Below are 57,187 nucleotides of genomic sequence, written 5' to 3'. Positions count from 1 at the left end.
GGTTTTATGAGGTATTTGAATGAAAATCTTCACATTAGTTGCATGCTTGTTGCTGCCGCTGTGGGCTCAGGCGGCCAATCAAAAAGTGGTGCTGGATATACAAAATATGACCTGCTCGCTGTGCGTTATTTCGGTCAATCAGGCTCTACGTGAAACCGACGGTGTGATTAAAGCAAAATCCTCCCTAAAAACCCGACAAGCAGAAGCGATTGTGCCAGAAGGTTTCCCAACCGATACTTTACTTAACGCGGTAGCGAAAACGGGCTATACCGCAACGCTCAACCGTATTGAACAACAGTAAACCACCTTCGGGTGGTTTTATTGTGTTTTCCCGGTATGATGCCCGGCGGCTTAGTGTTCTCTTTTGTGCGTTAACTTCCGGAATTCCCCTCGTTTCCTGTTAACCTGAACAGGCGGCAGCTATATGCCGCATATGCCCATTTTTATCTGTTATCCCTCCAGCCATGTAGGATGATCACAGGCAAGATTTTTTGACTAAGGAAAAAGCGTTATGAAAACGGGACCATTAAACGAGAGCGAACTGGAATGGCTGGATGATGTACTGACTAAGTACAATACAGACAAGGCTATTCTGGATGTGTCAGAACTGGATGGTTTGCTGACGGCGGTGCTGAGTTCACCGTATGAAATTGAACCAGAGCAGTGGCTGGTCGCAATTTGGGGCGGCGCGCAGTATGTCCCTCGCTGGTCCTCCGAAAAAGAAATGACGCGTTTCATGAACCTGGCGTTTCAACATATGGCGGATACGGCCGATCGTCTGGATGAATACCCTGAGCAGTTTGAGCCGCTGTTTGGTTTGCGTGAAATTGACGAGCATGAACTGACCATTGTTGAAGAGTGGTGCTTTGGTTATATGCGTGGCGTCGCACTGTCAGACTGGTCCGCGTTACCGGACACGTTAAAACCAGCACTTGAAGCTATTGCGCTGCACGGCACGGAAGAGAACTTTGCGGTGGTTGAGAAACTAACGCCGGAAGCGTTTGAAGAGAGCGTCGATGCCATCCGCCTGGCAGCGCTGGACCTGCATGCTTACTGGATGGCGCATCCTCAGGAAACGCCGGTCAAAGTACCGGTGAAAGTGGATGCCAAAGTAGGGCGCAATGACCCTTGCCCATGTGGCAGCGGCAAGAAATATAAGCAGTGCTGTTTGCATTAACAGAAAGGGGCGAAAGCCCCTTTGTTTTAACCCACTTCTGGTAGTAATCCTGCTGCAATAGAAAACTGTACTGCTATCACCACAATGCCGCACAAAAATACCAGCGCCAGCGCCGGAGCACCGCCTGCTACGCGGTAGTTGGCCTGCGGATTTTGTTTTCTGCTCTGCCAGGCCAGCATCGAGGGAATGAGCAGCGCCAGCACCGCCAGGGCAACGCCCGCATACCCTAATGCCATGACAAAACCACGCGGATAGAACAGCGCGAATGCCAGCGGCGGCAGGAATGTCACCGCGCCGGTTTGCATTCTTCCCGCTACGGTATTGCGGCGCTGGAAGAGGTCGGCCAGGTAGTCAAATAATCCCAATGCAACGCCGAGGAAAGAGGTTGCCAGTGCGAGGTCAGCAAACAGATGCACCGCCAGTTCGACGTGCGGCGAAGCCACGACTTCACGCAATGCCTGCAATAAGCCGTTTAAGCCTGCGTGATTGGCTAAAAGCCCCATGAATGTTGTCGAGTTAATGCTACCAAGCGTCGCCAGTTGCCAGAAGATATAGGCGACCAGAGGAATGGCGCTACCCGTAATAAACACCCAACGCAGTTTACGGATGTTACCGTTCATATAGCTGACGATACTGGGAACACTGCCGTGAAAACCGAACGAGGTGAAGATGACCGGGATTGCGGAGAGCGCCAACCCCTGTTGCAGCGGCAGCGTAAGCAGGTTCACTTTATGAATATGCGGCATTAACAGAGCCAGCATCGCCACCAGGAAGATTATCTTGGCACTGAATAGCAGACGGTTGAACAGATCGACCAGCGAGGTCCCAACACAAACCACGCCACCGGCAACAAAGGTGAACAGCAGTACGCCTGTTGTCGGGGATATATTTGTTCCGGTCCAGTCGCTGATGCTGGAGGCCAGCAGTTCACCTGCACCACTGATGTACGCCGCCGTCAGAGCATACATTAAAAACATCATGCTAAAGCCCGTTACCCATTGTCCGTAACGACCAAGATAACGTTTTGCCAGCGTACCCAGCCCGGTGTCTGCCGGGACATGTTGATACACTTCAAGCAGCAGCAGCGCGGTGTAGCACATCAACGCCCAAAGACTGACTAACAATACCAGCGTGACGCTAAACCCCACGCCTGCCGCAGCCAGTGGCATTGCCAACATACCGGCACCAATCGTGGTTCCCGCCACGATAAAAATACTACCCAGGGTTCTGTTTTTCACGCTTTCCTCTGTCCCAGAGATAATCAATGGTTATATCTGCGGCGCAGATTAAGGCAAAACGCTATTTTCGTCAAATCACCGTTACAATGACTGTACATTAATGTTTACGATGTTGTGATCATTAAGATGTATAACAAATGACATTTATCTGCTGATAAACCTGCGTTAGCGCAAAGCGACGATGTGCGGTTCATATTAGGCTACGGACTTTATTAAGGAGGTATTATGGAATCTATTCACGGTCACGAAGTGCTTAACATGATGATTGAATCTGGTGAGCAGTATTCAAATGCCAGCCTTGAAGCGGCGATTACGGCACGTTTCGGCGAGCAGGCGCGTTTTCACACTTGTTCTGCGGCGGATATGACGGCAGGCGAGTTGGTGGCGTTTTTAGCGGCGAAGGGAAAGTTTATTGCAAAAGAAGACGGCTTCTCTACGCACGAAAGCAAGATCTGCCGTCACTGATTTCAAGGGGTAATGATGGCGGGTTGCCTTCATTACCCTAAAATATTAATTCTGTGTATCAAGCGTAGCCAGTTCTTTGTCGATGAAATAAAGACCTTCGCCGCTTTTTCCTGCCAGCGACAGCTTATCAATAACAGATTTAAATAATTTCTCTTCTTCATGCTGCTCGGCAACATACCATTGCAGGAAATTAAAGGTTGGATAATCCTGGTGGGTCATTGCCGCGTGTGCCAGCTCATTAATTTTCTGGGTGATTAGCTGCTCGTGTTCGTAAGTAACACGGAACAGTTCATCCAGAGAAGCATATTCAGCAAAGGGTGAAGAAACGGTATTAATACGCGGCAAACTGCCGGTATCGGTCAGGTAGTCGAACAGACGCTGCATGTGCGTCATCTCTTCCTGGGCGTGACGGCGCAAAAACGCGGCGGCACCTTCGAAGCTGTGATAGCTGCACCACGCGCTCATCTGTTGGTAGAGCAGAGATGAATATAATTCAAGATTCATTTGCTCATTCAGTTGGTCGATCATTTCTGTTTTCAGCATGGTTCTGCTCCACAAACGTTATTATATATTGACGTGGCGCCACTATAATTTGTTATTTAATTATTTGCAAAAGGTAAAATAATAAATTTATTTATTAAAAATGCGAATGGGAATAAAACGCATTAACGATATTAAACGGAGGATATAAATAATAAAGTGGTAAAAGACCAGCAAAAATGAGCTGGTCGGAAATATTAATAATTGAAAGAAGGCGATTGGGGCACCGCGACACCATGACACTGCCAGGCGAGTGTAATTTTGGTATTTAAGCATAGAGAGCCTGCATACACGCTACAGGTTGACACCGGCTGGCCAAACGCTTCTGCGCTGGCATAGCCCAGGCGCTGACACTCTTTGGTGGCTGTCCCTTGGGTAACGTAGTCATCGGTTCGTGCTGTTTGTAACATGGCCTGATTATAAGTCAGGCGAACCACACCAGTGATGGCGCTGGCTTCGCTGACCTGTGCCTGTTTTGTAATTGTGCATCCTGTCAGCATGAGCGGCAAAAGCGCTAGGATAAAGGTCTTCATGAGATCGCTCTGAAAGTTCGAAGATACACTATCATGGCATACAGAGACCCTCATCAATGGCTTGAATAGCCCGAAGATCACCTGCGATTAATCACAACGAGGTCATTTGCTTGAGGTAATTCTGAACTGTTCAGACAGGAATGTGAGCGCAACTTTGTTTTTTAAAACTAAATTTCATTAAATTTGAAAGTGTGATTGCAAAATAGTAATGTGGCTGAATGTTATGACTTTCAGCGGGCTACCGCAGCGCATTCAGGAGAGTACAGAATGAAAATTGCATTGATGATGGAAAACAGCCAGGCAAGCAAAAACGCCATCATCCATAACGAGCTTAAAGCCGTTGCGGATGAGAAAGGTTTTCCGGTCTATAACGTTGGGATGAGCGACGAAAATGATCATCATCTGACCTACATCCATTTAGGCATTATGGCCAGCATCCTGCTTAATTCCAAAGCTGTAGACTTTGTTGTTACAGGTTGCGGTACGGGCCAGGGGGCAATGATGTCACTGAATATCCATCCGGGTGTGGTGTGTGGCTATTGCCTTGATCCTGCAGATGCGTTCTTGTTCTCTCAGATCAACAACGGCAACGCGCTTTCTCTGGCATTCGCCAAAGGTTTTGGCTGGGGTGCTGAGCTGAATGTGCGCTATATGTTTGAAAAAGCGTTCACCGGGCGTAACGGTGAAGGCTACCCACCGGAGCGTAAAGAGCCGCAGGTGCGTAACGCCGGTATTCTGAATCAGGTGAAAGCGGCTGTGGTAAAAGAAAATTATCTGGACACGCTGCGCGCGATCGATCCTGAACTGGTGAAAACCGCTGTATCAGGCCCGCGCTTCCAGCAGTGCTTCTTTGAAAACTGCCAGGACAAAGCAATCGAAGCGTTTGTACGCGAGGTTATTGGCTAAATCCTGTTGGCCCGGCGGCGTTCACCCTCCGGGCTACCTGTTCTTGTTTGATACTGCGCTTCCTGCATCACGGGTGAGCCGCAGCGTATCCACCATACCTACCAGACAAATAATGGCAATAGCGACAAAGGCCAGCCGGAAACTGATCCCCGGAATATTGCCCAATGCCAGCCTTTCACTGACCACATCACCAATGCGGATGCCAATAGCGGCTAAAGAAATGCCCAATCCCACTGCTAATTGTGTCGCCGTACTGAACAGCGTATTAGCGTAGCTCATTTGTGCCGCGGGGACGTCCGCGAAGGCAAGCGTGCTGACGCCGGTAAACTGAATTGAGCGGAACACACCGCCCAGATACAACACCAGCAAAATAACCCACACGGGGGTCTGCGGCGTAATTAATGCACAGGCCAGCAACGCCAAAACGTTAAGTGCACCGTTAATCAACAGCAGTTTCTTAAAGCCCAGCCAGCGTATCAACGGTGTGGTGGCAGGTTTAATCGTCAGATTGCCGACAAATACCGCCAGTACCAGCGAACCCGCGTGAAAAGCGTTCATGCCAAAACCTACCTGAAACATTAACGGCAGCAGAAACGGCACGGCGCTGATAGAGGCACGAAACAGCGATCCGCCATACATGGTGACGCGAAAAGTAGGGACGTTCATGGCATCAAGGCGAATCATTGGCCAGGCGGTGCGACGAAAATGATGCAGGGCAAACAGAAAGGTCACTGTTCCTAGCGCCAAAAGTCCGGCGGTCAGCCAGCCCTGAGGCTGTTGGGTTCCCAGTAACTCCATGGCATACACCAGGCTCACCATCGCAACAGAGGTTGCGATAAATCCCGTTATATCAAATGGGCGGCGCTCGTCGTCATGAATATCCGGGATAAAACGTAGCGCCAGCGCAATCGCCAGTATTCCGAGCGGTACATTAATGAAGAAGATCCAGCGCCAGTTGGCATAGCTGGTAATGAATCCGCCAAGGGGAGGGCCAATGATGGGCGCGACTAAAGCGGGCCAGGTCAGGGTCGCAATAGCGGTGATCAACTGATGTTTAGGCGTGGTTCGTAATACCGCGAGTCGGCCAACCGGAACCATTAGCGCACCACCTACACCCTGTAAGATTCGCATGGCGACAAAGCTCTCAAGGTTTTCGGACAAACCGCATAAAACCGAGGCGAGAGTAAATATCGCCAGTGCAAGGGTAAACACCTTTCTGGCGCCGAAGCGATCCGCAATCCAGCCGCTGGCGGGGATCAGTACCGCGAGGGTGATCAGATAGGCGCTGATACCTATGTTCAGGTCAACTGCCTGCACGCCAAAACTTTTCGCCATGTCGGGCAGTGCGGTGGCAATCACCGTGCCGTCAATAAACTCCATAAAGAAAGCCCCGGCAACAAGTAATGCAGCCGGGGATAGACCGCGTTTGTTCTCAACCGCTAAATGTTCACTCATGTTGTGCTTGCCATCTCAAAAGAAACTGACTGGAACTATTTTTATTTTCAGCGCATTCGGAAGGCATGCGCGGCTATCGTTTCGTTCGTTGAATGGGTACTATGACGACCTTTCTATAAGGAGCTCACTATGTCCCAAACACTGAATGCCGATCAGGAACTGCTCTCGGACGTTGTTGCCTGTCAGCTGGTTATCAAGCAGATTCTGGATGTTCTTGATGTTATTGCCCCAGTTGAAGTTCGGGAGAAAATGTCCAGCCAGCTGAAAAGCATCGACTTTTCCAGCCATCCTGCAGGTGCCGATCCGGTCACTATGCGCGCAATACAAAAAGCGGTTGCCTTGATCGAGTTGAAATTCACGCCGCAGAATGAATCTCACTAAAATAAACCGTTGTTTCAGGTTTTAGAAAGGTTTTTTTGCGCCTCGCAGAATGAGAGGCGTGAGCGTAGAGAAAATTAAGCACCGGCCGGATAAGGTGCGTCGCATCGTTATCCGGCATTAACACGATGAAAATTGAAGATTAGTGATGTTGATAGTTCACGACGTTCAGCAGGTGCTTATCGGTTTGCGCCATGCACAGTCCCGCACGTTTAGCGCTGCGGACTTCATCAAGAATCGTCTGTAACAGCACGCCATCCTGCTGCTGCTCTTTTTCCAGATCGTGAAGAAAATCAATGGTTGTTGCATCATTCAAGGCTTCTGCTTCATTGGTTAAGCGTGATAGCTTGCTGTAACGCTGTTGGTATTCATCCAGCGTTTTCTGAAACAGTTCTTCAAGGGAAGTTAGTTCATCACCCGGAACATCGATAGCCTTGACGATAGGGTTAGCCCCGGCACTTTTCATAAAATTAAACATACGCATCATTTGAGTCACGTTACCTTGCGCCTGGGTGCGTAGAAAGGTTGCGGTGCCAGTCAGGCTGTGTTCGTAGCACCATTCACTGAGATGCAGGTAAAGATTCGATGCGTAGAACTCGAGGTTCATTTGTGTGTTGAGTTTATGAACAATTCCAACTGCAGCCATATCAATATCCTTATTTCCAGAAAGGGGGATGTACGTTACTAACGTCAGTGCAACGGGCTGCCGCTACACGTCACCTCTACGTACAATTAAAACTGTTAGCAGAATAAATCCGTTCCGCCGGTCCTTTAGTGATCACGAATTATATTCGCTCCCGATCGAGATTCAGCATAACTCCAGTCCCGACATAAGAAAATCCTTAAATCTGCGTATTTATGATTTTTTACATATTGTCATAGCAATATTAGTGATTTTTCCGCTTGTGCATATAAATGCTGTGAATATAACAGATTGATATTTATAGCATTAAAGTGAAATTTTGATAATGAAATGATGTTTCATATCACGAAATGGAATTTCACAATCAGGTATTGTCTGTCGCCAGATGATTATCTGGTCTTCGGATGAAGAAATTTCACCATGGACCCGCGTCTGTGAACGCTATCTGCTGGCTAATTTTTTTTGCGCCAGATCAGTTTTGTGGAAATTAATAAAGTTAAGCGCCTGAATGATTCGACATTTATTGTTTGGTGTATTTGGAAAAATCGAGGAGTGTGTATGAAAAAGGTTGCCGTGCTACTGGCACCTGGTTTTGAAGAGGCGGAAGCCATTGTTACCATTGATATTCTGCGCCGCCTGCAGATCGAAGTTGAAACACTGGCCTGCGCCGAGTCCCGGGCGGTGGTGAGCTACCATGACGTGCCGATGGTGACGGACAGCACGCTGGCTGCGCGTCAGACGGATCTTTATGATGCCGTTGTGTTACCCGGCGGGCCGCAGGGCAGCGTTAACCTTGCCGCCAGTGAGGCTGTCATCCAGTTTATCGCTCGCCATGACGAGGCTGGAAAACTCATTTGCCCGGTGTGTTCTGCGGCGGCGCGCGTGCTGGGCGGCAACGGCCTGCTGAAGGGGCGTCGCTACGTGTGTTCGGGGGATCTGTGGCAAAACGTCACGGATGGGGAATATATTGATGCGCCGGTTGTTGAAGATGGCAACCTTATTAGCGGCAAAGGATTAGGGCATATTTTCGATTTTGCTTTCACGCTTTCAGCGCGTCTGCTGGAAGATGACATTCCGGTTCGCGATCACGCTGACCACATTTATTACAGATGGTAATCATTGTGCTCCCGAATGCTTCGGTATTCGGGAACAAGGATTCGTTGGCTGATGTTATGGACTAATCTGCTACCCCTCTTTTTTCCCGTCGACAAAACCGCGTTTTTTTATGTCATTTCCCGCTGAATTTATGTACGCAATTACTGTAATTCTGTGGTGTGATGCCGCTCTCTTATGGAGAATCAATTTCCCGCTAAAAATACTCTCAGCACTGGCATTGATCTTATCAATAAAAGGTAATGCCTTGTTTTACGTCCGAATTACAAAAAATCGTCTGATTTTACCCTACATAAAAGAACGTTAAAGCTGGAGTTAACCATGCACAAATTCACTAAAGCGCTGGCTGCCATCGGTCTGGCGGCCATTATGTCACAATCCGCTATCGCTGAATCCATGAAGCTCGGTTTCCTGGTCAAACAGCCGGAAGAACCGTGGTTCCAGACTGAATGGAAATTTGCCGATAAAGCCGGTAAAGACCTTGGTTTTGAGGTGATTAAAATTGCCGTTCCGGATGGTGAGAAAACCCTTAACGCCATCGACAGCCTGGCTGCAAGTGGAGCAAAAGGGTTTGTGATTTGTACGCCAGATCCAAAACTGGGACCTGCCATTATGGCTAAGGCGCGTGGCTACGATATGAAAGTCATTGCCGTCGACGATCAGTTTGCCAACGCTAAAGGTAAGCCGATGGATACCGTGCCGCTGGTGATGATGGCGGCAACCAAAATTGGTGAGCGCCAGGGCCAGGAGCTGTACAAAGAGATGCAAAAACGCGGTTGGGATGTGAAATCCACCGCCGTAATGGCCATTACCGCCAACGAACTGGATACCGCACGTCGTCGTACTTCTGGTTCAATGGAAGCGCTTAAAGCCGCAGGCTTCCCGGAAAAACAGATTTACCAGGTCCCAACAAAATCGAATGACATCCCCGGCGCATTCGACGCCGCCAACTCCATGCTGGTTCAGCATCCTGAAGTCAAAAACTGGCTGATTGTCGGCATGAACGACAACACCGTGCTGGGTGGCGTACGTGCGACCGAAGGGCAGGGCTTCAAAGCGCCAAACGTGATTGGTATCGGGATCAACGGTGTTGACGCAGTGAGCGAACTGTCCAAAGGCGAAGCGACCGGGTTCTACGGTTCACTGCTGCCAAGCCCGGACGTTCACGGCTACAAATCCAGTGAAATGCTCTACAACTGGGTAACGAAAGGTGCAGAGCCACCGGCATTCACTGAAGTGACAGATGTGGTGCTGATTACCCGCGATAACTTCAAAGAAGAGCTGGCGAAGAAAGGCTTAGGCGGTAAGTAACAGAAATGCTGCGATGTTGTAGGCCGGATAAGGCGAAGCCGCCATCCGGCGCAATGCCCGGTGGCACTGTGCTTACCGGGCCTACGTCCGGCGGTTTTCCTGGCCGGTAAAATCCTGACTCACGGAGACGTTATGCAACAGTCTACCCCGTATCTCTCATTTCGCGGCATTGGCAAAACGTTCCCGGGCGTTAAGGCGCTGACGGATATCAGTTTCGACTGCTATGCCGGACAGGTGCATGCGCTGATGGGCGAAAATGGCGCCGGGAAATCAACACTCTTAAAAATTCTCAGCGGTAACTATGCGCCAACAACGGGATCTCTGACGATCCGCGGACAGGAAGTTTCGTTCGCGGATACCACTGCCGCACTCAACGCCGGTGTCGCCATTATTTATCAGGAACTGCATCTCGTCCCGGAAATGACCGTTGCCGAGAATATTTACTTAGGGCAGTTACCGCACAAAGGCGGGATTGTGAACCGCTCGCTGCTGAACTATGAAGCAGGAATCCAGTTGAAGCATCTGGGGATGGATATCGATCCCGATACCCCACTGAAATACCTCTCCATTGGCCAGTGGCAGATGGTGGAGATTGCAAAAGCGCTGGCGCGAAACGCCAAAATTATCGCCTTTGATGAACCAACCAGCTCCCTGTCGGCTCGCGAGATTGAGAATCTGTTTCGCGTCATCCGTGAGCTGCGCAACGAAGGACGCATCATTCTGTACGTTTCACACCGTATGGAGGAGATTTTTGCTCTCAGCGATGCCATCACCGTGTTTAAAGATGGTCATTACGTCAAAACGTTCACGGACATGCAGCAGGTCGATCACGATGCGCTGGTGCAGGCGATGGTCGGGCGCGACCTCGGGGATATCTATGGCTGGAAATCCAGACCGTATGGCACAGAGCGTCTGCGGCTGCATGAAGTCAAAGCTCCAGGCGTGCGTACGCCAATCAGCTTATCCGTGCGAAGCGGTGAAATTGTCGGGTTGTTTGGCCTGGTGGGGGCCGGACGTAGCGAATTAATGAAAGGGCTGTTCGGCGGTACGCGTATCACTGCGGGCCAGGTATTTATTGATGAACAGCCTATCGATATCCGTAAACCAAGCCATGCCATTGAAGCGGGGATGATGCTGTGCCCGGAGGATCGCAAAGCTGAAGGGATCATTCCGGTCCATTCAGTGCGCAACAACATCAACATTAGTGCACGGCGTAAGCATGTTCTGGGGGGATGCGTGATCAACAACGGCTGGGAAGAGACCAATGCCGATCACCATATTCGTTCACTCAACATCAAAACGCCGGGAGCAGAGCAACTGATCATGAACCTCTCCGGCGGTAACCAACAGAAGGCTATCCTTGGTCGTTGGTTGTCGGAAGAGATGAAAGTTATTTTGTTGGATGAGCCTACACGCGGCATTGATGTGGGCGCCAAGCATGAAATTTACAACGTGATTTATGCCCTCGCAGCGCGCGGTGTGGCCGTATTGTTTGCTTCCAGTGACCTGCCAGAAGTGCTCGGTGTCGCCGACCGTATTGTGGTGATGAGAGAAGGCGAAATTGCCGGTGAGTTACTTCATGAACAGGCGGATGAGCGCCAGGCGTTGAGCCTTGCTATGCCTAAAGTCAGCCAGGCTGTAGCCTGAATAAGGAGAGTATGATGTCTTCCGTTTCTACATCGGGTTCTGGCGCAACGAAGTCGGCGCTAAATCTGGGCCGCATTTGGGACCAATACGGCATGTTGGTGGTGTTCGCCGTGCTGTTCCTGGTTTGTTCCCTCTTTGTGCCAAACTTTGCTACTTTCATCAACATGAAGGGGTTAGGGCTGGCGGTATCAATGTCGGGTATGGTTGCCTGCGGGATGCTGTTTTGCCTGGCATCCGGTGATTTCGACCTGTCTGTCGCGTCTGTAATTGCCTGTGCTGGTGTTACCACTGCCGTAGTCATTAACATGACCGAAAGTCTGTGGATTGGCGTGGCTGCCGGGCTGCTGCTCGGTATTCTGTGTGGTCTGGTGAATGGGTTCGTGATTGCGCGGTTAAAAATTAACGCCCTGATCACTACTCTTGCGACAATGCAGATTGTACGTGGTCTGGCCTATATTATCTCCGACGGTAAGGCCGTCGGGATTGAAGACGAGCGTTTCTTCACACTCGGCTATGCTAACTGGTTTGGTCTGCCTGCGCCTATTTGGATCACGGTCGTTTGTTTCATTGTCTTTGGCTTACTGCTGAACAAAACCACGTTTGGGCGTAATACGCTGGCCATTGGGGGCAATGAAGAGGCGGCGCGCCTGGCTGGGGTTCCGGTGGTTCGTACCAAGATTATTATCTTTATTCTTTCCGGTCTGGTATCCGCCATTGCCGGGATTATCCTCGCATCGCGTATGACCAGCGGCCAGCCAATGACCTCAATCGGTTATGAGTTGATCGTGATTTCAGCCTGCGTGTTAGGGGGCGTTTCGCTTAAAGGCGGCATCGGAAAAATCTCATATGTGGTGGCCGGGGTGTTGATCCTGGGGACGGTTGAGAATGCGATGAACCTGCTGAATATCTCTCCGTTCGCGCAGTATGTGGTACGTGGCCTCATCCTGCTGGCGGCGGTGATCTTCGACCGTTATAAGCAAAAAGCGAAGCGTACCGTTTGATGATTTAAACCCCAACTTTTTAGTCTAGCTTCTGCCCGTCGCCAGCCGCTACCCGGCTGGCGATTGTTTTTTCAAATGGCGAGCATGGTCACACTGTCTATACTTATATCCGACATACATCATCTATACGCCGCGATCCGCGTGGCGTTCTGACCATGATGAGGAGGATAACCGGGTGACAGCATCACTGACTTTACCCCCTGAACAATCTGCAAACTGTGCTTACTTTTTTGATCTCGATGGGACACTTGCTGAGATTAAACCCTTTCCCGACCAGGTCGTTGTCCCGAAGACAATCCTGCAATGTCTACATCAGTTAGCGACGCAGAATGCGGATGCGCTGGCATTGATTTCAGGGCGCTCAATGGTTGAGCTTGACGCACTCACTACTCCGTTTCGTTTTCCGCTTGCCGGAGTACATGGGGCAGAACGCCGTGACATCAATGGTCAAACGCACATAGTAAACCTGCCTGAAGGTATCGAACGTGAAGCCGGGGCGTTATTACACGCAGCGTTGGTGACGTTACCGGGGGCAACACTTGAAACCAAAGGCATGGCCTTCGCGTTGCATTATCGCCAGGCACCCGAACACGAAGCGGCGCTGGTTACCCTGGCTGAGCGCATCACGCGCAAATGGCCGCAGCTTGCTCTGCAGCACGGAAAATGTGTCGTGGAAATAAAGCCTAAGGGCAGCAATAAAGGCGACGCGATAGCTGCATTTATGCAGGAAGCGCCTTTTGCTGGCCGGATCCCTGTGTTTTTCGGTGATGATCTGACAGATGAAACAGGGTTTGCTGTAGTTAACCGCGCTGGCGGTATTTCTGTAAAGGTAGGGAGCGGGCCGACGCAGGCAACATGGCGTCTGGATGGCGTCAGGGATGTCTGGCACTGGCTGGAGAAAAATAACTCTTCGCAGCAAGAACCGAAAGCAACGAATAACAGAAGAGGTGGCTATGAGTCGTTTAGTCGTAGTATCTAATCGTATCGCCTCACCAGATGACAAAGGGAGCGCGGGTGGGCTCGCGGTCGGTGTACTGGGCGCGTTAAAAGCTGCTGGTGGTTTATGGTTTGGCTGGAGTGGTGATACAGGTAATGAGGATAAACCGTTAAAAAAGGTCACGCGTGGCAATATCACCTGGGCCTCGTTTAATTTGAGTGAGCAAGATTACGAAGAGTATTACTGCCAGTTTTCAAATGCGGTTTTATGGCCCGCGTTTCACTATCGATTGGATTTAGTTCAGTTTCAGCGCTCTGCCTGGGAAGGTTACCAACGGGTTAATGCCTTACTGGTAGATAAACTTCTGCCGTTGCTTGGCGATGACGACATTATTTGGGTTCATGATTACCATCTGTTGCCGTTTGCCTGCGAGCTACGTAAGCGCGGCGTGCGCAATCGCATCGGTTTTTTCCTGCATATTCCTTTTCCGACGCCGGAAATTTTTAATGCGCTCCCGCCACATCTGGCGCTGCTTGAGCAAATGTGTGATTTTGATTTGCTTGGTTTCCAGACCGAAAACGATCGCCAGGCTTTTCTGGACTGTCTCGCAGCCCAGACTCGGGTGTCCACGCATAAAGATAAGCAGCACCTGGTATGGGGAAAAGCGTTTCGCACTCAGGTTTATCCCATCGGTATTGAACCGGATGAGATTGCACGACAGGCGTCCGGTCCGCTGCCGCCAAAACTGGCACAGCTAAAAGCGGAGCTTAAAAATGTGCAGAATATTTTCTCCGTGGAGCGTCTGGATTACTCCAAAGGCTTGCCGGAGCGCTTTCAGGCCTATGAGGCCTTACTGGAACATTATCCGCAGCACCACGGTAAAATTCGCTATACGCAGATAGCACCGACCTCACGCGAAGAGGTGCAGGCCTATCAGGATATTCGCCACCAACTGGAAACAGAAGCAGGGCGAATCAACGGCAAATATGGGCAACTGGGCTGGACGCCGCTTTACTATCTGAACCAGTATTTTGATCGTAAATTGCTGATGAAGATCTTCCGCTACTCTGATGTAGGGTTGGTGACCCCGTTGCGCGATGGTATGAACCTGGTGGCGAAAGAGTTTGTGGCCGCACAGGATCCTGCTAACCCTGGCGTGCTGGTTTTATCGCAATTTGCCGGGGCGGCGAACGAGCTAACCTCCGCGCTTATTGTTAATCCTTATGACCGGGATGAAGTGGCAGGTGCATTAAACCAGGCGCTGACGATGCCACTTACCGAACGTATCTCGCGCCACGCGGAAATGCTTGAGACTATCGTTAAAAACGATATCGACAACTGGCAGGCGACGTTCATTTGCGATCTTAAAACGGTCACGCCGCGTCGGAGTCAAGACCAACTGCCAGACAATATCTCTTCCTGTTCTAAACTCGCATGAAGTCGTGGCACTGTGGATTAATCTCCAGCTAGCGGAACCAGAAGAACGTCCACCTGGCTGGTATGAATCACGCTTTTCGCTGAACAGGATGCGCGCGAAAAAAAACTGTGGTTATGGTTGCCGTAAATGACCAGATCAACGGCGTGTTTGCGGCATACATCCAGGATATGTTCATTCAGAGCCCCATAGGTAATAAAGGTATGTTCAATGGGGTATTCTGCTTCTTTGCTAAGTTTGTCGATAAAATCCTGAGTCTCTTCTTGCATCACTTCACGCAGGTCTTCCAGCATGGGGGCAGCAAACTGGTTATACAGTTCGGGGTCTGAGACCAGTGTAATCAGGCTAATTCGGGCGTTGACAGGGCGAGCGATAGAAACCGCCTTGTCTAACAACTGCTGACTTTCAGGGGTGGCGGCAACAGCAACAAGAATGTGCGAATAGCTCATAACTCGCTCCTTTTTTTCAAGAATTATGAGAGGGCTTTTCAGCTTTACTCAGCTTACCCCATACTGCAACGTTTCCCACCTCGATAGTGTGAATGTCATCATGATTATTCATTAATTATTCTTATAAATAGAATAATCTATTCATATTAGTTGCAGATATGTTCAGGTTACTTAAGTGAAACCCACTGCTAATGAAAACAATGTGTTAATAAAAATTAAACATATATTAACATTTGCAAGGTCGTCACATCGCGGTATTAATTAATCACTCTAAATATTTAACTTATTGTTTCTAAAGAATTTAATTAAAAAAGTTTTTTGAGTTAAATATGTGATCCAGCTCGCTATTTCACGGCGTGATATTAACGGATGTGAACAAAATACTATTCGGTTTTATTGCAAGAATATTCGTACATCAGGAATTGAAATAGATGATTGCGGATTAAAAAATAAGCAAAGTAAAAGCTGCGCTGATGGATTTATGTTAAGTGTTTGGCTGGTTTATGTGATCTTGATCACATATTCTTTAAATTCGCAGCATACCTCCGTTGTATGTGTAACTGACGGCGGGTAGAGTTGCGTCGAATTAGGAAAAATCTTAGACATTTGTAAGAATTGATGTGAGCTTGTAAGGGACGCTGCCTTCTTAAAAGGGAATGTTTAGACAACGCGTAAGTGTCGTCACGCTGCTATGTATTTGACCTTTTGCTTTTTTTTACCGGGCCTTCCCGGCGACATCACGGGGTGCGGTTTTACCGCATGAAAACAATGTTGGTTATTATGGATGCAAATAATGCATACATCCGAGTTGCTGAAACACATCTATGACATCAATTTGTCATATTTATTGCTTGCACAGCGTTTGATCGTTCAGGACAAAGCATCTGCGATGTTTCGCCTTGGTATCAGCGAGGAAATGGCGGACACGTTGGCAACATTAACACTTCCTCAAATGGTCAAACTGGCCGAAACAAACCAACTGGTATGTCATTTCCGTTTCGACGATCACCAGACTGTTACTCGCCTGACGCAAGACTCCCGCGTTGACGATCTTCAGCAAATTCATACTGGTATCATGCTTTCAACACGCCTGTTAAGCGACATCGATGATGCAGCACGTAAGAAAAGGGCTTGATGATGAGCGAAAAAAGCATTGTTCAGGAAGCGCGTGATATCCAGTTAGCAATGGAATTAATCACATTGGGCGCCCGTTTGCAAATGCTGGAAAGCGAAACGCAATTAAGCCGTGGTCGATTAATCAAGCTGTACAAAGAATTACGCGGTAGTCCTCCGCCAAAAGGGATGCTCCCGTTTTCCACCGACTGGTTTATGACGTGGGAACAAAATATTCATGCGTCGATGTTTTGCAATGCATGGCAATTCCTGCTCAAAACGGGTCTCTGTAGCGGCGTGGATGCCGTGATCAAGGCGTATCGGTTATATCTTGAGCAGTGTCCGCAGCCTGAAGAAGGGCCATTGTTGGCGTTAACCCGCGCGTGGACGCTGGTGCGATTTGTCGACAGCGGATTGCTGGAGTTGTCCCAATGCAATTGCTGCGGTGGGAATTTTATCACCCACGCACACCAACCCGCAGGCAGCTTTGCCTGTAGTTTATGCCAACCGCCATCACGGGCCGTAAAAAGACGTAAACTTTCCCAGAATGCTGCCGATATTATTCCACAACTGCTGGATGAACAGATCGAACAGGCTGTTTAACTGATACGGTGTGGATGAACACTCCAGCAGCGGTAAGCGATTACCGCTGCTTTTTTTTGTCCTGACCTTACGTTAATTGCCCGACTGCGCATCCTGTCATAGTCAATTGCGAAAGGATGATGTCGTGCTTATCTTATTAGGTTACCTGGTTGTTATTGGTACAGTTTTCGGCGGTTACATGATGACCGGCGGACACCTTGGGGCACTCTATCAACCGGCTGAGCTGGTGATTATCGGTGGTGCGGGTATTGGGGCATTCATCGTCGGCAATAACGGGAAAGCCATCAAAGGGACGATGAAAGCGATCCCGTTGCTTTTCCGTCGTTCGAAATACACCAAAGCGATGTATATGGATCTGCTGGCGCTCTTGTATCGCCTGATGGCTAAGTCACGTCAACAGGGCATGTTCTCGCTTGAGCGCGACATCGAAAACCCAAAAGAAAGTGAAATCTTCGCCAGCTATCCGCGCATTCTTGCGGATGCGGTAATGCTTGATTTTATTGTCGATTATCTGCGCCTGATCATCAGTGGCAACATGAATACGTTTGAAATTGAAGCGCTGATGGACGAAGAAATTGAGACTCATGAGAGTGAGGCTGAAGTCCCGGCGAATAGTCTGGCGATGGTCGGCGACTCACTACCGGCATTCGGGATCGTCGCGGCCGTTATGGGTGTTGTGCATGCGCTGGCTTCTGCCGATCGCCCGGCAGCAGAGCTGGGTGCGTTGATTGCGCATGCGATGGTGGGAACATTCCTCGGTATTTTGCTGGCCTATGGATTTATTTCTCCGCTTGCCAGCGTTCTGCGACAGAAAAGCGCTGAAACAACCAAAATGATGCAGTGCGTGAAGATAACGCTGCTCTCCAATCTGAATGGTTACGCGCCGCCGATTGCCGTTGAATTTGGTCGTAAGACACTGTACTCCAGCGAACGTCCTTCGTTTATCGAACTGGAAGAACATGTTCGTGCGGTGAGAAATCCAACTGCGCAACAGACGACCGAGGACGCATGAAAAATCAGGCCCATCCCATTATCGTTGTAAAGCGACGCAAGCATAAGAATCACGGTGGTGGGGCGCACGGCTCGTGGAAAATCGCCTACGCCGATTTTATGACCGCAATGATGGCCTTCTTTCTGGTGATGTGGCTCATTTCTATTTCCAGCCCTAAAGAATTGATCCAGATTGCCGAATATTTTCGTACACCGTTGGCCACCGCAGTGACCGGGGGAAATCGTATTTCGAATAGCCAAAGCCCGATTCCAGGCGGCGGGGATGATTACACCCAGCAGCAGGGCGAGGTGAACAAGCAGCCGAATATTGATGACCTGAGAAAACGTATGGAACAGAGCCGCTTGAGCAAACTTCGCGGCGATCTCGATCAACTGATTGAATCCGATCCCAAACTGCGAGCGCTGCGTCCGCATTTAAAGATTGATTTGGTTCAGGAAGGGCTGCGGATACAGATTATCGACAGTCAGAATCGACCGATGTTTAAGACCGGTAGCGCTGAAGTTGAGCCCTACATGCGCGATATCCTGCGCGCGATTGCTCCAGTGCTCAACGGGATCCCTAACCGGATCAGCCTTTCCGGTCACACGGATGATTACCCTTACGCGAATGGTGAGAAAGGGTACAGCAACTGGGAATTGTCTGCCGATCGCGCAAATGCATCGCGTCGCGAGCTGGTTAGCGGCGGTCTGGATGATGGAAAAGTATTACGTGTGGTAGGTATGGCCGCCACGATGCGTCTGAGCGATCGCGGTCCTGAAGACGCTATCAACCGCCGTATTAGCCTGCTGGTTCTCAATAAGCAGGCAGAAGAGGCCATTTTGCATGAAAACGCTGAAAGCCAGAATGAGCCGGTAAGTGTCTTACAACGGCCAGCGGAACTCCCGCCGGTAAGCGTTCCCACATCGCCACCAGCCAATCCGAGGTGATAGCGTGAGCATGGATATTAGCGATTTTTATCAGACATTTTTTGATGAAGCTGACGAACTGTTGGCTGATATGGAGCAACACCTGCTTGATTTGGTTCCTGAAGCCCCGGATTCCGAACAGCTGAATGCCATTTTTCGTGCAGCGCACTCGATTAAAGGCGGGGCGGGCACCTTCGGCTTTACCATTTTGCAGGAAACGACCCATCTGATGGAAAACCTGCTGGATGAAGCGCGGCGTGGCGAGATGCAGCTCAATGCCGACATTATCAACCTGTTTTTGGAAACGAAAGATATTATGCAGGAACAGCTCGACGCCTATAAAAGCTCAGTGGAGCCTGATGCCGACAGTTTTGAGTACATCTGCCAGGCGTTACGGCAGTTAGCGCTCGAAGCGAAAGGTGAAACCGCACCGGCAGTTGTCAACTCAGCAAAACTTAGCGTTGTTGACAGCGCCGCGATGCAGGAAGAGGCGGTTGCAAAGCCTGAACCCGCCAGTGAAGAGAGCAAAAAACGCATTACTCTCTCGCGCCTGAAAGCCAGCGAAGTGGATTTACTGGAAGAGGAACTGGGGAATCTGGCGACCTTAACCGATGTGGTAAAAGGAAGCGACACGTTATCAGCAACGCTTGATGGCAACCTCGCAGAAGATGACATCATCGCGGTGCTTTGCTTTGTCATTGAAGCGGACCAAATTGAATTCGAAACCGTCAGCGCAGCGCCTGTGGCAGTTGAAGCTGAAGAGGTGGCTGTTGTCACTGAGCCGCAGCCGGTTGCTGTGGCACCTGCGGTGAAAGCTACCGCCAGTGAAGCACCACATAGCCGCGCGGAACGTGAAAAACCCGCCCGCGCCAGCGAGTCGACCAGTATCCGCGTAGCGGTTGAAAAGGTTGATCAGCTTATTAACCTGGTCGGTGAGTTGGTGATCACCCAGTCGATGCTGGCCCAGCGCTCTAACGAACTGGATCCTGTCAATCATGGCGATCTCATCACCAGTATGGGTCAGTTACAACGTAACGCCCGCGATTTGCAAGAGTCGGTGATGTCGATTCGTATGATGCCAATGGAGTACGTGTTCAGCCGTTTCCCTCGTCTGGTGCGCGATCTGGCCGGTAAGCTGGGTAAACAGGTCGAGCTGACGCAGGTAGGTAGTTCAACCGAACTCGATAAGAGCCTGATTGAACGCATCATCGATCCGTTGACGCACCTGGTGCGTAACAGCCTCGACCATGGTATCGAATTGCCGGAAAAACGCCTTGAATCCGGCAAAAGCCCAATCGGCAATCTGACGCTTTCCGCGGAGCATCAGGGCGGGAATATTTGTATTGAAGTGACCGATGATGGCGCTGGCCTGAACCGCGAACGTATCCTGGCTAAAGCTGTCTCTCAGGGCATGCCGATCCACGAAAACATGAGCGATGACGAAGTGGGTATGCTGATCTTCGCGCCAGGCTTTTCGACCGCCGAACAGGTGACGGATGTTTCCGGACGCGGCGTGGGTATGGATGTGGTGAAGCGAAATATCCAGGAGATGGGCGGCCATGTCGAGATCCAGTCTAAACAGGGACAGGGGACCACTATTCGCATTCTGCTGCCGCTGACGCTGGCGATCCTCGACGGGATGTCCGTGCGTGTGGCCGATGAGGTCTTCATTCTGCCACTGAATGCCGTTATGGAATCGCTGCAACCGCGCGAAGAAGATCTCCATCCGCTGGCCGGAGGAGAGCGCGTTCTGGAAGTGCGTGGCGAATATTTACCACTGGTTGAGTTGTGGAAAGTCTTTGAGGTTGAAGGCGCTAAAACTGAAGCGACTCAGGGCATAGTGGTCATTTTACAAAGTGCAGGGCGTCGCTATGCGCTGTTGGTGGATCAGTTAATTGGTCAACACCAGGTGGTGGTCAAAAACCTGGAAAGCAACTACCGCAAAGTGCCAGGTATTTCTGCTGCAACGATCCTCGGCGACGGCAGCGTCGCGCTGATTGTCGATGTCTCTGCATTGCAGGGGTTAAACCGCGAACAACGTGTGGCGATCACAGCCGCCTGATTGAGTGAGAAGGGAATAATATGACCGGTATGAGTAATGTAACTAAACTGGCCGGCGAACCGTCAGGTCAGGAATTCCTCGTGTTTACGCTGGGGGATGAAGAGTACGGTATCGATATCCTGAAAGTGCAGGAAATCCGTGGTTATGATCAGGTGACGCGTATCGCTAACACGCCTGCGTTTATCAAAGGCGTCACAAACCTGCGTGGTGTGATTGTGCCTATCGTCGACCTGCGCGTGAAATTTAGCCAGAGCGATGTGGATTACAACGAAAACACCGTGGTGATTGTGCTGAATCTGGGTCAGAGGGTGGTTGGAATTGTGGTAGATGGCGTCTCGGATGTGCTGTCGCTGACAACGGATCAAATCCGTCCGGCACCGGAGTTTGCGGTCACGCTGTCGACGGAATATTTGACGGGATTGGGTGCGCTGGGTGACCGGATGCTGATTCTGGTCAACATTGAGAAGCTGCTGAACAGCGAAGAAATGGCGCTGCTGGATATTGCCGCTTCCCACGTCGCATAATCGCCATAACTCATCCGGCCTACAATGATTGCTGTTGCAGGCCGGATTAGCGTAGCGCATCCGGCAGATTTCCCTCTTACGCTTCCCGCTCAACCAGCTCCGGTTCTTCTTCCAGTAAACCTTCATCCTGCGCCAGCATCGCCGTTGCAATCCCGTTACCTAATACGTTTATTGCTGAACGTCCCATATCCAGGAAGTGGTCAATTCCCATCAGCAACAGGATCCCGGCGACCGGAATGTTAAAGCTCGGGATGGTTGCAGCCAGCACTACCAGTGCTGAACGCGGCACACCGGCAATCCCTTTGGACGCCAGCATCAGCGTCAGCATCAGGACGGTGATTTCTGCGAAGGAGAGGTGAATATTATAGGCCTGCGCGATAAACATGGAGGCAAATGAACAATAGACCATGGAACCGACCAGGTTAAACGAATAACCGATAGGCAGCACGAATGACACGATGTTGGGTGAGCAGCCAAATTTAGTTAATTGCTCCAGCGTTTTCGGATAAGCGGCTTCGGAACTGCTGGTGGTGAAGGCGACCAGAACCGGGTCTTTCAGCATGCTCACCAGGCGGAATACCTCTTTTTTTAGCATCACATAACCCACAGCCAGCAGAACCAGGCAGGTCAGCAAAATAGCCACATAGTAGCCGCCGATGAACGAGGCATAGTTGAGCAGAATCCCCAAACCCTGGGTAGAGATAACAGAGGAGATGGCGGCAAAAATTGCCAGCGGCGCAACGTACATCACGTAGCCGGTCACTTTCAGCATAATATGGGAAACCACATCCAGCGCCGCAACCAGCGGGGCGTTGAATTTCTCACCAAGGGATGCGCCGCCAATACCGAAGAACATTGAGAACACCACAATTTGCAGGATCTCATTGTTAGCCATCGCTTCGGCGATGCTGGTTGGAATGGTATGTGTCAGAAAACCTTTCAGGCTCATGCCGCCCACTGCCAGGCCGGTGTCGGTGGTTTCCAGCGGGATCGCCAGGTTCAGCCCGCTGCCGGGTTGCTCAAGGGAAACCACAAACAGACCGACCAGGATAGACAATATAGAAGAGCTGATAAACCAGATCATCGCTTTGCCGCCCACGCGTCCGATGGTGGACGTTTCTCCCAGGCGCATAATACCAACGGTCAGTGTGCTGAATACTAAAGGCGCGATCACCATTTTAATCAGGCGTAAAAAGATGTCGGTAAGAAGCGTAATGTTATCGGCCCAGGCGGTCACGACGCCGGGGGAGGCATAAGAGTGGATCACCGCACCCGACAGGATCCCCGCCAGCATGAAGATCACGATAAACAACGTGAGTTTGTTTGCATTTGCCACTAAAAAGCCCTCAGTAAGGATTTAACATTTATTGATCGGTTACTCATTTTTTATACTTATTAAGTGGTAACGAGGTATTCATCATATAAATTGGATTAAAGCGTAAGCGGATACAACTTTTTTTAATTTTTTATCCGTTTTGTTGTGGTATTTACGATACGTATGTGTGATCTCAATCACATAAAAATGCGTATTTCGGCCATTCTGACCGTGCTCACCGATGAAAATAAATGTTATTTACATGATAATTATGGTGTTTTTATGTGAATGATTTGTGGTTGCTACGCACCCGTTTTATCTTCCCCTCGCCAGGCTTCACATCCCTTCAGGATTTCCTTTTCGCAAACGTAAAGTTATCTCAGCGAGTGCCGATAACGTTGATAACTCGTTTTCAGGAAGGTGCCTTATGTTTAACCGTATCCGCGTTGTCACAATGCTGATGATGGTGCTGGGGGTTTTCGCACTGCTACAGCTTGTTTCCGGTGGTCTGTTGTTTTCTTCATTGCAGCAGAATCAGCAAAGTTTTGTTATTTCTAACGATCTTCGACAGCAGCAAAGTGAACTCACCTCAACATGGGATCTGATGCTGCAGACACGAATCAATTTAAGCCGTTCTTCTGCGCGCATGATGATGGATGCATCTAACCAGCAAAGCAGCGCCAAAAACGATCTGCTGAAGAATGCGAAAGCATCGCTGGCGCAGGCTGAAACGCATTACGAAAAATTTAAAAACATCACACCGTTGCCGGAAATGGCAGAAGCCAGCGGCAACGTTGAGGAAAAATATCAGCAGTACCATGCGGCCCTGGCAGAACTGGTTCAGTTTCTGGAAAGCGGCAATATGGACGCCTACTTCGCGCAGCCTACGCAGGGAATGCAAAACGCGCTCGGCGAGGCGCTGGGCAAGTACGCCAGCGTTAGCGAAAAGCTTTACGTCCAGGCATTTAATCAAAGCGCGCGGGATTACCATTTCGCCCAATGGCAGCTTGGCGTGCTGGCCGTGGTGCTGGTGCTGATTCTGGTGGTGGTCTGGTATGGCATCCGTCATACCCTGCTTAATCCTCTGTCCCGTGTCATTGCCCATATCCGGGAAATCGCCAGCGGTAACCTGACCCCAACTCTCGCCGTTAGTGGCCGTAACGAAATCGGCGAGCTGGCCAGTACGGTTGATCATATGCAGCGCTCGCTGACGGAAACCGTCACTCTGGTGCGTGAAGGCTCTGATGCGATTTATTCCGGTACCAGCGAAATTGCCAGCGGAAACACTGACCTTTCATCTCGTACGGAACAGCAGGCGTCTGCACTGGAAGAGACCGCTGCCAGCATGGAACAGCTGACCGCAACCGTGAAGCAAAACGCGGACAACGCGCGTCAGGCCTCGCAACTGGCGAAAAGCGCGTCCGATACCGCGCAGCATGGCGGCAAAGTGGTTGATAGCGTGGTGAACACCATGCACGAAATCGCCGATAGCTCGAAGAAAATCGCCGACATCATCAGCGTCATTGATGGCATTGCCTTTCAGACCAACATTCTCGCACTGAACGCGGCAGTTGAAGCAGCACGCGCCGGTGAGCAAGGCCGCGGCTTTGCCGTGGTGGCGGGTGAAGTGCGTAATCTGGCAAGCCGCAGTGCGCAGGCGGCGAAAGAGATCAAAGCATTAATTGAGGATTCCGTTTCCCGGGTTGATACCGGTTCCGTACTGGTAGAAAGCGCCGGCGAAACAATGAACGACATCGTCAATGCCGTGACGCGGGTGACCGACATTATGGGCGAGATTGCCTCGGCATCTGATGAGCAAAGCCGGGGGATTGATCAGGTTGCGCTCGCGGTCTCTGAAATGGATCGCGTTACGCAGCAGAACGCCTCTTTGGTACAGGAGTCAGCTGCCGCAGCGGCCGCTCTTGAAGAACAGGCCAGTCGCTTAACGCAGTCGGTATCGACTTTCCGTCTTGCGTCACGTCCGGCCTCGACAAAACCACGCGATACACGATTACCAGCAGCCCCGAGCGCATCCTATCCGCGCCAGAGCATTGAACAAGATACGAATTGGGAAACATTTTGACTGATAGTTAAACCGCGGCCAGTGCCGCCCGATGGGAGCGTTGATGTTTAATCGTATTCGAATTTCGACCACGCTGTTTTTGATTTTAATCCTCTGCGGTGTTTTGCAGATTGGCAGTAATGGCTTGTCCTTCTGGGCATTTCGGGACGGTTTTCAGAACCTGAATCAGGTCGAACGGAGTAATCAGCAACGCGCTGCGCTGGCCCAAACCCGCGCTGTGTTATTACAGGCCAGTACGGCCCTTAATAAGGCAGGGACGCTGACCGCCCTGAGCTATCCGCCAGAGGACATCAAAACGCTGATGACCCTCGCGCGCGACAGCCTGGCGCAGTCTGAATTGATGTTTAAACGCTTTATGGCGACGTCGGATTCGACGGAACAAGGCAAGGCGCTGTTAGGCGCAACTGAGAAAAATTTCAACCAGTGGCATAGCGCTCTCGCGCATCAGGCCACCTGGCTTGAAAACAATCAGTTGTCAGATTTTCTGACCGCGCCGGTGCAGGCGGCTCAGGATGCTTTTGATGCGAATGTGAATGCGTGGCAGAGCAACATCGACAGCGTGTTACAAACGGCAGGCGATCAGAGCCAGCGAAATTACCATATGTCGGGGGTGATTTTCGCCACCATGGTGGTACTGGCGGCACTGCTCACCAGCGGTGCGCTGTTCTGGTCGCGCAAGATGATCGTTCAGCCGCTGGCGATTATTGGCAGCCATTTCGACAGTATTGCCGCGGGGAACCTGGCACGACCGGTAGCGGTTTATGGTCGCAATGAGATCTCGGCCATTTTTGCCAGCCTGCAGAAGATGCAAAAGGCGTTACGCGAAACGGTCAGTGACGTTCGTCAGGGCAGCTCAGCCATGCATAGCGGTATTTCAGAAATTGCGATGGGCAATAACGATTTATCTTCGCGAACCGAACAGCAAGCGGCCGCTCTGGCGCAAACGGCGGCCAGCATGGAGCAACTGACCGCCACCGTCGGCCAGAACGCTGATAACGCACGCCAGGCGTCAGGAATCGCCAAAAGTGCGGCAGACACAGCGCATAAAGGTGGCGAGCAGACGTCCCGGGTCGCCAGCACCATGCATGAGATTTCTGCCAGCTCGCAGAAAATCGGCGACATCATCGGCGTGATTGACAGCATTGCCTTCCAGACCAATATCCTGGCGTTGAATGCCGCGGTAGAGGCTGCCAGGGCGGGGGAGCAAGGGCGTGGTTTTGCCGTCGTCGCTGGTGAGGTGCGCAATCTGGCAAGCCGTAGCGCACAGGCGGCGAAAGAAATTAAGGGACTGATTGAGGAATCTGTCACCCGGGTGCATCAGGGCTCGCAGCTGGTGGATATGGCGTCGCGCACTATGACGGAAATAGTCAGTTCGGTGACCCGGGTTAACGACATCATGGGCGAGATTGCCTCGGCATCCGATGAACAGCGCAGAGGCATTGAGCAGGTGGCGCAGGCCGTCAGCCAGATGGACTCCGTGACGCAGCAAAACGCCGGTCTGGTGGAAGAAGCCGCATCCGCCGCCGGACAACTTGCCACGCAGGCCGATCATCTTTCTGCTTGTGTCGCATTTTTTAAACTTGAAGAGCAAACCGTAGCAAAACAAGAGTTGGCGCAGCCTCAGGTTGCGCCCGTTGTATCCTGAATGTGATTGAGAAGGCGCTATGACATCATCTCTGCCCTCCGGGCAAACGTCATTATTGTTACAGATGACACAGCGCCTCGCGCTGTCTGACGCGCATTTTCGTCGGATATGTCAATTAATCTACCAGCGTGCGGGGATCGTACTGGCCGACCATAAGCGGGACATGGTTTATAACCGCCTGGTTCGTCGACTGCGTACCCTGGGGCTGGATGACTTTGGTCGCTATCTCAGCATGCTGGAAGCTAACCAGAACAGTGCTGAGTGGCAGGCTTTTATTAACTCCCTGACTACCAACCTGACCGCGTTTTTTCGCGAAGGGCATCATTTTCCGGTGCTGTCAGATCACGCTCGTCGGCGCAGCGGTGAATACCGCGTCTGGAGCGCGGCGGCGTCAACCGGAGAAGAACCCTACAGCATTGCGATTACGCTTGCCGATACCTTAGGTATGGCACCGGGCCGCTGGCGCGTTTTTGCCAGCGACATTGATACCGAAGTGCTGGAAAAGGCCAGAAACGGCATTTACCGCCTCGATGAGCTAAAGACGCTGTCACCCCAGCAGTTGCAGCGTTATTTCATGCGCGGCACCGGGCCGCATGAAGGACTGGTACGCGTTAGGCAGGAACTGGCAGGTCATGTTGAATTTTCCAGCGTGAACTTACTGGATAAGCAGTACAACGTGCCTGGCCCTTTTGATGCCATATTTTGTCGTAACGTGATGATCTATTTCGATAAAACGACACAACAGGACATTTTGCACCGTTTTGTTCCACTTCTTAAACCTGACGGGCTGCTGTTTGCAGGTCATTCAGAAAACTTTAGCAACCTTGTGCGCGAGTTTAGCCTGCGTGGACAGACCGTGTATGCGCATGCGCCAGGTAAGGATAAAGCATGAGTAAAATCAGGGTGTTGTCGGTAGATGATTCTGCATTGATGCGTCAAATCATGACCGAAATTATTAACAGTCACAGTGATATGGAAATGGTGGCGACGGCGCCGGATCCGTTGGTCGCCCGGGATTTAATCAAAAAATACAATCCCGACGTCCTGACGCTGGACGTGGAAATGCCGCGTATGGACGGCCTCGACTTCCTGGAGAAGTTGATGCGCCTGCGTCCAATGCCTGTGGTGATGGTTTCTTCACTGACCGGTAAAGGTTCAGAGGTCACGCTGCGGGCCTTGGAACTGGGGGCGATTGATTTTGTCACCAAACCGCAACTGGGGATCCGCGAAGGGATGCTGGCATATAGCGAGATGATTGCCGAAAAGATCCGCACCGCATCGCGCGCAAAACTGGCGGCCCATAAGCCCATGGCGGCACCGACGACCTTGAAAGCAGGGCCGTTACTCAGTTCGGAAAAACTGCTGGTGATTGGGGCGTCAACCGGAGGAACAGAGGCAATTCGCCATGTACTCCAGCCATTGCCGCTTTCAAGCCCCGGTATTCTTATTACCCAGCATATGCCGCCAGGGTTTACCCGTTCGTTCGCCGAACGTCTGAACAAACTGTGCCATATAACCGTGAAAGAGGCAGAAGACGGAGAGCGCGTACTCCCGGGGCATGCGTATATCGCGCCGGGCGACAAGCATATGGAACTGGCGCGCAGTGGCGCGAACTATCAAATCAAAATTCATGACGGTCCGCCGGTTAATCGGCATCGGCCCTCAGTGGATGTGCTGTTCCATTCGGTGGCGAAACATGCGGGGCGCAATGCCGTCGGGGTGATCCTGACCGGTATGGGCAACGATGGCGCAGCCGGAATGTTAGCGATGAATCAGGCGGGAGCCTGGACCATTGCGCAAAACGAAGCAAGTTGTGTGGTGTTCGGCATGCCGCGCGAGGCCATCAATATGGGTGGCGTAAGCGAAGTGGTCGATCTTAGCCAGGTGAGCCAGCAAATGCTGGTGAAAATTAGTGCCGGACAGGCAATACGTATTTGAATCAGGAGTTTATTTTTATGGCGGATAAAGAGCTTAAGTTTTTGGTTGTGGATGACTTTTCCACCATGCGTCGCATCGTGCGTAACCTGCTTAAAGAGCTGGGATTCAACAATGTTGAAGAGGCTGAAGACGGCGTGGATGCGCTGAACAAGCTGCAGGCTGGGGGATTCGGTTTTGTTATTTCTGACTGGAACATGCCGAACATGGATGGACTGGAACTGCTGAAAACCATCCGTGCCGATGGCGGGATGGCTTCTCTGCCGGTGCTGATGGTCACGGCAGAAGCGAAAAAAGAGAACATCATTGCGGCAGCACAGGCAGGTGCCAGTGGCTATGTCGTGAAACCGTTCACGGCGGCGACGCTGGAAGAAAAACTGAATAAAATCTTTGAGAAACTGGGCATGTGAGGGTGTGATGATGATGCAACCACAAATTAAACCTGCTGACGAACACTCTGCAGGGGACATCATCGCGCGCATCGGCAGTTTGACCCGAATGCTGCGCGACAGCCTGCGTGAACTGGGGCTGGATCAGGCCATTGCCGAAGCGGCAGAAGCGATTCCTGATGCCCGCGATCGTCTCGATTACGTTGTACAGATGACCGCGCAGGCGGCGGAGCGTGCGCTAAACAGCGTAGAAGCTTCGCAGCCGCATCAGGACGCGATGGAAAAAGGGGCCAAAGACCTGACTAAACGCTGGGATGAATGGTTCGAAAATCCGATCGAACTGTCCGATGCTCGTGAACTGGTCACCGATACCCGTCAGTTCCTTGGTGATGTGCCTGGACATACCAGCTTTACCAATGCCCAGCTGCTGGACATCATGATGGCGCAGGATTTCCAGGATCTCACCGGACAGGTCATCAAGCGCATGATGGATGTTATCCAGGAAATTGAACGTCAGCTGCTGATGGTGCTGTTGGAAAACATTCCGGAACAGGGCGCTCGTCCAAAACGTGAAAACGAAAGCTTGCTTAACGGTCCGCAGGTTGACGCCTCGAAAGCTGGCGTAGTGGCAAGCCAGGATCAGGTTGACGACCTGCTGGATAGCCTCGGGTTCTGATGAGTATTTGCCGGATGTGAGGCGTGGGCCTCTCATCCGGCTTACGCGCAATTCTGCTTAAAGCCATAAATCCCGTCTTTTTTACCGCTTACTCTTCCCATTGCTGGATAGCTGTTCTGGCATCATTCTCGCCTATATCTCTATCCAGGGTCTGATGCGTGGCAGAAGAAAGCGACGACGACAAAACAGAAGCCCCCACACCCCACCGACTTGAAAAAGCGCGGGAAGAAGGGCAGATCCCCCGATCCAAAGAGCTAACCTCACTGCTTATTTTGCTGGTGGGTGTGTGCATTATCTGGATTGGTGGGGAGTCGCTTGCCCGCAGGCTGGCTGGCATGCTGTCGGCCGGATTACGTTTTGACCACAGTATGGTTAACGACCCTAATCTGATCCTCAGCCAAATCATCCTGCTGATTAAAGACGCGATGATTGCGCTGTTGCCGTTGATTACCGGCGTCGTTCTGGTGGCTTTAATTTCCCCGGTGATGCTTGGCGGCTTGATTTTCAGCGGTAAATCCCTGCAACCCAAATTCTCTAAGCTGAATCCGTTGCCGGGCATTAAGCGCATGTTTTCCGCGCAAACCGGCGCAGAACTGCTCAAAGCGATACTGAAGTCCACGTTGGTGGGAAGCGTGGCCGGATTTTATCTCTGGCATAACTGGCCAGCGATGATGCGTCTGATGGCGGAGTCACCGATTACGGCGATGGGCAACGCCCTGGATTTAGTCGGTATGTGTGCACTTCTGGTGGTACTTGGCGTCATTCCGATGGTGGGGTTCGACGTCTTTTTCCAGATCTATAGCCATGTGAAAAAGCTACGTATGTCGCGTCAGGATATCCGCGATGAATTTAAGCAAAGCGAAGGTGACCCGCACGTTAAGGGCAAAATTCGTCAAATGCAGCGCGCGGCCGCTCAGCGTCGCATGATGGCGGATGTGCCGAAAGCAGACGTTATTGTCACTAACCCTACGCACTACTCAGTGGCGTTGAAGTATGACGAGAACAAAATGAGTGCGCCGAAAGTTGTTGCGAAAGGGGCCGGGCTGGTTGCGCTGCGCATTCGTGAAATTGGCGCAGAGCACCGTGTCCCGACATTAGAAGCGCCGCCACTGGCGCGTGCGCTCTATCGCCATGCTGAGATTGGTCAGCAAATACCGGGGCAATTATACGCCGCCGTTGCCGAAGTACTGGCATGGGTATGGCAGCTAAAACGCTGGCGTCTGGCTGGCGGCAAACGTCCACCACAACCTGAAAACCTTCCGGTGCCAGAAGCACTGGATTTCATGAACGAGAAGAATACTGATGGCTAATCTGGTCGCGATGCTGCGTCTGCCCAGCAACCTGAAATCCACGCAATGGCAAATCCTTGCCGGACCGATCCTCATCCTGCTGATTCTGTCGATGATGGTGCTGCCGCTGCCGGCTTTCGTCCTCGATTTGCTGTTCACATTTAACATTGCGCTGTCGATCATGGTGCTGCTGGTGGCGATGTTCACCCAGCGTACACTGGAGTTTGCCGCATTCCCGACGATTTTGCTGTTTACCACATTATTACGTCTGGCGCTGAACGTCGCGTCTACCCGTATCATTTTGATGGAAGGACACACTGGCGCGGCGGCGGCGGGGAAGGTGGTTGAAGCCTTTGGTCACTTCCTGGTGGGCGGTAACTTTGCGATCGGCATCGTGGTCTTCGTGATTCTCGTCATCATTAACTTTATGGTAATTACCAAAGGTGCAGGGCGTATCGCCGAGGTTGGCGCGCGCTTCGTGCTGGATGGTATGCCCGGTAAGCAGATGGCGATTGATGCGGATTTGAATGCCGGTCTGATTGGCGAAGATGAAGCTAAAAAACGACGCTCGGAAGTGACCCAGGAAGCGGATTTTTACGGCTCAATGGACGGTGCGAGTAAATTCGTCCGTGGAGATGCCATCGCTGGTATTTTGATCATGGTAATCAACGTGGTCGGCGGTCTGTTAGTTGGGGTGTTGCAGCATGGTATGAGCATGGGCAGCGCTGCGGAAAGTTATACCCTGCTGACCATCGGTGACGGGCTGGTGGCACAAATTCCTGCGCTGGTTATCTCTACCGCGGCGGGTGTTATCGTGACCCGCGTGAGTACCGACCAGGACGTAGGCGAACAGATGGTGACCCAACTGTTCAGCAACCCCAGCGTCATGTTGCTCAGTGCGGCGGTACTTGGACTTTTGGGTCTGGTTCCGGGCATGCCGAACCTGGTGTTTCTGATGTTTACTGCCGCATTGTTGGCTCTGGCATGGTGGATGCGCGGTCGTGAGCAAAAAGCGCCGGATGAACCGCAGCCGGTGAAAATGCCGGAAAACAACTCCGTGGTGGAAGCCACATGGAACGACGTGCAACTGGAAGATTCGCTGGGCATGGAGGTTGGTTACCGCCTGATCCCAATGGTGGACTTTCAACAGGATGGCGAGTTGCTGGGGCGAATTCGCAGTATTCGTAAGAAATTTGCCCAGGATATGGGCTTCCTGCCGCCGGTGGTACACATTCGAGACAATATGGATCTGCAGCCAGCCCGCTATCGAATTTTGATGAAAGGGGTAGAAATTGGCAGCGGTGACGCCTATCCGGGACGCTGGCTGGCTATTAACCCGGGTACTGCCGCCGGGTCGCTGCCGGGTGAGAAAACGGTCGATCCGGCGTTCGGACTGGACGCTATCTGGATTGAAAGCGCATTGAAGGAACAGGCGCAGATTCAGGGCTTTACGGTGGTTGAAGCCAGTACTGTTGTCGCTACGCATCTAAACCACCTGATTGGGCAGTTCGCCGCTGAGCTGTTTGGCCGTCAGGAAGCGCAGCAGTTACTGGATCGAGTGTCGCAGGAGATGCCAAAGCTGACGGAAGATCTGGTGCCGGGCGTTGTGACGCTCACCACGCTGCATAAAGTGCTGCAGAACTTGCTGGATGAGAAAGTACCGATTCGCGATATGCGCACCATTCTTGAAACGCTGGCGGAACATGCGCCGTTGCAAAACGATCCGCATGAGCTTACCGCGGTCGTCCGTGTTGCGTTAGGACGTGCCATCACTCAGCAGTGGTTCCCGGGTAATGAAGAGGTTCAGGTTATCGGTCTTGATACTCCGCTCGAGCGTTTGCTGCTGCAAGCGCTGCAGGGGGGCGGCGGTCTGGAGCCTGGGCTTGCAGACCGACTGCTGGCCCAGACTCAGGAAGCGCTGTCCCGGCAGGAAATGTTGGGCGCGCCGCCGGTCTTGCTGGTTAATCACGCGTTACGTCCGTTACTGGCGCGGTTTTTACGCCGCAGCATCCCGCAGTTGGTGGTGTTATCGAATATGGAGCTTTCCGATAACCGCCATATCCGCATGACGGCGACCATTGGAGGTAAATAATGCGTAAGTTACTGTGGTTGTTGTTTTTTCCTCTGGTGGCGCAGGCCGCCGGAGAAGGGGCCTGGCAGGCAAGTGGCATGGGGATCACCTTAAATCACCGTGGCCAGTCAGCCTCGTCTGATCCTTTGGTTCCCAGCCAGCCGGTCTCAGGCTTGATGACGCTGGTGGCCTGGCGCTATGAGCTGAATGGCCCCACGCCCGCAGGTTTGCGGGTGCGTTTATGTTCTCAGTCCCGTTGTGTCGAGCTGGACGGGCAAAGTGGGACCACCAACGGGTTCAATAACGTTCCGGCCATTGAACCGATGCATTTTGTCTGGGAAGTCCCTGGCGGTGGTCGCCTGATCCCCGCGTTACGCATTCAGAGCAATCAGGTGATTGTGAACTACCGTTAACCCCCTCCGTCATTCAGACCAGCGGTTGAAACTGCTGGTTGTTTCAACATTCCAGCCTCTCATTCAATTAAATAGAAACGCCGTTTTATAAAATAAGTGACGTACGTTGCCGGACTCTTTGTATTCTTGCCATTTCACGAATCCTTCTGGCAGAAATAGAAAGGTTTCACTTCCTGTTAGCTTTTACTGTGACCCTATAAGGATGCCCATTGTCAAAGCGAGGATTGCGGGGCCTCCAAAAAAGCTGCTGCGCCGTAACAGGGGCAGGTCACAGCATTGAATCCGACATTGACAGAGGTTTAGTAAATGATTGTTTACCCGGTTAAACATAGCCCGTTATTGCGCCAGCCAGAACATTTTATTGCCAGGGATGAATTAAAAACGCTGATCAAAAAGGTGACGCATAATCTGGTCAATATTCATGACGAAACCGGTGAGTTCTTGCTGCGTCTGGACGATGGACGCGTAATTGATACTAAAGGCTGGGCGGGATGGGAGTGGACACACGGCGTCGGCCTGTACGGGATGTATCAGTACTATCTGCAAACCGGCGATGAAACGATGCGCGATATCATCGATAGCTGGTTTGCCGATCGCTTTGCTGAAGGTGCAACCACTAAAAACGTGAACACCATGGCGCCATTTTTAACGTTGGCGTATCGCTATGAAGAGACGCGTAATCCAGCGTATCTGCCGTGGCTCGACAGCTGGGCTGAGTGGGCAATGCATGAGATGCCGCGTACCGAATTTGGTGGTATGCAACACATCACGCTGGCGGAAGAAAACCATCAACAGATGTGGGATGACACGCTGATGATGACGGTTTTACCGCTGGCGAAGATTGGCAAGCTACTCAATCGCCCGGACTACATCGAAGAGGCAACGTATCAGTTCCTGCTGCACGTGCAAAACCTGATGGATAAAGAAACGGGGCTGTGGTTCCACGGTTGGAGCTATGAAGGAAATCATAACTTTGCTAATGCCCGCTGGGCGCGTGGCAACAGTTGGTTAACTATCGTGATCCCGGACTTCCTCGAATTACTTGATTTACCGGAAAACAATGCTGTTCACCGCTATCTGGTACAGGTCCTGAACGCGCAAATCGCGGCGCTGGCGAAATGCCAGGATGAAAGTGGGTTGTGGCATACCTTGCTGGACGACCCGCAGTCGTATCTGGAAGCATCGGCAACTGCCGGATTTGCCTATGGGATCCTCAAAGCAGTACGTAAACGCTATGTTGGGCAAGAGTATGCGCCGGTAGCCGAAAAAGCCATTCGCGGCGTTGTGCAGCATATTTCACCGGAAGGTGAACTGCTGCACACCTCGTTTGGTACCGGGATGGGACACAATCTCGATTTCTACCGCAACATCCCTCGGACCTCCATGCCTTACGGACAGGCGATGGCGATGCTGTGCCTTACCGAATACTTGCGAAAGTATTTTTGATATCGGTATTCGATGGCGATACCGCTATCGGACCTGATTGTTCAGTCGTCACTGTTTGTACCGTGTTGTCCTGCGGGGCAAACAGATGATCCATGATCTGACGCATAACCGGCGCGGCGGTGACACCATCGCTGCCGCCGTTTTCCAGAATTAACGCCACCGCGACCTTCGGGTTCTTATAGGGTGCAAATGCGGTATAGAACACGTGGTCGCGCAAGCGGACAGGGATCATCTTCGCATTGTAGGTCTGATTTTCTTTCAGGCTAAAGACCTGCGAGGTGCCGCTTTTTGCCGCAATGCCGTATGGCGCGGTGTGAAAGAACTTATAACCTGTACCATTTGGTTCATTCGCCATGCCGAACATCGCCTGACGCACCAGTCCCCAGTAGGGCGATGAGGCTGAGGCGATTTGTGACGGTGCTTCTGGAGCCTGATACGGCGTGATGGTTTTGCCGCTCTCTTCATCGAGCAGCAGGTGAGGGACGATAACCTTGCCGTTGTTAATCAGTGCGACCATGGCTTTTACCATCTGGATAGGTGTGGCAATCCAGTAGCCCTGACCGATGCCAACTGAAATAGTGTCCCCCTGATACCAGGCTTTTTTGTGCACTTTTTGCTTCCATTCGCGGCTCGGGAGCAGGCCGTTATACTCCTCATCAAGATCGATGCCGGTCGGTTTACCGTAACCAAACTGGCTGAGCATGCTGTTAATCCGGTCGATCCCCATCATATACGCCACCTGATAGAAGAACGTATCGGCAGACTCTTCTATCGCTTTGGTGACATCCAGCATACCGTGGCCCGTTTTTTTCCAGTCACGGTAATGTCGCTCGGTGCCGGGTAGCGTCCAGGTAGGGGCACCGAAGAAACTGGTCTGCGGCGTGATTACCCCGTTCAGTAATGCCGACATCGCCATATACGGTTTGACCGTTGAAGCGGGAGGGTACAATCCCTGCGTGACGCGGTTGATTAATGGCAGGTCTTTATCCTGGAGTAGCTTGTTATAGTCCTGATAGCTGATGCCTTTGACAAACGGATTAGGGTCATAGCTGGGGTTTGAGACCATCGCCAGTACGGAACCGTCGTGTGGATCTTCAACCAAAACGGCGGCACGCTGGCCAGCCAACAAGCTCTCAATGTATTGCTGTAAATGTAAATCCAGCGTCAGATGGATATCTTTTCCGGCAACGGGCGGCACATCTTTGATCAGGCGTACGATGCGTCCGTGGTTATCTACTTCCACCTCCTGATAACCGGTTTTTCCATGCAGTTCGTTTTCGTAATAGCGCTCAATACCTTGCTTACCGATGTTGTGATCGGCGGCGTAGTTCTCCGCCAGACCCTTTTGATCCAGTGCTTTCAGGTCGTTGTCATTGATTTTTGAAACATAACCCAGGACATGCGCCAGCGCCGCACCATAGGGATACTGGCGGTCTTCGTAACTATTGATGTTGACGCCGCTAAAATGAAACTGGTTTACTGAGAAACGGGCGATTTCGACATCGGTTAGCGCATTTTTTAGCACCACAGGACGATAGCGGCTGCTGGCTTTCAGCTCATGGCGAAACTGGTCTATGTCATCAGGTGTGAGGTCAACGATCGGCGTGAGCTGCTGGAGTAACGCATTCATATCGCTGATTTTATACGGCGTAACGGAAATATCGTACCAGGTAACGTTGCGCACCAGCGGGATGCCGTTGCGATCGTAAATCATGCCACGCGTTGGGGCGACGGGCAGCATTTTGATGTCGTTTGCATTCGACCGGGTGGTGTAATACTGGTGCTGGCAGATTTGTAAGTTATACAGATTGTAAATCAGGATGCCAAAACAGATGACTACCAGGCCAAAGGCCACCAATACACGCCGCTGGAAGAGCTTTTCTTCCGCCTCAAAATCTCTGAATGTCATTGACCCGTACCCGATTAATTCGCCGCCTAATGATACGGAGGCTTAGACGGGATGACAGGCAAAAGATGTTCCATATCTCTAGGGAAATGTGTCATTCCTTGTGGGTTGTTACAAATTACAGTAAGCGTAGCCGTTTCTTGTCGACCTGATTGCGCTGCCTACGAGGGCGGTCATTCGGGGAAATAAAAAAGCCCGCGACATAGCGCGGGCTTTCACATTAGTTGAGGTGATTACATACGTTCTACGGTTTCGATACCCAGTGTATCCAGACCCAGCTTCAGGGTTTTCGCCGTCAGCTGTGCCAGCTTCAGTCGGCTGTTACGAATCTCTTCGTTTTCAGCGCTGAGAATAGGGCAGTGCTCATAGAAGCCGGAGAACAGACCAGCAACGTCGTACAGGTAAGCACACATCACGTGTGGCGTACCTTCACGCGCAACGACGGTCAGCGTTTCTTCAAACTGCAGCAGACGCGCCGCCAGTTGAGCCTCACGATCTTCGCTGATAACGACCTGCGCATTTGCCAGCGCGCTTTCGTCGATATCTGCTTTACGGAACACGGACAGTACGCGGGTATAAGCGTACTGCATATATGGCGCGGTGTTACCTTCGAACGCCAGCATGTTGTCCCAGTCGAAGATGTAGTCGGTGGTACGGTTTTTGGACAGATCCGCATATTTCACTGCGCCGATACCGACCGCATTTGCCAGTTTTTCCAGTTCGTCGGCAGGCATGTCCGGGTTCTTCTCCGCGACCAGACGACGTGCGCGCTCCAGCGCTTCATCCAGCAGATCGGCCAGTTTAACCGTGCCGCCCGCGCGGGTTTTGAAGGGTTTACCGTCTTTGCCCAGCATCATACCGAACATGTGGTGTTCCAGCGGCACTGAATCCGGCACATAACCGGCTTTACGTACGATGGTCCAGGCCTGCATTAAGTGCTGATGCTGGCGAGAGTCGATGTAATAAAGTACGCGATCGGCATGCAGGGTTTCGTAACGATACTTGGCGCAGGCGATGTCGGTTGTGGTGTAGAGATAGCCGCCATCTTTCTTCTGAATGATAACGCCCATCGGTTCGCCTTCCTTGTTCTTATACTCATCAAGGAATACGACGGTAGCGCCTTCGCTTTCAACAGCCAGACCTTTCGCCTTCAGATCGGCGACGATGCCAGGTAGCATCGGGTTGTACAGGCTTTCGCCCATGACGTCGTCACGGGTCAGAGTAACGTTGAGGCGATCGTAGGTTAACTGGTTCTGCGACATGGTAATGTCGACCAGTTTGCGCCACATCTCGCGGAAGTATTCGTCACCGCCTTGCAGTTTCACGACATAACTACGGGCGCGTTCAGCGAAGGCTTCATCTTCGTCGTAATGTTTTTTCGCATCACGGTAGAAACCTTCCAGGTCAGCCAGCGCCATCTCTCCGGCATTTTCCTGCTGCTGTTTTTCCAGCCATGCGATGAGCATACCGAACTGAGTACCCCAGTCGCCGACGTGGTTAGCGCGAATAACGTTGTGACCGAGGAACTCCAGCGTACGCACCGCCGCGTCACCGATGATGGTGGAACGCAGGTGACCAACGTGCATCTCTTTCGCTACGTTAGGCGCGGAGTAGTCAACCACGACGGTTTGTTTAGCCGGTTGAGTGACGCCCAGACGATCGGAAGCCAGCGCCTGCTGAACGTGCTGCGCCAGAAATGCCGGATCGAGAAAAATATTGATAAAGCCCGGGCCTGCAATTTCAACTTTGCTGGCAATCCCGTTGAGATCCAGATGAGTCAGCACCTGCTCAGCCAGTTGTCGCGGCGCCATACCCAGTTTTTTAGCGACAGCCATCATGCCGTTAGCTTGATAGTCGCCGAACTGTACTTTTGCTGACTGACGAACCTGCGGTTCGCAATCTGCAGGCGCGCCTGCAGCAATCATGGCCTGACTGACTTTTTCTGAGAGAAGAGCCTGAATATTCACCGGAATACCTTACATTTATGAAGCGGCCTAAAATTCACCGCACCAGTTTAAGAATTAAGGGCGGGAGTATACTGCAAATGCCCGTTGCCGTCAGCATTGTGTGTACCGCCAGTAGCCTGAAATATAAACAATGCAATGGCGTAAATTTATTCATGATGTGTTCGAAGAAAACAGCGGTTGGATGGCGCAGCGCAACAGAGTAAATTAGCGACTTTGAACATGGATATGAGCTTTTAATATGGCGAACTGGCAAACCGTTGCAGAACTACAGGATATTTCTGCAGATTTACCGCATTTCACGCAGGCATTAACGGAACTTTCTACCCGTCTTGGGCTGGATATCACAGGCCTGGAAGCCGATCACATTTCCTTGCGTTGCCATCAAAATACCACCGCAGAGCGCTGGCGTCGTGGGTTTGAACAGTGCGGTGAATTGTTGTCAGAAAACATTATCAACGGCAGACCTATTTGTCTTTTTAAACTGCATGAGCCGGTTTGTGTGCAACATTGGCAATTTTCCATCGTCGAACTGCCGTGGCCGGGCGAAAAACGCTACCCACATGAAGGCTGGGAACATATTGAAATTGTTCTGCCGGGAGAAGCGGAAACGCTGAATGCGCGAGCGCTGGCGCTGCTTTCCGATCACGGTCTGAGTCAACCGGGCATTTTTGTGAAAACCAGCTCGCCAAAAGGAGAGCGTGAGCGTTTACCGAATCCGACGCTGGCGGTTAGCGATGGTAGCGTGACGATAAAATTCCATCCGTGGTCGATTGAAACCATTGTGGCAAGCGAACGTCAGGAGTGAACATGGCTATTCTGGAAATCTGCTGTTACAGCATGGAGTGCGCACGCACGGCGCAGCAAAACGGCGCGGAACGTATTGAACTATGCTCGGCACCCAAAGAAGGGGGCTTAACGCCGTCACTGGGCGTCTTGCGTTCCGTTCGCCAGCACATTTCGATTCCCGTCAATCCCATTATTCGCCCACGTGGAGGCGACTTTTGCTACACCGAAGGTGAATTTGCTGCAATGCTGGATGATATTGCGATGGTCAGGGAACTGGGATTCTCAGGGCTGGTGACCGGCATTTTAGATGTGGATGGCAATGTCGATATGCCGCGCATGGAGAAAATAATGATTGCCGCCGGTTCGCTGCAAGTCACTTTTCATCGGGCCTTTGATATGTGTGCTAACCCACTCAATGCGCTTAAAAAATTAGCTGATTTGGGCATTACCAGAGTACTCACTTCAGGGCAAAAATCAGATGCGGCGCAAGGTTTAACAAAAATAATGGAACTTATTGCGCAGCCCGGTGCTCCAATCATTATGGCCGGAGCGGGGGTTCGCGCCTCGAATTTGTCCCTGTTCCTTGATGCTGGAGTGCAGGAAGTCCACAGTTCTGCCGGAGTATGGCTGGCTTCACCAATGCGTTATCGCAATTCGGGGTTGTCGATGTCTTCGGATGCGCAGGCGGATGAGTATTCGCGCTATGCGGTAGACGGGACGGCGGTTGCTGAAATGAAAGCAATCATTGCGCACCATCAGGCCAACTGATTTTACCGTTGCATCATGTCGCCCAATATGATGCTTGCTCGTACCAGGCCCCTGCAATTTCAACAGGGGCCTTTTTTTCTCCTTCATATTTCAAGCCGCAGCAGCGTTGGCCGCCTCGCGCACCCCGGTCACGTAGTTATCTACGCTCCCGGGGATTTGCTGCGTTGCCGCCTTGCTGCAACTTGAACTATTTTGGAGAAACGGTGCTATACGTAACGGTCATTCGGCAATCTATTACGGCTTACGCGCAATCAATACTGCACGTAATGGGGCGGGGTAGCCTTCCACCGTTTTGCTGTGGTCGTTCGGATCGAGGAAGTCGGCCAGCGACTCGGTTACCATCCACTCGGTGCGGCGTTGCTCTTCGGTGGTGGTGACGCAGACATCGGCGATGCGCACATCAACAAAACCGCATTTTTCCAGCCAGTTTTTTAAAGCCAACGCAGATGGAATAAAGTAGACGTTACGCATTTGCGCGTAGCGATCGCCCGGCACCAGAACGGTATTTTCATCACCTTCGACGACCAGCGTTTCCAGCACCAGCTCGCCATCTTTAACCAACTGATCCTTCAACTGCCACAGATGTTCCAGCGGCGATCGGCGGTGATAAAGCACGCCCATGGAGAACACGGTGTCAAAGGCGTTTAGCGCTGGAAGTTGCTCAATACCCAGCGGCAGCAGGTGAGCACGCTGGTCATTGCCCAGCAGTTTACGTACCGCCTCAAACTGGCACAGAAACAGTTGCGTAGGATCGATCCCAACCGCCAGATGTGCTCCAGCGCCAATCATGCGCCACATGTGATAACCACTGCCACAGCCAACATCAAGAATGGTACGGCCGGTGAGATCAGACAAGTGCGGCAGAACGCGATCCCACTTCCAGTCGGAACGCCATTCGGTATCGATGTTGACGCCGTACAGCGAGTACGGTCCTTTACGCCATGGCATCAGGTTACGCATCAGGGTGTCGATACGTTTAAGCTGGCCTTCGCTGAGCGGTTCTTTACTTTCTGCGGTAACGCTGTGTAGTAAATCCAGACGATGCGGCGTCAGCTCGGGCAGAAACTCGACGGCGTTTGACCATTGTTTAAATAAACCATGCTGATCGCGCTGCCAGGCAGCGATTTGCGCCGGAAGCGTTTCCAGCCAATGGGACAGATGATTTTTGGCAATCAACTGATAAAAGTTACCAAAATCGATCATGCGCCAACCTCAGCTTTCAACGCCACCAGAGAGCCAAAATTGAAGCACTGGAACCACAATTCGCTGTGCTCAAAGCCAGCCTGATGCAGTCGCGCTTTGTGCGTTTCTACCGAGTCGGTCAGCATCACGTTTTCCAGCATGCTGCGTTTCTGACTAATTTCCAGTTCGCTGTAGCCATTGGCCCGTTTGAAGTCGTGGTGCATGTTGAACAGCAGCTCGCCAACGTTAGCGTCTTCGAAACTGAATTTTTCAGACAGCACCAGCGCGCCGCCGGGATTCAACCCTTGATAAATCTTATCCAACAATGCCTGGCGCTCAGGTGGCTCAAGGAATTGCAGGGTAAAATTCAGCACCACCATCGAGGCGTTTTCGATAGTAATGTTGCGAATATCGCCTTCGACAACCTCAACCGGGGTCGGTGCCTTATAGGCATCAATATGACGACGGCAGCGCTCAACCATCGCCGGGGAGTTATCGACGGCAATAATTTTGCAATTCTCGTGATGAATATTGCGACGCACCGAGAGCGTCGCCGCGCCCAGAGAACAGCCCAGATCGTAGACCTGCGTGTTGGGTTGTACGAAACGTTCGGCCAACATGCCAATCATAGATATGATATTGGAATAGCCAGGAACGGAACGCTGGATCATATCCGGGAAGACTTCAGCTACCCGTTCATCAAAGGTCCAGTCACCCAGACTGGCGATAGGCGCAGAAAAAAGCGTGTCGCGGTGAGACATAACGTAAAAATCCGGGAAAAATAAAGTGGCGTATTGTGCGCTAATGCAGGGAGAAAACCAACTCCCAGGGCATATACCAAAGATTCGCCAGCACCATTAGCAACAGCGAACACCAGGTTGCGCTCATGCCTGAACGGCGCCAGCGGAAGAGCCGGTGGTGGAATCCGTAATAATGCATCAGCCGTCCGGCAATCAACATCAGCCCGCAAATATGCACCATCCACGTCTCTGCGCCGTTCATTTCCATAAATAACAGCAGCACTAACGCGACGGGAATATATTCCACCGCATTACCGTGAATACGGATAGCGCTTTGCAGTTCACTAAAACCTCCATCGCCATAGGCAACGCGATATTGCATGCGCAGGCGAACGACGTCAAAGGAGAACTTTATTAACAATAACGCACCCAATACGGCATAAAGCGCGCTTACCATACAAACTCCCTTTTAAAATGGCTGCTGGCACTGACTATGATAGGTGGCATTTTCAGAAAAGAGAAGATTGCTGTGGAATAGAGGGTGCTGATCCGATCTCTGGCAGGGCGCTGCGTAAATCTGCCCATAGCGTATCAACAAGCTCCGGGGCCTGCGCGATGTCCGGCGTATGCAAAAACAGATACGGCGTCGTGGTGCGTTGCCATAGCGACAGCTTGGTCAGCCAGACGGCAAAAAGCTCGCTGTTTTGTGCCATATTATCGCTACCGATAAAGCGTACCATCGGATGGTTTGCCGTCACTACCGCATGCACCGGAACCTTCGGTTTCTTGCGCTGGGCGTCACGTATTGCTTCAGTATGCGGGATTGCGGCATGCACCGGGCGGCTGTCCAGAATCACCCGGTTTACTCCACGCTCGTGTAAACCGCGATTAAATAGCTGCTCGGATTCGCCTTTGGCAAAAAAGTCTGGGTGGCGAACTTCCACACCGTAGGTAAAGGAATTCGGGAGCTCATCGAGAAACTGCCACAGGGCAGGCAGATCGCGTGGGCCAAAAGTCGCGGGTAATTGCAGCCAGTATTGTCCAATGCGCGATTCCAGCGGCGACATGCGCGTAAAAAATTCCTGTACCAGGTCATCACAATTACGCAGCGCAGCCTGATGCGAAATGGTCGCCGGAAATTTAAAACAAAATCGAAACGCATCGGTGGTCTGTGCCTGCCAGCGGGCAACAATATCGGATTTAGGCAGCGCATACAACGTGGTATTGCCCTCCACGCAGTTAAAGTGGCGGGCATACTCTTCAAGGCTGGTGATCCCCAGACGCACCCATTTTGGATGCGACCACTGGGGTAAACCGATATAAATCATAGCGCTTGCAGAATCTCCTCCACGCTGTGAACGCGCGCAATGCGCGGGAAAATGTGGGTCATGCTGGCCTGGTGTTGCTCAGCACTGGCGGCGCTACAGGCATCCTCTGCAATGATAAGACTGAAACCCAGCTCCCACGCATTTCGCGCCGTCGACTCAACGCCAATGTTCGTCGAGATCCCGCACAGGACGATGGTATCAATACCCCGGCGACGCAGCTGCAATTCCAGATCGGTACCATAGAAGGCTCCCCACTGGCGTTTAGTCACTTCGATATCGCTGGCGCATTTCCCCAAAGCAGCCGGGTAATGCCACCAGTTTTCAGGTAACGCTTTTGCCGGAGACTGAGCATCTACGGGTTGTTTCAGCGCTTCGGCGTAATCGTCAGACCAGCCGACGCGCACCATTACCACCGGGGAACCGTGGGCACGGAATTTTTCCGCCAACTGCGCGGCGCGGGTAACCACATCATGTGCCGTATGAGGGCCGCCAGCGAAAGGCAGGATCCCTTCCTGTAAATCAATTACGACAAGGGCGGTTGTTTTAGCGTTCAATTCCAGCATGGTCACTCCAGTAATAAAAGAATTCCGTTACACCTTAATCGCGAATCAGTGTGAAAGGGGCGACAATTTTTGTTATTTTTTGTGAGATTACGCAATGCCCGTCCAGGAAACAGGCGTACAGTCAGTACCGGACTGAGAGTCTATCCCAGTAGGCTCTTATCGTGCGGCAGAATTTCCAGTATAATAGCCGCCTTTTTTCATTCAGTTGTGACATTCAGCTAAAGCTGCGACTTCGTCATCTGCGAGACAGGTGACAATCCGCCTGCGGCAAAGTTAAGGGATATCTCATGCGTACAGAATATTGCGGACAGCTACGTCTGTCCCACGAGGGGCAGCAGGTGACTCTGTGTGGTTGGGTCAACCGTCGTCGTGATCTTGGTAGCCTGATCTTTATCGATATGCGCGACCGCGAAGGTATCGTGCAGGTATTTTTCGATCCGGACCGTGCGGACGCGTTAAAGCTGGCCTCCGAACTGCGTAATGAGTTCTGCATCCAGGTTACGGGCACCGTGCGTGCGCGTGACGCGAAAAACGTCAACGCCGATATGGCGACGGGCGAAATTGAAGTGCTGGCCTCCGATCTGACCATCATCAACCGTTCAGACTCGCTGCCGTTGGACTCTAACCACGTCAACACCGAAGAAGCGCGACTGAAGTATCGCTATTTAGATCTGCGTCGCCCTGAAATGGCGCAGCGCCTGAAAACGCGTGCCAAAATCACCAGTCTGGTGCGTCGTTTTATGGACGACCACGGCTTCCTCGACATCGAAACACCGATGCTGACCAAAGCGACGCCGGAAGGCGCGCGCGATTACCTGGTACCTTCTCGCGTACATAAAGGTAAATTCTACGCGCTGCCGCAATCACCTCAGTTATTTAAACAACTGCTGATGATGTCTGGCTTTGACCGCTACTATCAGATCGTTAAATGCTTCCGTGATGAAGACTTACGTGCTGACCGTCAGCCTGAATTTACCCAGATCGACGTTGAGACTTCCTTCATGACCGCACCGCAGGTGCGTGAAGTGATGGAAGCGCTGGTGCGTAATCTGTGGCTGGAAGTGAAAGGTGTCGATCTGGGTGATTTCCCGATCATGACCTTTGCCGAAGCTGAGCGTCGTTACGGTTCCGATAAACCAGACCTGCGTAACCCGATGGAGCTGGTTGACGTTGCCGATCTGGTGAAAGACGTTGAGTTCGCAGTGTTCTCTGGTCCGGCAAACGATGCGAAAGGCCGCGTAGCTGCTCTGCGTGTACCGGGCGGTGCTGCGCTGAGCCGTAAGCAGATCGACGATTACGGTAACTTTATCAAGATTTACGGCGCGAAAGGCCTGGCTTACATCAAAGTCACCGAACGTGCGAAAGGTCTGGAAGGTATTACCAGCCCAGTTGCTAAGTTCCTGAACGCAGAAATTGTGGAAGCGATTCTGGCACGTACCGGTGCACAAGACGGCGACATGATTTTCTTCGGTGCCGACAACAAGAAAGTGGTTGCCGACGCGATGGGCGCGCTGCGTCTGAAACTGGGTAAAGACCTGAACATCACCGACGAAGCCAAATGGGCGCCGCTGTGGGTTATCGACTTCCCAATGTTTGAAGACGATGGTGAAGGCGGCCTGACCGCAATGCACCACCCGTTTACCGCGCCGAAAGATATGACGGCCGCTGAGCTGAAAGCAGCGCCGGAAGACGCGGTTGCTAACGCGTACGATATGGTCATCAACGGCTACGAAGTAGGCGGCGGTTCCGTGCGTATTCACAACGGCGACATGCAGCAAACTGTATTCGGTATTCTGGGCATTAATGAGCAAGAACAGCGTGAGAAATTCGGCTTCCTGCTGGATGCGCTAAAATATGGTACACCGCCGCATGCGGGCCTGGCGTTTGGTCTGGACCGTCTGACTATGTTGTTGACCGGTACTGACAACATTCGTGACGTTATTGCTTTCCCGAAAACCACGGCTGCAGCGTGTCTGATGACTGAAGCGCCAAGCTTTGCCAACGCAGCTGCGCTGGCGGAACTGAGCATTCAGGTTGTTAAGAAGGCCGAGAATAACTGATATGACATATAAACAGCCTGTCTCGGTGTTAGTCGTGATTTATGCAAAGGACACCGGGAGAGTGCTGATGTTACAGCGACGCGACGATCCTGATTTCTGGCAGTCGGTCACCGGCAGCCTTGAAGAAGGTGAAACCGCGTCGCAAGCCGCTATGCGCGAAGTAAAGGAAGAGGTCGCCATTGATGTTGCATCTGAGCAACTGACCTTAATTGACTGTCAGCGCACGGTGGAGTTTGAGATTTTTAGCCATTTACGTCATCGCTATGCACCGGGAATTGAACGTAATACTGAATCCTGGTTTTGCCTGGCACTTCCCTCAGAACGAGAGATCGTGTTCACCGAACATCTGACCTATCGTTGGGTTAATGCGGTTGAAGCCGCCCAATTAACCAAGTCGTGGAGTAACCGGCAGGCGATTGAAGAGTTTGTAATTAACGTCGCCTGAAAAGGCGCGCTTTTTGGAGATATTATTTATGGCAGGTCATAGTAAATGGGCCAACACCAGACACCGTAAAGCAGCGCAGGATGCTAAACGCGGTAAAATTTTCACCAAAATAATTCGTGAGCTGGTGACGGCGGCTAAACTGGGCGGCGGCGATCCGGATGCTAACCCGCGTCTGCGTGCAGCGGTTGATAAAGCGCTGGCTAACAACATGACCCGTGACACCCTGAACCGTGCAATCGCGCGCGGTGTGGGTGGTGATGAAGATTCCAACATGGAAACCATCATCTATGAAGGTTACGGTCCTGGCGGTACAGCCGTTATGATTGAATGTCTGTCTGACAACCGTAACCGTACCGTTGCGGAAGTGCGTCATGCGTTCACGAAAACGGGTGGTAACCTCGGTACCGACGGTTCCGTGGCTTATCTGTTCAGCAAAAAAGGCGTGATCTCCTTTGAACAGGGCGACGAAGACGCCATCATGGAAGCAGCGTTGGAAGCAGGTGCTGAAGACGTTGTGACCTTCGACGACGGCGCAATTGACGTTTACACCGCGTGGGAAGAGATGGGCAAAGTGCGTGACGCGCTGGAAGCGGCTGGTCTGAAAGCGGACGCAGCTGAAGTGTCTATGATCCCATCCACCAAAGCGGATATGGATGCAGAAACGGCGCCGAAGCTGATGCGTCTGATCGATATGCTGGAAGACTGCGACGACGTGCAGGAAGTTTACCACAACGGTGAAATCTCCGATGAGGTTGCTGCCACCTTAGAATGATGTGGTTAAGCCATAAAATAACAGGAGATGCGTGATGTCTATTATTCTCGGCATTGACCCGGGGTCTCGCATCACCGGTTATGGCGTTATTCGTCAGGTCGGCAGGCAGCTGACCTACCTCGGCAGCGGCTGCATTCGCACCAAAGTCGACGATCTCCCGTCACGTCTGAAGTTGATTTACGCGGGCGTGACGGAAATCATCACCCAGTTTCAGCCGGACTATTTTGCCATTGAGCAGGTTTTTATGGCGAAGAACGCCGACTCGGCGCTAAAGCTGGGACAGGCTCGCGGCGTGGCAATCGTTGCGGCGACCAATCAGGATCTACCGGTCTTTGAATACGCGGCCCGCCAGGTAAAACAGACTGTGGTGGGGATCGGTAGCGCGGAAAAAAGCCAGGTCCAGCATATGGTACGCACGCTGCTAAAACTCCCGGCGAATCCGCAAGCGGATGCCGCGGATGCACTAGCGATTGCCATTACCCACTGCCATGTCAGTCAGAACGCCATGCAAATGAGCGAGTCGAGGCTGAATTTGGCGCGAGGTCGATTACGTTAGTGACAAATGAGGCTGGATATCTATCCAGCCTTTTTTTATGATAGCGCATTACCTTTTAGCCCTTAACGCAGGAGCGTCACGTGATAGGCAGACTCAGAGGCATCATTATTGAAAAACAACCCCCGTTGGTCCTTCTGGAAACGGGCGGGGTAGGCTATGAAGTGCATATGCCGATGACCTGTTTCTACGAGTTGCCGGAAGCCGGGCAAGAAGCGATTATTTTCACCCATTTTGTGGTGCGAGAAGATGCTCAGCTATTGTATGGCTTTAACAACAAGCAAGAGCGCACGCTGTTTAAAGAGTTAATCAAAACCAATGGCGTGGGGCCGAAGCTGGCGCTGGCGATCCTCTCCGGTATGTCTGCTCAGCAGTTCGTTAATGCCGTAGAGCGCGAAGAGCTGGGCGCGCTGGTGAAATTACCGGGTATTGGTAAGAAAACCGCAGAACGCCTGATTGTAGAAATGAAAGACCGCTTTAAAGGTTTGCATGGTGATCTCTTTACACCTGCAGCGGATCTGGTCCTGACGTCTCCGGCAAGCCCGACAACGGACGACACCGAGCAGGAAGCGGTTGCTGCGCTGGTGGCGTTGGGCTATAAACCACAGGAAGCCAGCCGCATGGTGAGCAAAATTGCCCGCCCTGATGCCAGCAGTGAAACCCTGATTCGTGAAGCGCTTCGCGCGGCATTGTGAGGTAACGGATGATTGAAGCAGATCGCCTGATTTCGGCTGTCAGCACTACCCCTGAAGATCTGGTGGATCGTGCGATTCGCCCAAAATTGCTGGAAGAGTACATTGGCCAGCCTCAGGTCCGTTCGCAAATGGAGATTTTTATCCAGGCGGCGAAGCTGCGCGGTGATGCTCTCGATCACCTGCTGATTTTCGGTCCTCCTGGTCTTGGTAAAACTACGCTTGCCAATATTGTCGCCAATGAAATGGGCGTTAATCTGCGCACCACGTCCGGTCCGGTACTGGAAAAAGCGGGTGACCTGGCGGCAATGCTTACCAACCTTGAACCCCACGATGTGCTGTTTATCGATGAAATTCATCGTCTGTCACCGGTGGTGGAAGAGGTGCTGTATCCGGCGATGGAAGATTATCAGCTGGATATCATGATTGGTGAAGGGCCGGCTGCCCGTTCGATTAAGATCGATCTGCCGCCGTTCACGCTAATCGGGGCGACGACGCGCGCCGGGTCGTTAACCTCTCCGCTGCGTGACCGTTTTGGTATTGTGCAGCGCCTGGAGTTCTATCAGGTGGCTGACCTGCAGCACATTGTTGGGCGTAGCGCACGCTTTATGGGCCTGGAAATGAGCGATGAAGGCGCGCTGGAAGTGGCACGCCGCGCCCGCGGTACGCCGCGTATCGCCAACCGTTTATTACGCCGGGTACGCGATTTCGCTGAAGTGAAGCATGACGGCACGATTTCGGCTGATATTGCCGCCCAGGCGCTGGATATGCTCAATGTGGATGCGGAAGGATTCGATTATATGGACCGTAAGCTGCTGCTGGCGGTTATCGATAAATTCTTTGGCGGGCCGGTAGGACTGGATAACCTGGCAGCGGCGATTGGGGAAGAGCGTGAAACCATTGAGGACGTGCTGGAGCCGTATCTGATTCAGCAAGGTTTTCTACAACGTACGCCGCGTGGACGTATGGCAACCGTGCGCGCCTGGAACCATTTTGGCATTACACCGCCACAGATGCCTTAATGCCTGATGTCGCGACGCTCATCAGGCCTGGGCGATTTTGTAGGCCCGGTAAGCGCAGCGCCATCGGGCAACGCATGCTTAGCTCGCTTGCTTTTTCATCATGCTGAAAATAAACAGCAGCGCGGCGCACAGCACCACGGAAGGACCAGCCGGGGTGTCATAGAAGGCCGAGAAGGTCAGCCCGCCTGTAACCGCTATCATTCCCACTCCAACGGCAACCCCTGCCATCTGCTCCGGCGTACGGGCAAAGCGACGGGCGGTCGCCGCAGGGATGATAAGCAGTGAGGTGATAATCAGCGCCCCGACAAACTTCATCGCCACGCCAATCGTTAACGCCGTAACCAGCATCAGCAGCAGCTTCACGCGTTGCAGCTTCACGCCATCGACAAATGCCAGATCCGGACTGATGGTCATCGACAGCAGGTTACGCCACTGCCAGAACAGAATCGCCAGAACAATAACCACGCCGATGGCGATGGAGATAAGATCTTCTGGCGTCACGGCGAGCAAATCACCAAACAGGTAAGCCATCAGATCCACACGGATGTTAGACATCAGGCTGACAACAACCAGCCCCAATGACAATGCGCTGTGCGCCATAATACCCAGTAAAGTATCGATCGCGAGGTGAGGGCGCTTCTCCAGCCATACCAGACCGCCAGCCAGCAACAGGGTGACGGCGATAACCGCATAGAAAGGGTTTACATCCAGCAGCAGGCCAAAGGCGACCCCCAGCAGCGAAGCGTGGGCCAGCGTATCACCGAAATAAGACATTCGACGCCAGACTACAAACGAGCCGAGTGGGCCAGCGGCACAGGCCAGCATGATCCCAGCTAACCAGCCGGGTAATAACAATTCAATCATGAGTGACCATTTCCCCGGCGTAAGACGATACGACCCTGTAAATCGTGGCGGTGATTGTGATTATGACGGTAAATTCCGAGTTGTTCGGCGCCGCGTTGCCCGAACATTGAGATGAATTCCGGGTGCATAGAAACCACTTCCGGCGCACCGGAACAGCAAATATGATGGTTCAGGCACAGTACCTCATCGGTTTTGGCCATCACCAGATGCAGGTCATGGGAAACCATCAGCACGGCGCAATCCAGTTCACGTCGCAACTGGTCGATAAGGTCGTACAGTGCGACCTGCCCATTGACATCCACGCCCTGGGTTGGTTCATCGAGCACCAGTAGCTGAGGTTTATTCAATAAAGCACGGGCCAACAGGACGCGTTGCGTTTCCCCGCCAGAGAGCTTTTGCATCGGCGCATCCATTAGATGCCCGGCCTGAACGCGCTTCAGTGCCGGAAGGATATCCTCTTTTTTGGTGCCGGGACGTAAGCGCATAAACCGACTTACCGTCAGTGGCAGCGTAGTATCGAGGTACAGTTTTTGCGGTACATAGCCAATCCGCAATTGACCATTACGCTTGATTACTCCCTCATCAGCCGCTACCAGCCCTAATACAACGCGCACCAGCGTAGACTTCCCGGCACCATTTGGGCCGAGAAGCGTTAAAATTTTACCGGGTCGAAGTTCAAGCGATACGTCAGACAGGACGCGGCGTTGACCATAAGAGACCGAGACATTTTCCAGTGAAACCAAAGTCGTCATATCAATTTTAGTCTTGCAGAAGTTATAGAATGTTATAATATCACATTTCTTACATTCATTACGATGATTGGTCGCATTATGTTACATAAAAATACGCTTCTTTTCGCAGCATTATCCGCTGCTCTTTGGGGTAGTGCAACACAGGCAGCAAATGCCGCTGTGGTGGCCTCACTCAAGCCGCTGGGGTTTATTGCTTCAGCCATTGCAGACGGGGTAACAGACACTGAGGTTCTCCTGCCTGACGGGGCTTCCGAACATGACTATTCACTGCGTCCATCAGACGTAAAACGCTTACAGGGCGCGGACTTAGTTGTTTGGATTGGACCTGAGATGGAAGCGTTTATGGAAAAGTCAGTCAAGAATATTCCTAACGCGAAACAGGTAACGATTGCGCAGCTCAATGACGTGAAACCGTTACTCATGAAAGGTGCTGATGACGACGATGACGATCATGGACACAATGATGCTGGCGGTGAAAAAAGTGACGAGCATCACCATCATGGCGATTACAACATGCATCTTTGGCTTTCCCCAGAGATAGCGCGGGCCTCAGCGGTTGCAATCCATGAAAAATTAGTGGAACTTATGCCGCAAAGTCGAGCCAAACTTGACGCCAACCTGAAGGATTTTGAGGCACAATTAGCCGCAACCGATAAGCAGGTAGGTAACGAGCTCGCACCGCTCAAGGGAAAAGGTTATTTCGTTTTTCATGACGCCTATGGCTACTACGAAAAACACTACGGACTAACACCGCTTGGTCACTTTACCGTGAACCCTGAGATTCAACCTGGTGCGCAGCGTTTACATGAAATAAGAACACAGTTGGTTGAGCAAAAAGCAACCTGCGTTTTTGCTGAGCCACAGTTCAGGCCAGCGGTCGTTGAAGCCGTCGCGAGAGGGACATCCGTTCGAATGGGAACGTTGGATCCGCTCGGAACGAATATCAAACTGGGTAAAACAAGCTATTCAGCGTTTTTGAACCAATTAGCCAACCAGTATGCGAGCTGCCTGAAAGGAGATTAATGAGGAAGTGAATACGTGCAACAGATAGCCCGCTCTGTCGCTCTGGCATTTAATAATCTGCCGCGACCCCATCGCGTTATGCTGGGGTCGCTTACCGTACTGACATTGGCCGTCGCCGTCTGGCGGCCTTATGTTTACCATCCCGATTCAGCACCCATCGTTAAAACTATCGAGCTGGAAAAAAGCGAAATTCGTTCACTGTTGCCTGAGGCCAGTGAACCTATCGATCAGGCCGCGCAGGAAGACGAAGCCATTCCGCAGGATGAACTGGATGACAAAACGTCTGGTGAAGCCGGCGTACATGAGTATGTCGTCTCTACAGGCGATACGCTGAGCAGTATTCTGAATCAGTACGGCATCGATATGGGCGACATCAGTCAGCTCGCTGCTTCCGATAAAGAACTACGCAATCTGAAAATTGGTCAGCAGTTATCCTGGACCTTAAGCGCGGAAGGTGACCTGCAGCGTCTGACCTGGGAAGTGTCCCGCCGTGAAACCCGCACTTACGATCGTACTGCGACAGGTTTCAAAATGAGCAGCGAAATGCAGCAGGGCGATTGGGTTAACAGCCGTATCAAAGGCACGGTGGGCGGAAGCTTCGTCGCCAGCGCCAAAGAGGCCGGACTGACCAGCTCTGAAATCAGCGCGGTGATTAAGGCCATGCAGTGGCAGATGGATTTCCGCAAACTGAAAAAAGGCGATGAGTTCTCAGTGCTGATGTCTCGCGAAATGCTGGACGGTAAGCGCGAGCAAAGCCAGCTGCTGGGCGTGCGTTTACGTTCTGAAGGCAAAGATTATTACGCCATCCGTGCTGAAGACGGTAAGTTCTATGACCGTAACGGTACCGGGCTGGCGAAAGGCTTCATGCGTTTCCCGACGGCGAAACAGTTCCGCATCTCCTCGAACTTTAACCCGCGTCGCCTGAATCCGGTGACTGGACGCGTAGCACCGCACAAAGGTGTCGACTTTGCGATGCCGCAGGGGACGCCGGTACTGTCGGTAGGCGATGGTGAAGTGGTTGTAGCGAAGCGTAGCGGCGCTGCCGGATACTATGTTGCGGTTCGTCATGGTCGCACCTACACCACCCGTTATATGCACCTGCGTAAGCTGTTGGTGAAACCAGGTCAAAAAGTGAAACGTGGCGATCGTATCGCGCTGTCAGGTAACACCGGGCGTTCAACAGGTCCGCATCTGCACTACGAAGTGTGGATCAACCAGCAGGCCGTGAACCCTCTGACGGCGAAACTGCCGCGTACAGAAGGTCTGACCGGCTCGGATCGCACCGATTATCTGGCGCAGGTGAAAGAAGTTATGCCTCAGCTACGTTTTGATTAATTAGCACACTGATAAAGCCGGTACGCGATGCGTGCCGGCTTTTTTATTTTGTACGGCGCACGGTGCGCCGCTACACTATCAGCAGATTTACTTTTCGCGGCACCAGACACTGGAAGAGCATGGAAACGAAAAAAAAGAATATTGAGTATATCCCCGAGTTTGATAAATCATTTCGCCATCCGCGCTACTGGGGCGCCTGGCTGGGTGTAGCGGCGATAGCTGGGATTGCGTTAACGCCAGCGTCATTTCGCGATCCTATTCTGGCAAAGCTCGGACGGATGGTTGGACGCTTGGGAAAAAGCTCACGTCGCAGAGCGCTGATCAATTTATCCCTTTGTTTTCCTGAACGCAGCGAAGCTGAGCGCGAAGCCATTGTCGATGAGATGTTCGCGACCGCCCCTCAGGCGATGGTCATGATGGCGGAACTCGCCCTGCGCGGGCCGGAGAAAATTCAGAATCGGGTTGACTGGCAGGGCCTTGAAATCATCGAAGAGATGCGCCGCAACGATGAAAAAGTGATTTTTCTCGTTCCTCATGGCTGGGGCGTAGATATCCCGGCGATGCTGATGGCTTCCCAGGGACAGAAAATGGCAGCAATGTTCCACAATCAGGGAAACCCGGTATTTGATTACGTCTGGAACACGGTACGCCGTCGTTTCGGAGGTCGATTACATGCGCGTAATGATGGCATCAAACCGTTTATTCAGTCTGTACGTCAGGGATATTGGGGATACTATCTGCCGGATCAGGACCATGGGCCTGAGCACAGCGAGTTTGTCGATTTTTTTGCTACCTATAAAGCAACGTTACCGGCAATTGGTCGCTTGATGAAGGTTTGCCACGCGCGTGTAGTGCCGCTGTTTCCGGTGTATGACGGTAAAACTCACCGCCTGACGATTAAGGTCCGTCCTCCGATGGATGACATCCTGACAGCGGATGACCACACCATTGCCAGACGAATGAACGAAGAGGTGGAAATTTTTGTCACGCCTCATGTCGAACAATACACCTGGATACTGAAACTGCTTAAGACGCGTAAACCCGGCGAGATTGAGCCCTATAAGCGCAAAGATCTCTATCCGAAGAAATAAAAAAAAGCCTCTCAAACGAGAGGCTTTTTTACATCAAACGCTGGTGTTACTCGACGGTCAGGATACGCGTGGTGTTAGTTGAGCCAATGGTGCTCATCACATCGCCCTGTGTCACAATCACCAGATCGCCGGAAACCAGATAGCCTTTATCGCGCAGCAGGTTCACTGCTTCATTGGCGGCAACGACGCCATCTGTTTCGCTGTCAAAGTGAACCGGGGTGACACCGCGATACAGAGAGGTCAGATTCAGCGTACGTTCATGACGAGACATCGCGAAAATTGGCAGACCGGAACTGATACGAGAAGTCATCAGCGCAGTACGACCGGACTCCGTCATAGCGATGATAGCGGTGACCCCTTTCAGGTGGTTAGCAGCGTACATCGCTGACATTGCAATCGCTTCTTCAACGTTATCAAACTGCACGTCAAGGCGGTGTTTAGAGACGTTGATGCTTGGGATCTTCTCTGCACCCAGGCAAACGCGCGCCATTGCCGCGACGGTTTCCGCCGGGTACTGACCTGCTGCTGTTTCGGCAGAGAGCATCACGGCATCGGTGCCGTCGAGGACGGCGTTAGCCACATCCATCACTTCAGCACGAGTCGGCATTGGGTTGGTGATCATCGACTCCATCATCTGTGTGGCGGTGATGACCGCACGGTTCAGCTGACGCGCACGGCGAATCAACGCTTTCTGAATACCTACCAGCTCAGGGTCACCGATTTCAACACCCAGGTCGCCACGGGCTACCATCACTACGTCAGAAGCCAGGATGATGTCATCCATCGCATTCTGGTCGCAGACGGCTTCTGCACGTTCTACCTTGGCGACAATTTTCGCATCGCAACCGGCGTCGCGCGCCAGACGGCGGGCATAGTTTAGATCTTCGCCGCAGCGCGGGAAGGAGACAGCCAAATAGTCAACGCTGATTTGCGCTGCGGTAATGATGTCGGCTTTGTCTTTTTCGGTGAGGGCTTCAGCAGAGAGACCGCCGCCCAGTTTGTTGATGCCCTTGTTATTGGACAGCGGGCCACCGACAGTGACTTCGGTGAAGACTTTCATGCCCTGAACTTCCAGCACTTTAAGCTGTACGCGACCGTCGTCGAGCAGCAGGATGTCGCCAGGCACGACGTCTGCAGGCAGTCCCTTATAATCAATGCCGACTTTTTCTTTGTCGCCTTCGCCTTTACCGAGGTTGGCGTCTAACAGGAACTTGTCGCCAACATTAAGAAAAACTTTACCTTCTTTAAAGGTAGATACGCGGATTTTAGGTCCCTGCAGGTCACCCAAAATAGCTACATGACGTCCCAGTTTTGCGGCAATTTCACGGACCTTATCCGCCCGCAGTTTGTGATCTTCTGGAGAGCCGTGGGAAAAGTTCATACGTACGACGTTCGCACCCGCGGCGATAATCTTCTCAAGGTTGTTATCGCGGTCGGTTGCCGGGCCTAACGTGGTAACGATTTTGGTTCTGCGAAGCCTTCTGGACATGTAATACTCCGTTGACTGAAACAACTAGGTGTTGCGTGAACATTAATCCGGCCGTTCTCAAATATTAACGGTAAAATGAACGACCCGGATGATAAAAGGGTAGAACATTGTTATTGCTTTTAGCGGTCATCACTCTTGATGAGTAATTCTTTATCAAAACGCGATTCCTTGAGCGCTTCCTTGACACGCTTCAAGTTATCTCTAAATTTTGCCCCTCGGCGCAAAGTAAATCCTGTAGCCAGCACATCTATCACGGTCAGTTGAGCAAGTCGAGAGACCATGGGCATATAAATGTCAGTATCTTCCGGTACATCGAGGGTAATAGCCAGCGTGGCTTCACGCGCCAGTGGCGTGCCGGGAGAGGTGAGGGCGATAACCATAGCGTCGTTTTCCCTTGCTAACTGCGCCAGTTCAACCAGACTTTTGGTTCTTCCAGTATGAGAAATAAGCACAATGACGTCGTCGTCGCTACAATTCATACAACTCATACGTTGCAGGACAATGTCGTCGGAATAGATTACCGGTACGTTAAAGCGGAAAAATTTGTTCATCGCGTCGTGCGCGACCGCGGCGGAAGAACCTAAACCAAAGAAGGCGATTTTCTTTGCCTGGGTTAACAAATCTACCGCCCGGTTTACCGCCGCGTTATCCAGCGACTGACGAACGTGGTCAAGGCTTGCCATCGCCGATTCGAAGATTTTCCCCGTATAAGATTCTACGCTGTCATCCTCATCCACATTGCGATTAACATAAGGGGTACCATTTGCCAGACTTTGTGCCAGATGCAGTTTAAAATCAGGGAAGCCACGCGTATCCATGCTACGACAGAAACGGTTCACCGTCGGTTCGCTGACGTTGGCTTCTACAGCAAGCGCAGCGATGCTTGAGTGAATTGCCTGCTCGGGAGAGGCAAGAATAATGTCGGCGACTTTACGCTCTGACTTGCTCAAATGTTCCAGTTTTAACTGGATTTTTTCCAGCATATTCATGATGTAGGTAGACTCATGGGTCATGGGCAAAAACGATTTCAACGATAAGGGGAAATCGAGTGGTAACTCTGGTAGATAGTACCCCTGCTAGTGCAGCAACGGGGCAAAATGGACAAAATAGTTGTTGTTTTTTTTCATTACATGATCGGAG

At 51.9% G+C, this 57,187-nt stretch carries 57 protein-coding genes (1 of these 57 only partly in view); 39 read left to right on the top strand and 18 right to left on the bottom strand.

All coding sequences use genetic code 11. The annotated features are described in order from the left end of the window. From OGY10_RS14045 to OGY10_RS14035, 3 genes are all read left to right on the top strand, one after another. On the top strand, positions 1 to 23 hold the final stretch of the coding sequence (locus tag OGY10_RS14045) for a mercuric transporter MerT family protein (RefSeq protein WP_191227081.1). 334 nt of this gene lie to the left of the window's left edge; the window shows 23 of its 357 coding nt (coding positions 335-357); its start codon lies beyond the left edge, outside the window; its stop codon occupies positions 21 to 23. After that, the gene (locus OGY10_RS14040; protein WP_003833910.1) at positions 20 to 301 is read left to right on the top strand and encodes a heavy-metal-associated domain-containing protein; all 282 of its coding nucleotides are present in this window, start codon (positions 20 to 22) and stop codon (positions 299 to 301) included. Before OGY10_RS14045 ends, OGY10_RS14040 begins: the two co-directional genes overlap by 4 nt. 210 nt (positions 302 to 511) lie before the next feature. After that, positions 512 to 1,177: a YecA/YgfB family protein gene (locus tag OGY10_RS14035; protein WP_003034581.1), complete on the top strand. Its 666-nt coding sequence runs from the start codon at positions 512 to 514 to the stop codon at positions 1,175 to 1,177. Between the two features lie 26 nt (positions 1,178 to 1,203). On the opposite strand, the gene tyrP is transcribed toward OGY10_RS14035, so the two are convergent. Next, on the bottom strand, positions 1,204 to 2,415 hold the full coding sequence (tyrP, locus tag OGY10_RS14030) for a tyrosine transporter TyrP (RefSeq protein WP_191227082.1): 1,212 nt from the start codon (positions 2,413 to 2,415) through the stop codon (positions 1,204 to 1,206). A gap of 225 nt (positions 2,416 to 2,640) precedes the next feature. On the opposite strand from tyrP, the gene OGY10_RS14025 reads away from it, so the two are divergent. After that, positions 2,641 to 2,880 (top strand): YecH family metal-binding protein, encoded by a 240-nt coding sequence (locus OGY10_RS14025; RefSeq protein ID WP_003034586.1) that lies wholly within the window; start codon positions 2,641 to 2,643, stop codon positions 2,878 to 2,880. A 45-nt stretch (positions 2,881 to 2,925) separates the two neighbouring features. On the opposite strand, the gene ftnA is transcribed toward OGY10_RS14025, so the two are convergent. Then, entirely contained in the window at positions 2,926 to 3,423 is a 498-nt protein-coding gene (gene ftnA / locus OGY10_RS14020; protein ID WP_003034588.1) for a non-heme ferritin, read from the bottom strand. A 194-nt stretch (positions 3,424 to 3,617) separates the two neighbouring features. After that, on the bottom strand, positions 3,618 to 3,953 hold the full coding sequence (gene yecR, locus OGY10_RS14015; RefSeq protein WP_008785081.1) for a YecR family lipoprotein: 336 nt from the start codon (positions 3,951 to 3,953) through the stop codon (positions 3,618 to 3,620). A 267-nt stretch (positions 3,954 to 4,220) separates the two neighbouring features. On the opposite strand from yecR, the gene OGY10_RS14010 reads away from it, so the two are divergent. Continuing rightward, the gene (locus OGY10_RS14010) at positions 4,221 to 4,859 is read left to right on the top strand and encodes an RpiB/LacA/LacB family sugar-phosphate isomerase (protein ID WP_003034591.1); all 639 of its coding nucleotides are present in this window, start codon (positions 4,221 to 4,223) and stop codon (positions 4,857 to 4,859) included. A 33-nt stretch (positions 4,860 to 4,892) separates the two neighbouring features. Here OGY10_RS14010 and OGY10_RS14005 read toward each other — a convergent pair whose 3' ends face one another. After that, a complete protein-coding gene (locus OGY10_RS14005; RefSeq protein ID WP_286576920.1) occupies positions 4,893 to 6,314 on the bottom strand; it encodes an MFS transporter in 1,422 nt (473 codons plus the stop codon). Between the two features lie 129 nt (positions 6,315 to 6,443). Between OGY10_RS14005 and OGY10_RS14000 the strand changes: the two genes are divergently transcribed. Next, positions 6,444 to 6,695: a DUF2766 family protein gene (locus OGY10_RS14000; RefSeq protein WP_003034595.1), complete on the top strand. Its 252-nt coding sequence runs from the start codon at positions 6,444 to 6,446 to the stop codon at positions 6,693 to 6,695. A gap of 139 nt (positions 6,696 to 6,834) precedes the next feature. On the opposite strand, the gene OGY10_RS13995 is transcribed toward OGY10_RS14000, so the two are convergent. Beyond that, positions 6,835 to 7,338, bottom strand: a complete 504-nt coding sequence (locus tag OGY10_RS13995; RefSeq protein ID WP_003034597.1) for a non-heme ferritin-like protein — start codon at positions 7,336 to 7,338, stop codon at positions 6,835 to 6,837. Positions 7,339 to 7,893: 555 nt separating this feature from the next. Here OGY10_RS13995 and OGY10_RS13990 point away from each other — a divergent pair. The 6 genes from OGY10_RS13990 to otsA all read left to right on the top strand — a co-directional run bounded on the left by OGY10_RS13990 (position 7,894) and on the right by otsA (position 14,782). Then, complete coding sequence (locus OGY10_RS13990; RefSeq protein WP_191215661.1) at positions 7,894 to 8,451, top strand: DJ-1/PfpI family protein; 558 nt, start codon at positions 7,894 to 7,896, stop codon at positions 8,449 to 8,451. A 318-nt stretch (positions 8,452 to 8,769) separates the two neighbouring features. Further along, a complete protein-coding gene (locus OGY10_RS13985) occupies positions 8,770 to 9,759 on the top strand; it encodes an arabinose ABC transporter substrate-binding protein (protein ID WP_003833897.1) in 990 nt (329 codons plus the stop codon). 132 nt (positions 9,760 to 9,891) lie between these two features. After that, positions 9,892 to 11,406 carry an arabinose ABC transporter ATP-binding protein AraG gene (araG, locus tag OGY10_RS13980; RefSeq protein ID WP_003839135.1) on the top strand — a complete coding sequence of 505 codons (1,515 nt, stop codon included), beginning with the start codon at positions 9,892 to 9,894 and terminating at the stop codon, positions 11,404 to 11,406. 14 nt (positions 11,407 to 11,420) lie between these two features. Beyond that, the gene (gene araH / locus OGY10_RS13975; RefSeq protein ID WP_008785075.1) at positions 11,421 to 12,407 is read left to right on the top strand and encodes an L-arabinose ABC transporter permease AraH; all 987 of its coding nucleotides are present in this window, start codon (positions 11,421 to 11,423) and stop codon (positions 12,405 to 12,407) included. A gap of 175 nt (positions 12,408 to 12,582) precedes the next feature. Continuing rightward, positions 12,583 to 13,386, top strand: coding sequence for a trehalose-phosphatase (gene otsB / locus OGY10_RS13970; protein ID WP_060683682.1), 804 nt, complete (start codon positions 12,583 to 12,585; stop codon positions 13,384 to 13,386). Next, positions 13,361 to 14,782 (top strand): alpha,alpha-trehalose-phosphate synthase, encoded by a 1,422-nt coding sequence (otsA, locus tag OGY10_RS13965; protein WP_286576918.1) that lies wholly within the window; start codon positions 13,361 to 13,363, stop codon positions 14,780 to 14,782. The genes otsB and otsA overlap by 26 nt, the downstream gene beginning before the upstream one ends. Positions 14,783 to 14,799: 17 nt before the next feature. On the opposite strand, the gene uspC is transcribed toward otsA, so the two are convergent. Then, a complete protein-coding gene (gene uspC / locus OGY10_RS13960) occupies positions 14,800 to 15,228 on the bottom strand; it encodes a universal stress protein UspC (protein WP_008785072.1) in 429 nt (142 codons plus the stop codon). Positions 15,229 to 16,021: 793 nt separating this feature from the next. Between uspC and flhD the strand changes: the two genes are divergently transcribed. The 6 genes from flhD (at position 16,022) to cheW (ending at position 21,447) form a co-directional block, all read left to right on the top strand. Further along, positions 16,022 to 16,363: a flagellar transcriptional regulator FlhD gene (gene flhD / locus OGY10_RS13955; protein ID WP_003034622.1), complete on the top strand. Its 342-nt coding sequence runs from the start codon at positions 16,022 to 16,024 to the stop codon at positions 16,361 to 16,363. Beyond that, positions 16,360 to 16,944 (top strand): flagellar transcriptional regulator FlhC, encoded by a 585-nt coding sequence (gene flhC, locus OGY10_RS13950; RefSeq protein ID WP_008785071.1) that lies wholly within the window; start codon positions 16,360 to 16,362, stop codon positions 16,942 to 16,944. Before flhD ends, flhC begins: the two co-directional genes overlap by 4 nt. Positions 16,945 to 17,068: 124 nt before the next feature. Further along, entirely contained in the window at positions 17,069 to 17,956 is an 888-nt protein-coding gene (gene motA, locus OGY10_RS13945) for a flagellar motor stator protein MotA (RefSeq protein WP_003034628.1), read from the top strand. Continuing rightward, positions 17,953 to 18,882 (top strand): flagellar motor protein MotB, encoded by a 930-nt coding sequence (gene motB, locus OGY10_RS13940; RefSeq protein ID WP_003034631.1) that lies wholly within the window; start codon positions 17,953 to 17,955, stop codon positions 18,880 to 18,882. The genes motA and motB overlap by 4 nt, the downstream gene beginning before the upstream one ends. 4 nt (positions 18,883 to 18,886) lie before the next feature. Beyond that, positions 18,887 to 20,923, top strand: a complete 2,037-nt coding sequence (gene cheA, locus OGY10_RS13935) for a chemotaxis protein CheA (protein WP_057068897.1) — start codon at positions 18,887 to 18,889, stop codon at positions 20,921 to 20,923. A gap of 20 nt (positions 20,924 to 20,943) precedes the next feature. Next, positions 20,944 to 21,447, top strand: coding sequence for a chemotaxis protein CheW (cheW, locus tag OGY10_RS13930; protein WP_003034638.1), 504 nt, complete (start codon positions 20,944 to 20,946; stop codon positions 21,445 to 21,447). Between the two features lie 76 nt (positions 21,448 to 21,523). Here the strand turns inward: cheW and OGY10_RS13925 are convergent, their stop codons facing one another. Next, positions 21,524 to 22,783, bottom strand: a complete 1,260-nt coding sequence (locus OGY10_RS13925) for a dicarboxylate/amino acid:cation symporter (protein ID WP_057068900.1) — start codon at positions 22,781 to 22,783, stop codon at positions 21,524 to 21,526. 406 nt (positions 22,784 to 23,189) lie between these two features. Here OGY10_RS13925 and tar point away from each other — a divergent pair, with 406 nt between their 5' ends. From tar to bglB, 10 genes are all read left to right on the top strand, one after another. Next, the gene (tar, locus tag OGY10_RS13920; protein WP_286576916.1) at positions 23,190 to 24,845 is read left to right on the top strand and encodes a methyl-accepting chemotaxis protein II; all 1,656 of its coding nucleotides are present in this window, start codon (positions 23,190 to 23,192) and stop codon (positions 24,843 to 24,845) included. Between the two features lie 43 nt (positions 24,846 to 24,888). Further along, positions 24,889 to 26,490 (top strand): methyl-accepting chemotaxis protein IV, encoded by a 1,602-nt coding sequence (tap, locus tag OGY10_RS13915; RefSeq protein ID WP_008785067.1) that lies wholly within the window; start codon positions 24,889 to 24,891, stop codon positions 26,488 to 26,490. Positions 26,491 to 26,509: 19 nt separating this feature from the next. Further along, entirely contained in the window at positions 26,510 to 27,382 is an 873-nt protein-coding gene (gene cheR, locus OGY10_RS13910; RefSeq protein ID WP_032943796.1) for a protein-glutamate O-methyltransferase CheR, read from the top strand. After that, entirely contained in the window at positions 27,379 to 28,428 is a 1,050-nt protein-coding gene (locus tag OGY10_RS13905; protein ID WP_286576915.1) for a protein-glutamate methylesterase/protein-glutamine glutaminase, read from the top strand. Before cheR ends, OGY10_RS13905 begins: the two co-directional genes overlap by 4 nt. A gap of 17 nt (positions 28,429 to 28,445) precedes the next feature. Then, positions 28,446 to 28,835: a chemotaxis response regulator CheY gene (gene cheY / locus OGY10_RS13900; protein ID WP_003034656.1), complete on the top strand. Its 390-nt coding sequence runs from the start codon at positions 28,446 to 28,448 to the stop codon at positions 28,833 to 28,835. Between the two features lie 10 nt (positions 28,836 to 28,845). Next, positions 28,846 to 29,490: a protein phosphatase CheZ gene (gene cheZ, locus OGY10_RS13895; protein ID WP_003034659.1), complete on the top strand. Its 645-nt coding sequence runs from the start codon at positions 28,846 to 28,848 to the stop codon at positions 29,488 to 29,490. 158 nt (positions 29,491 to 29,648) lie between these two features. Continuing rightward, on the top strand, positions 29,649 to 30,800 hold the full coding sequence (flhB, locus tag OGY10_RS13890) for a flagellar biosynthesis protein FlhB (RefSeq protein WP_003833866.1): 1,152 nt from the start codon (positions 29,649 to 29,651) through the stop codon (positions 30,798 to 30,800). After that, positions 30,793 to 32,871, top strand: a complete 2,079-nt coding sequence (flhA, locus tag OGY10_RS13885; protein ID WP_003833865.1) for a flagellar biosynthesis protein FlhA — start codon at positions 30,793 to 30,795, stop codon at positions 32,869 to 32,871. The genes flhB and flhA overlap by 8 nt, the downstream gene beginning before the upstream one ends. Continuing rightward, positions 32,871 to 33,263, top strand: coding sequence for a flagellar protein FlhE (gene flhE / locus OGY10_RS13880; protein WP_003833862.1), 393 nt, complete (start codon positions 32,871 to 32,873; stop codon positions 33,261 to 33,263). The genes flhA and flhE overlap by 1 nt, the downstream gene beginning before the upstream one ends. Positions 33,264 to 33,569: 306 nt before the next feature. Continuing rightward, entirely contained in the window at positions 33,570 to 34,709 is a 1,140-nt protein-coding gene (gene bglB / locus OGY10_RS13875; RefSeq protein ID WP_286576913.1) for a beta-galactosidase BglB, read from the top strand. Here bglB and mrdA2 read toward each other — a convergent pair. After that, positions 34,681 to 36,618: a peptidoglycan DD-transpeptidase MrdA2 gene (gene mrdA2, locus OGY10_RS13870; protein WP_048216124.1), complete on the bottom strand. Its 1,938-nt coding sequence runs from the start codon at positions 36,616 to 36,618 to the stop codon at positions 34,681 to 34,683. The two genes, bglB and mrdA2, sit on opposite strands and share 29 nt — an antisense overlap. Positions 36,619 to 36,848: 230 nt before the next feature. After that, a complete protein-coding gene (argS, locus tag OGY10_RS13865) occupies positions 36,849 to 38,582 on the bottom strand; it encodes an arginine--tRNA ligase (RefSeq protein WP_003833857.1) in 1,734 nt (577 codons plus the stop codon). 238 nt (positions 38,583 to 38,820) lie between these two features. Here argS and OGY10_RS13860 point away from each other — a divergent pair, with 238 nt between their 5' ends. Further along, on the top strand, positions 38,821 to 39,387 hold the full coding sequence (locus OGY10_RS13860) for a VOC family protein (RefSeq protein WP_003833855.1): 567 nt from the start codon (positions 38,821 to 38,823) through the stop codon (positions 39,385 to 39,387). A 2-nt stretch (positions 39,388 to 39,389) separates the two neighbouring features. Beyond that, positions 39,390 to 40,136 carry a copper homeostasis protein CutC gene (cutC, locus tag OGY10_RS13855; protein ID WP_286576911.1) on the top strand — a complete coding sequence of 249 codons (747 nt, stop codon included), beginning with the start codon at positions 39,390 to 39,392 and terminating at the stop codon, positions 40,134 to 40,136. 234 nt (positions 40,137 to 40,370) lie between these two features. Here cutC and cmoB read toward each other — a convergent pair whose 3' ends face one another. Genes cmoB through OGY10_RS13830 form a run of 5 tightly spaced genes read right to left on the bottom strand, consistent with a single transcriptional unit; the run spans position 40,371 to position 43,949 of the window. Beyond that, positions 40,371 to 41,339 carry a tRNA 5-methoxyuridine(34)/uridine 5-oxyacetic acid(34) synthase CmoB gene (gene cmoB / locus OGY10_RS13850; protein ID WP_003833851.1) on the bottom strand — a complete coding sequence of 323 codons (969 nt, stop codon included), beginning with the start codon at positions 41,337 to 41,339 and terminating at the stop codon, positions 40,371 to 40,373. Further along, positions 41,336 to 42,079 (bottom strand): carboxy-S-adenosyl-L-methionine synthase CmoA, encoded by a 744-nt coding sequence (cmoA, locus tag OGY10_RS13845; protein ID WP_008785057.1) that lies wholly within the window; start codon positions 42,077 to 42,079, stop codon positions 41,336 to 41,338. Before cmoA ends, cmoB begins: the two co-directional genes overlap by 4 nt. 40 nt (positions 42,080 to 42,119) lie before the next feature. Continuing rightward, positions 42,120 to 42,515 (bottom strand): MAPEG family protein, encoded by a 396-nt coding sequence (locus OGY10_RS13840; protein ID WP_003833847.1) that lies wholly within the window; start codon positions 42,513 to 42,515, stop codon positions 42,120 to 42,122. A 52-nt stretch (positions 42,516 to 42,567) separates the two neighbouring features. Continuing rightward, entirely contained in the window at positions 42,568 to 43,386 is an 819-nt protein-coding gene (locus OGY10_RS13835) for a DUF72 domain-containing protein (protein WP_286576909.1), read from the bottom strand. After that, positions 43,383 to 43,949, bottom strand: coding sequence for a hydrolase (locus OGY10_RS13830; RefSeq protein WP_286576906.1), 567 nt, complete (start codon positions 43,947 to 43,949; stop codon positions 43,383 to 43,385). The genes OGY10_RS13835 and OGY10_RS13830 overlap by 4 nt, the downstream gene beginning before the upstream one ends. Positions 43,950 to 44,236: 287 nt before the next feature. On the opposite strand from OGY10_RS13830, the gene aspS reads away from it, so the two are divergent. The 6 genes from aspS (at position 44,237) to ruvB (ending at position 49,493) form a co-directional block, all read left to right on the top strand. Further along, a complete protein-coding gene (aspS, locus tag OGY10_RS13825; RefSeq protein ID WP_003833841.1) occupies positions 44,237 to 46,009 on the top strand; it encodes an aspartate--tRNA ligase in 1,773 nt (590 codons plus the stop codon). Position 46,010: 1 nt separating this feature from the next. Next, positions 46,011 to 46,454, top strand: coding sequence for a dihydroneopterin triphosphate diphosphatase (nudB, locus tag OGY10_RS13820; RefSeq protein ID WP_003034863.1), 444 nt, complete (start codon positions 46,011 to 46,013; stop codon positions 46,452 to 46,454). A 28-nt stretch (positions 46,455 to 46,482) separates the two neighbouring features. Next, positions 46,483 to 47,226 carry a YebC/PmpR family DNA-binding transcriptional regulator gene (locus OGY10_RS13815; RefSeq protein WP_003833836.1) on the top strand — a complete coding sequence of 248 codons (744 nt, stop codon included), beginning with the start codon at positions 46,483 to 46,485 and terminating at the stop codon, positions 47,224 to 47,226. Between the two features lie 34 nt (positions 47,227 to 47,260). After that, a complete protein-coding gene (gene ruvC, locus OGY10_RS13810; RefSeq protein WP_003034867.1) occupies positions 47,261 to 47,782 on the top strand; it encodes a crossover junction endodeoxyribonuclease RuvC in 522 nt (173 codons plus the stop codon). An 80-nt stretch (positions 47,783 to 47,862) separates the two neighbouring features. Next, positions 47,863 to 48,474: a Holliday junction branch migration protein RuvA gene (ruvA, locus tag OGY10_RS13805; protein WP_008785054.1), complete on the top strand. Its 612-nt coding sequence runs from the start codon at positions 47,863 to 47,865 to the stop codon at positions 48,472 to 48,474. Positions 48,475 to 48,482: 8 nt separating this feature from the next. Beyond that, complete coding sequence (gene ruvB, locus OGY10_RS13800) at positions 48,483 to 49,493, top strand: Holliday junction branch migration DNA helicase RuvB (protein ID WP_003034872.1); 1,011 nt, start codon at positions 48,483 to 48,485, stop codon at positions 49,491 to 49,493. 78 nt (positions 49,494 to 49,571) lie between these two features. On the opposite strand, the gene znuB is transcribed toward ruvB, so the two are convergent. Beyond that, the gene (znuB, locus tag OGY10_RS13795; protein ID WP_003034874.1) at positions 49,572 to 50,357 is read right to left on the bottom strand and encodes a zinc ABC transporter permease subunit ZnuB; all 786 of its coding nucleotides are present in this window, start codon (positions 50,355 to 50,357) and stop codon (positions 49,572 to 49,574) included. Beyond that, positions 50,354 to 51,109 carry a zinc ABC transporter ATP-binding protein ZnuC gene (znuC, locus tag OGY10_RS13790; RefSeq protein WP_003833829.1) on the bottom strand — a complete coding sequence of 252 codons (756 nt, stop codon included), beginning with the start codon at positions 51,107 to 51,109 and terminating at the stop codon, positions 50,354 to 50,356. Before znuC ends, znuB begins: the two co-directional genes overlap by 4 nt. A gap of 78 nt (positions 51,110 to 51,187) precedes the next feature. On the opposite strand from znuC, the gene znuA reads away from it, so the two are divergent. The 3 genes from znuA (at position 51,188) to lpxM (ending at position 54,558) form a co-directional block, all read left to right on the top strand. Next, entirely contained in the window at positions 51,188 to 52,132 is a 945-nt protein-coding gene (gene znuA, locus OGY10_RS13785) for a zinc ABC transporter substrate-binding protein ZnuA (RefSeq protein ID WP_048225779.1), read from the top strand. 15 nt (positions 52,133 to 52,147) lie between these two features. Continuing rightward, positions 52,148 to 53,467 (top strand): murein DD-endopeptidase MepM, encoded by a 1,320-nt coding sequence (gene mepM / locus OGY10_RS13780; RefSeq protein WP_003833825.1) that lies wholly within the window; start codon positions 52,148 to 52,150, stop codon positions 53,465 to 53,467. A 119-nt stretch (positions 53,468 to 53,586) separates the two neighbouring features. Continuing rightward, on the top strand, positions 53,587 to 54,558 hold the full coding sequence (lpxM, locus tag OGY10_RS13775; RefSeq protein WP_071446178.1) for a lauroyl-Kdo(2)-lipid IV(A) myristoyltransferase: 972 nt from the start codon (positions 53,587 to 53,589) through the stop codon (positions 54,556 to 54,558). Between the two features lie 46 nt (positions 54,559 to 54,604). On the opposite strand, the gene pyk is transcribed toward lpxM, so the two are convergent. Together pyk and OGY10_RS13765 are read right to left on the bottom strand one after the other, a co-directional pair. Next, entirely contained in the window at positions 54,605 to 56,047 is a 1,443-nt protein-coding gene (gene pyk / locus OGY10_RS13770; RefSeq protein WP_003034890.1) for a pyruvate kinase, read from the bottom strand. 119 nt (positions 56,048 to 56,166) lie between these two features. Next, a complete protein-coding gene (locus OGY10_RS13765; RefSeq protein WP_008785051.1) occupies positions 56,167 to 57,036 on the bottom strand; it encodes a MurR/RpiR family transcriptional regulator in 870 nt (289 codons plus the stop codon). Positions 57,037 to 57,187: the final 151 nt, after the last annotated feature.

The sequence above is a fragment of the Citrobacter sp. Cpo148 genome (assembly GCF_030332375.1).
Lineage (GTDB): Bacteria > Pseudomonadota > Gammaproteobacteria > Enterobacterales > Enterobacteriaceae > Citrobacter > Citrobacter portucalensis.
This window is presented reverse-complemented; position numbering and strand designations above follow the sequence as displayed.

What these genes read in the sequence shown, in the direction of transcription:
- OGY10_RS13840 (WP_003833847.1), bottom strand. Translation starts at nt 42,515, where the DNA reads ATGGTAAGCGCGCTTTATGCCGTATTGGGTGCGTTATTGTTAATAAAG.
- cmoB (WP_003833851.1), bottom strand. Translation starts at nt 41,339, where the DNA reads ATGATCGATTTTGGTAACTTTTATCAGTTGATTGCCAAAAATCATCTG.
- znuB (WP_003034874.1), bottom strand. Translation starts at nt 50,357, where the DNA reads ATGATTGAATTGTTATTACCCGGCTGGTTAGCTGGGATCATGCTGGCC.
- cheW (WP_003034638.1), top strand. Translation starts at nt 20,944, where the DNA reads ATGACCGGTATGAGTAATGTAACTAAACTGGCCGGCGAACCGTCAGGT.
- cheY (WP_003034656.1), top strand. Translation starts at nt 28,446, where the DNA reads ATGGCGGATAAAGAGCTTAAGTTTTTGGTTGTGGATGACTTTTCCACC.
- mrdA2 (WP_048216124.1), bottom strand. Translation starts at nt 36,618, where the DNA reads ATGACATTCAGAGATTTTGAGGCGGAAGAAAAGCTCTTCCAGCGGCGT.
- yecR (WP_008785081.1), bottom strand. Translation starts at nt 3,953, where the DNA reads ATGAAGACCTTTATCCTAGCGCTTTTGCCGCTCATGCTGACAGGATGC.
- flhE (WP_003833862.1), top strand. Translation starts at nt 32,871, where the DNA reads ATGCGTAAGTTACTGTGGTTGTTGTTTTTTCCTCTGGTGGCGCAGGCC.
- ruvC (WP_003034867.1), top strand. Translation starts at nt 47,261, where the DNA reads ATGTCTATTATTCTCGGCATTGACCCGGGGTCTCGCATCACCGGTTAT.
- OGY10_RS14010 (WP_003034591.1), top strand. Translation starts at nt 4,221, where the DNA reads ATGAAAATTGCATTGATGATGGAAAACAGCCAGGCAAGCAAAAACGCC.
- bglB (WP_286576913.1), top strand. Translation starts at nt 33,570, where the DNA reads ATGATTGTTTACCCGGTTAAACATAGCCCGTTATTGCGCCAGCCAGAA.
- flhD (WP_003034622.1), top strand. Translation starts at nt 16,022, where the DNA reads ATGCATACATCCGAGTTGCTGAAACACATCTATGACATCAATTTGTCA.
- cutC (WP_286576911.1), top strand. Translation starts at nt 39,390, where the DNA reads ATGGCTATTCTGGAAATCTGCTGTTACAGCATGGAGTGCGCACGCACG.
- aspS (WP_003833841.1), top strand. Translation starts at nt 44,237, where the DNA reads ATGCGTACAGAATATTGCGGACAGCTACGTCTGTCCCACGAGGGGCAG.
- OGY10_RS14035 (WP_003034581.1), top strand. Translation starts at nt 512, where the DNA reads ATGAAAACGGGACCATTAAACGAGAGCGAACTGGAATGGCTGGATGAT.
- OGY10_RS13835 (WP_286576909.1), bottom strand. Translation starts at nt 43,386, where the DNA reads ATGATTTATATCGGTTTACCCCAGTGGTCGCATCCAAAATGGGTGCGT.
- ftnA (WP_003034588.1), bottom strand. Translation starts at nt 3,423, where the DNA reads ATGCTGAAAACAGAAATGATCGACCAACTGAATGAGCAAATGAATCTT.
- OGY10_RS13990 (WP_191215661.1), top strand. Translation starts at nt 7,894, where the DNA reads ATGAAAAAGGTTGCCGTGCTACTGGCACCTGGTTTTGAAGAGGCGGAA.
- motB (WP_003034631.1), top strand. Translation starts at nt 17,953, where the DNA reads ATGAAAAATCAGGCCCATCCCATTATCGTTGTAAAGCGACGCAAGCAT.
- OGY10_RS13985 (WP_003833897.1), top strand. Translation starts at nt 8,770, where the DNA reads ATGCACAAATTCACTAAAGCGCTGGCTGCCATCGGTCTGGCGGCCATT.
- znuA (WP_048225779.1), top strand. Translation starts at nt 51,188, where the DNA reads ATGTTACATAAAAATACGCTTCTTTTCGCAGCATTATCCGCTGCTCTT.
- cheZ (WP_003034659.1), top strand. Translation starts at nt 28,846, where the DNA reads ATGATGCAACCACAAATTAAACCTGCTGACGAACACTCTGCAGGGGAC.
- OGY10_RS14040 (WP_003833910.1), top strand. Translation starts at nt 20, where the DNA reads ATGAAAATCTTCACATTAGTTGCATGCTTGTTGCTGCCGCTGTGGGCT.
- araH (WP_008785075.1), top strand. Translation starts at nt 11,421, where the DNA reads ATGTCTTCCGTTTCTACATCGGGTTCTGGCGCAACGAAGTCGGCGCTA.
- OGY10_RS14025 (WP_003034586.1), top strand. Translation starts at nt 2,641, where the DNA reads ATGGAATCTATTCACGGTCACGAAGTGCTTAACATGATGATTGAATCT.
- tap (WP_008785067.1), top strand. Translation starts at nt 24,889, where the DNA reads ATGTTTAATCGTATTCGAATTTCGACCACGCTGTTTTTGATTTTAATC.
- cheR (WP_032943796.1), top strand. Translation starts at nt 26,510, where the DNA reads ATGACATCATCTCTGCCCTCCGGGCAAACGTCATTATTGTTACAGATG.
- OGY10_RS14005 (WP_286576920.1), bottom strand. Translation starts at nt 6,314, where the DNA reads ATGAGTGAACATTTAGCGGTTGAGAACAAACGCGGTCTATCCCCGGCT.
- flhA (WP_003833865.1), top strand. Translation starts at nt 30,793, where the DNA reads ATGGCTAATCTGGTCGCGATGCTGCGTCTGCCCAGCAACCTGAAATCC.
- cmoA (WP_008785057.1), bottom strand. Translation starts at nt 42,079, where the DNA reads ATGTCTCACCGCGACACGCTTTTTTCTGCGCCTATCGCCAGTCTGGGT.
- OGY10_RS13815 (WP_003833836.1), top strand. Translation starts at nt 46,483, where the DNA reads ATGGCAGGTCATAGTAAATGGGCCAACACCAGACACCGTAAAGCAGCG.
- OGY10_RS13830 (WP_286576906.1), bottom strand. Translation starts at nt 43,949, where the DNA reads ATGCTGGAATTGAACGCTAAAACAACCGCCCTTGTCGTAATTGATTTA.
- OGY10_RS13860 (WP_003833855.1), top strand. Translation starts at nt 38,821, where the DNA reads ATGGCGAACTGGCAAACCGTTGCAGAACTACAGGATATTTCTGCAGAT.
- lpxM (WP_071446178.1), top strand. Translation starts at nt 53,587, where the DNA reads ATGGAAACGAAAAAAAAGAATATTGAGTATATCCCCGAGTTTGATAAA.
- tar (WP_286576916.1), top strand. Translation starts at nt 23,190, where the DNA reads ATGTTTAACCGTATCCGCGTTGTCACAATGCTGATGATGGTGCTGGGG.
- pyk (WP_003034890.1), bottom strand. Translation starts at nt 56,047, where the DNA reads ATGTCCAGAAGGCTTCGCAGAACCAAAATCGTTACCACGTTAGGCCCG.
- uspC (WP_008785072.1), bottom strand. Translation starts at nt 15,228, where the DNA reads ATGAGCTATTCGCACATTCTTGTTGCTGTTGCCGCCACCCCTGAAAGT.
- nudB (WP_003034863.1), top strand. Translation starts at nt 46,011, where the DNA reads ATGACATATAAACAGCCTGTCTCGGTGTTAGTCGTGATTTATGCAAAG.
- ruvB (WP_003034872.1), top strand. Translation starts at nt 48,483, where the DNA reads ATGATTGAAGCAGATCGCCTGATTTCGGCTGTCAGCACTACCCCTGAA.
- otsA (WP_286576918.1), top strand. Translation starts at nt 13,361, where the DNA reads ATGAGTCGTTTAGTCGTAGTATCTAATCGTATCGCCTCACCAGATGAC.
- araG (WP_003839135.1), top strand. Translation starts at nt 9,892, where the DNA reads ATGCAACAGTCTACCCCGTATCTCTCATTTCGCGGCATTGGCAAAACG.
- OGY10_RS13765 (WP_008785051.1), bottom strand. Translation starts at nt 57,036, where the DNA reads ATGAATATGCTGGAAAAAATCCAGTTAAAACTGGAACATTTGAGCAAG.
- OGY10_RS13905 (WP_286576915.1), top strand. Translation starts at nt 27,379, where the DNA reads ATGAGTAAAATCAGGGTGTTGTCGGTAGATGATTCTGCATTGATGCGT.
- znuC (WP_003833829.1), bottom strand. Translation starts at nt 51,109, where the DNA reads ATGACGACTTTGGTTTCACTGGAAAATGTCTCGGTCTCTTATGGTCAA.
- OGY10_RS13995 (WP_003034597.1), bottom strand. Translation starts at nt 7,338, where the DNA reads ATGGCTGCAGTTGGAATTGTTCATAAACTCAACACACAAATGAACCTC.
- OGY10_RS14000 (WP_003034595.1), top strand. Translation starts at nt 6,444, where the DNA reads ATGTCCCAAACACTGAATGCCGATCAGGAACTGCTCTCGGACGTTGTT.